The sequence below is a fragment of the Nonomuraea spiralis genome (genome assembly GCF_014648435.1).
Classification (GTDB): domain Bacteria; phylum Actinomycetota; class Actinomycetes; order Streptosporangiales; family Streptosporangiaceae; genus Nonomuraea; species Nonomuraea spiralis.
This window is the reverse complement of sequence record NZ_BMRC01000022.1, coordinates 108,071-164,591: the sequence shown is the minus strand read 5'-3', so window position 1 is coordinate 164,591 and position 56,521 is coordinate 108,071. Positions and strand designations below refer to the sequence as shown.

Genomic DNA, 56,521 nt, shown 5'->3' with positions numbered 1-56,521 from the left:
AGCTACGTTGCAGCCCGTCCAAGGCCGGCCACCTGTGCAAGGCCATCGCCGTCCTGCAAAATCACCGAGTCGCGCAGGCGGCGCGAGGATGAAAAACGTTCAGTATGCGCAGCTACCGTAAGGCGGCCTTGGTGTGAGCTGGCGTCCCAATCGGACGAAGAAGGCCGGGGCCACGAGAGAAGGCGCCGTCAGCTCCTCGGCGTGGTAGACCGCGCCTCATATTCATCGTGTTGCCGGATTGTTCTTGTAGAGATCAAGCGGCGGCGCGGCGCGCCGCCGTACCCCCGGCCCTCCGCCCGCCCGCCGTCCGGGCGTGCGGCCTGGGGGGCCGGTCCCGAACGGCGGCGGGACACCGGGCCGGCCACCGCACGCCGGCCCCGCCGTACCAACGGAACCCCACCGGCCGGGATTGCCACGCCGCCGCACAGATACAGCCCTTACGATCGCCACTGCATGGCCGGTCGCCGTAGATTGCTGGGGGCGATCGACGATTCGTGCTTCGTTCCTCAGCACGACTCACTGAGTGACGTGGTTGGAGTCTTCTCCCGTGCGGCATCCCTGCTTGGAGGGTGACGGCAGGCCACCGCACATCACGATGGACGAGTGCTGACTGGGTCGGAAGCGTGACGCCTGGCGGAAGCCGAGACAGCTCGCCTCTATGAAGAAGTGCGCGCGTACTTGGGCCCGAACGACAGCTTCGTCGTGTCTGTACGGATGGTGCGCTGTCGGCTGGGTCTTCTGCTACCAATCTGGCCGGTCCGCACGAAGTGGGGGAGTTCGGTGTCACACTGACCGGCAACATGCCTATTGTCATCGCCCCGCTGTACCGGTGCGATTTTGCCCGCGGGCACCGCCCATCCGATGGAGTATTACATCCGCGGTTGGGAGCTCCCGTGGACGCAACCTAGTGGCAGTCGGCGGCCCGCGGCGTAGCCGCAGGCCAAGTTTCCAGGCCGCGATCAGCAGAGGCCTCAAGGCGGCTTCGAGTCCGCAGAGGCCCAGAACCTGTGTACTGTGGATCCTTCGACATCGTGCACGGTACTCAGGTTCTGGGCGCGGCGTCTACCAGGCGATCAACGGCAACTGTCTAATCGCCCAAAAGAGTGCTCCCGCTGCTGCGAGAAGCACTGCGAGGCGTACCGTGCGGCCCCACGTCCCAATGGCAAGCCGCACTGTACGTCCGATCTCGGTCGCGAGCGCCTCCAACTCTCATCACCTCCTTTGCCGGAAAACGCAAAAGCGCTGAACGCCCCTGCTCACAGTGGGTGTTCAGCGCAATTACTCTGAGCGATGACAGCCCACTGGCTTCCTTTGTCGCCATGAGTGAGCCATCACATTGCTAGAGAGCAGCGTAGCCCAGATTGCTAGACCCCGTAGGCATTCTCTTGAGCCCGCCCCGCGGGCGCTTGGCTCCGATGACTGTGATCATTCAGGCGGTGGTTGTGAGTCCTGAGCACGGGGTCACCGCCGAGCTGCGGGCACAGGCGGATGATCGGGGGACGAGGGCAAGCGTTCCCTGCGGCTTTCGCTGTTGATACCGTGTCGGCGTGAGCCAGAGTGGAGCGCAGGCGGCGGCGTTCTTCCGCGCTCTTGCATCCAACCGCGCAGTGTGGACACTTCAAGACGAGAACGGCTGCCCAGCTCTGATGACTCCTAGCGGACGGCGAAGCATCCCGTTCTGGTCATCGCGGTCCCGAGCGGACAAGATCATTCGGACGGTGCCCGCTTATGCCTCGATGGAGCTCACGGAGATCGACATCGACAACTGGGTACTCGAGTGGCTGCCTGATCTCAAGAGGGATGACCTGCTGGTTGGGATCAACTGGTCGGGGGCGTGAGCGAGAGGCTGGGACTTCGAGGTCGATCACGTGATCGCCCGGCTCGAAGCCGCACAGGCATCACATGCGACTTTCCTAGAAGAGAACTAACCGGATTGCAACACTTCGAGATCAAGCAGGTCGGGATGAGTTCCATGTGCCCCCGCGAGCGCCGTGCAATATACGTGCAATGATCTCGGGCATCGAGGTGGCGGAATGTTGCACCGCCGCAGGTCGGAGGCCATCTCTCAGCCGGAACGGCTACGAGCTGTAAAACCGTCGGCTCAGCCTACGCAAGTTCGAACCTTGCACCTGCCACACCAGCGGGAAGATGCCCGTCACCAGCGGAAACGCGGTGACGGGCATCTCGCTTTGTGTCCGGCCATCTATGGCTGACACCGGTGGTCTACGGTGTGTCGTTCCCAATGCGCTCCCAATCGATCAAGGGTGAACGACGGGTCAGAGCCGGACGCATGAGCCTGAGCTCGACGGCTTTCGTGATCCTGACATTGACGCCGATCAGAGCGTGCGCCTGTAGCCGCGAGGTGGAGCTGGCTCAACATAAGGCCATGCATGGCGCGCTCGCTGATGGTGCTGGTCATGGGTGCGGCCAGTGCTTCAACGGGAATGCCGTCGAGGCGGCTGTTCGCCGCCAACCGCCATCGATCTCTGGCGACGGCGGCGGAGCCGGCCCAGCGCGAGCGCATGGCCGAACTGGTGGAGGAAGGGCTGGATCCCGAGATCAGGACGCTGTGGCAGACGTTCGTGGTGCGAGTGGGCGCCCGCCGCCTCAACGACCTGGCGGTCTGCCTGTCGTCCCTACGCCTCGACGCGGGCGCGGCCATCGCCGCCGAGCAGGCCCGCATCGTCGGTGGGCTGCAGGGTCCGTTCATGGCGGGCGACGACGCGGCGCTGGCGGCCGGGCTGCGCCGATTGGCTCCGACGTACGAGCGCTGCGCGCCGCCCTGATCGCCGCCGAGAGGGAGTCCTGGTGCTGTGACCGGAAATGATCGCCGGGTTGGCGTGTAGGACACTCCTGCCAGCTGGATGGCGTTGATCAGGCTCGATCGACGCTCGGGAGGCCAGGTGACGCAACCGGTTCTGCCACCGCGCTGCTTCCGCTGCCGGGGCGAGACTCGAACGGTTTCTCACCCGGCGACTGAGCCCGGCCCCGCGGGCATAGGCGGGGACTGCCCGTCATAGGAGGACTTCAGCTCTGGTGTCCTCAGGAACGAGACCTCACGGCCGACAGGCCGCCTCGCAGGGCGACGGCCAGGAGCGCGGTGGCGGCGACGTACAGGCAGAGCTCCACGGTCGAACGGATGCCGGCAGCCGTTCCCATGATTCCACCGGCTGCCGCTCCGATCGCCGTGCCGAGCTCAAGAACGAGAGCGCCGACGGCCATTGATCTCGCGACCGCGTCCGACGGCACGGATGCGGGTATCGACGACATCATGAGGACGACGAATACGCTGCCGCCGGCGCTGCCGACCAGTTCATAGGCACCGCAGCCCAGCGCCCCGGACAAGCCCTTGTCCACGAACGCGAGGAATCCCGTCGCCCCCGTGGCCAGGGCGCCCGCCACGAACGCCGCACGGTTCCTGCCGAGCTTCGTCTCCCAGAAGGAGGCGGTGGCGGATCCGATGACGCCGCCGGCCGCGCCGGTTGCCAGGATGACCGCGTAAGCGCTGGCCGACAGGCCGAGATCATGCGTCGCGTACAAAGGGAGCAGGGCGATGACAGCGCCATTGATCAGGCAGATGAGCGCGGCACCCGCCATATAGATCCTGATATCCCCACGGAACATATGCCGGAAGCCTTGAAGGCCGGGGTCCGGCACTCTCACCTGTGTGCGTGGCAGGGCCCGCTGACGGAGCGGCAGGATCAGGAAGGCCGACACGAAATAGCTGATCGCGTCCACGACCAGTACCAAGGGCATCGCCAGGAACTGGAGGAGAAGACCGAAGATCCCGGGCCCGGCAATGGTGGAGAGGTGCGCGACCCCGGCCATCGCCCCGTTGGCCTTGGTCAGCCGGCCGGGATCGACGAGATCCAGGACAAGAGGCGCGGAGAAGGATCCGAACGCCCCGGTCAGCCCGGCGATGATCGAGACCAGGGCGATGAGCCCCGGCATCGAAAGGTCGTGGGTGACGGCCAAGAGAGTGACGGCGACGACGCACAGACCGGACGTCACCTCAATGGCCGCCAGGGCGGTGACACGCGAGCGTGAGCGCTCAGCCAGGACGGCCGCCAGGAGCCGGCCGGCGACCCGTGAGACGAACGGGACGGCGACAAGCAGCCCCATCTGTGTGGCACTCGCACCCATCCACGTCGCGGCGATGAGCGGGGTGGCCGTCGCCGTGATGGACGAACCGATCTGCGATTGCGCCCGGGTGGCGAGATAACCAAGGAAACGCGGGTTCCTGGTGAGTGGCGCGGAGCCTTCGGACCTTTCACCTTGAGCTGTGTCGTCGGGGAGGGGCATGCCGGCTTCGATTCTCTTGGTCACGGCTCTTAGGCACGGCTCTTAGGCACGGCTCTTAGGCACGGCTCTTGGTCACGGCGCTTGGGCACGGCCAGGCGAATTGCCGGCTCTAGGCCGGCAGGCTGAGGACTCTGCACTGATCGAAGCTCAGCGCGCAACAGTCTCCGTCGATGTCCTCGTCGTTGACACCGTCGGGATGTGGTGTCCCGTCATCCGCCGGTCTCGACAGATCGATCTCACTTCCGTCATCCAGAGTGACGATGCCGCCCGTCGCGATGAGATCGAAATGAACGTCGCAGCGGTAGTCGACGATCTGCAACGGCTGATTGTGCTCCCCGAAGCCGATGTGAACGCCAGGAAAGCGTTCGTTGATGTGGGAGTTGAGCGGAACGAGCCGGTCGATGCCGGCGTTGGTGCCGAAGCCCAGCTCACCCACGCGACGTGCGTGCGGAACGGCCCAGCACATCTCGATCAGTTCGGCGACCTGGGCATCGTCGCACGAAAAGTCCACAGCCTGCCCTTCCACGATGTCGACGGTCACGGGACGGGCACCGAGGCGTGAGTCCAGCGTCGTGTAGATGTTGGCGTTGAAGGCGGCGTCGGCGACGAGGCGTCCATTGATACGGGCCGGATAGGTCGCGAGCTCGCCGGCGGGCAGCACCAGAAAGGAGCCCTTCCTGAGGGTGCCCCGATTACTGGTCCAGGTGAAACGCTCGTGATCGAGTTCGATTTCCAGGTGCGTGCCACGCGGGGTTCGGATGGTGACCTTCCTCGCCGCCCGCAAACGCCCATAGAGCGAGGCGTTGTACGCGCTCAGCTCCCCGGGCGTGGTGTTGAAGGCATGGGAGAAGAGCTCGGAACCGGCGTTGGTGACGCGTACGACATCGCAACGGTCATCGCCGAGCAGGTCCTGGGCTTCCTGCAGAACGGCGAAGTGGGACACGCTGTTCTTCTCCAGCGTGAGAATCACCACCCGGTTGGACAGGCGTACCGAGGGAAGCAGCGCCTCGCGCAGGCGAGAGGCGAGACCGGGGTCCTTCATGGGCCGCATGGCGAGCGCGACGGGGGATAGCCCCAGTTCCTGCGCCGCGACCAGGATCCAGGCCGCGGGCGGGCGGCATTCGGCCGTGTACAGAATCACCAGCTGATCGGCAGCCGAGATCCGCAGATAGGAGTCCAGAAGCGCCGACACGCCGGCCCATGCCTCCGCAGTGACTTCCGCAGCCATCGAGGTCACCTCTGTAGTGAATGAACTGAACTTGTGGACGGTCGGCCGAGCAGGCAGGGAATCTCTCGGGCCGGTCGGTGGACCGGCCCGAGAGAGCTACGCGCGCAGGCTCGGTGAGAAAGCTAAAACGCCTGTCTCGTTCACCGGCTGCGCGGCGGAATGGCGATGTTGTAGGTGGCGAGCGGGAAGCCGGTGTTCCCCGAGAAAACGGCGTGCTCGGAGGTCTCCGGCTCTTCGAGCAGCAGAAGAGCATTCTGGATCTGTGCTGACGGGTTGATCATCATGTGAAACCTTTCTCTTCAATCGGTTATGGGTGGTTCGGTCATGAGGTAAGGGACGCTGTCAGTGGTTCAGCCGCCTGACCACGGTCGCCATTATGCTTTCCAGTGGTATGAAGCCGAGCTGCCGCGAATCCATGCTGTGCGCGGGATTGTCGCCCAATATGAGCGTGTGCCCTTCAGGCACGATCTCGCCCGGCAGAATGACCTGGTTTTTCGGTACGACGTCACAGCGAATTCCGTCGGGCACGCTGTCACCCGCCACGGCGACGACGCGCTTGACCAGCCAGCCCGTGTTCACCTCCGGGCGTGGATGCCGCAGGACGACGACCTGGCCCGCCTGGAGTGCGTCGTACGGACGCCGGCGACGTGCGAGCAGCCGGTCTCCGGGCCGGTAGCTCGGCAACATGCTGACCCCGGACACGACCGCGATCATTCGATGCCGCCGTAAACGCACGTAGCCGAGAACGAGGGCCAGCCCTGCCAGGACCGCCGCAGCGAGGGCGATCATCCGGGTACCGTCTCGTGATAACCCGAGGCCTGCAGGTTGAACAGGCGGGCGTAGATGCCGTTCAGGCTGATCAGCTCGCTGTGCGTCCCGCACTCGGCGATGCCGCCATCGGCCAGCACCGCGAGCATGTCCGCGTCGCGGACCGCGCTCAGGCGATGTGAGATCAGGATGCTGGTGGATCCCTTGCGGTACTCCCGGAGGCTGGCGTGGATGTCGTGTTCTGCCGCCGCGTCGAGGCCCGAGCTCGGTTCGTCGAGAATGAGCAGGTCCCGTCCTTCTCGGACCAGCGACCGGGCGACCGCCACCCGTTGTGCCTGGCCACCGGAAAGACGTACGCCCTCCGAGTCGTCGGCCGCGAGGAAGAATCGTGTGAGCAGGCTGTCGTAACCCTTCGGCAGGGCGGCCAGCGTCTGGTGAACGCCCGCTCGTCTGGCCGACTCCTCGATCAGCTCGCGGTCATCGATCTTCTCGATGTCCCCGACGCCTATGTTCTCGGCGGCCGAGAGGTCATATTCCATGAAGTCCTGGAAGACGGCCGAGATTCTTGAACGCAGGATCTTCACGTCGATCTCGCGGAGATCGACGCCGTTCCACAGAATCGTGCCTTCGGTGGGCTCGTAGAACCCGCACAGCAGCTTGACCAAGGTGCTCTTTCCTGAGCCGTTCTCACCCACCAGCCCGAGGCTGCTGCCGAAGGGAATGGTAAGGGTGATGCCGCGAAGCACCCACGGATGGTCAGGGCCGTAGCGGAACCACACGTCTTTGAATTCGATGCGGTCAAGGGTCGCCGGCAGATTCCGGATGTCGGCCTGGGATTCCACCGGAAGGGAGACTATCTCGCGGTAGTGCCCGAAAAGGGTTAACTGCTGGTACGCGGAGGCGATCAGCGACACCAGGGTGGAAAGGCCCGCCTGCACGCCGGCGATGGAGGCGACGTACATGGTGATGTCGCCGAGGGTGAGACGGCCGTTCAGTGCTTGCGCGGCCGTCCACACCAGCCCCGCTCCGGCGATCACCGCCCCCAGGATTCCGAGCCCGAACTGAACCCTCAGGGTCGCCCTGTCCATCCGCCTTTTCTCTTCGTCGATCGCCCGCCGCTCGTTGAGCATCCTCATGTGGAAGAAGTCACCCAGGCCGAACAGGCGGACCTCCTTCGCCGCCGCGGTGGTGGAGATCAACTGGCTGTAGGCGATCTCCCGCCTCTCGGTGGGGCTCATCCGCCAGATCCTGACGGCATGCCGCTTGGCCAGCGAGATTTCCGCCAGCAACATGGGCACGGCTCCGACGATCGTCGCCGCGGCCATCATCGGGCTGATCAGCAGCAGGGAGACGGCGAATCCGCCGATGGTGAGTGATCCGGCGAACAGTCCGAGCGCCGCCTGGAACACCTGGCTCGGCGTGTTCCCGCCGGCCTGTGCCGCGAGCCGGAGCTGGTCGAGGAACTTGGGGTCCTCGAACTTGGAGAGCCCCGAGATGTTGTTCACCGCACGATAGATGTTGTCCTGTGCGTACAGGTTGACCCTTCTGTCGTGCTCAGCGTCGCAATATCGGCGCAGCGCCGCAGATCCGGATATCAGCAGACCGAGGAACGCGAGGAACCCGGCGAGAGGGATCACCATCGACAACTGAGCCCCGTGGGTCAGCCGGTCGAGCAGAAGCTTGGTCAGCCAGGCCATCGAAATGGGGATGAGGGCCGAGAGAAGGGCGAGGGCGGTGATCGAGGTCGCCCAGGGCGCTCCGGCCCGCCAGGCGAGGAAAATGGCCGGCAGGGCGTTCCTCACGGGCGTTCCGCTGCTCATCTTTTTCCACATGGACCTAGCCCAGAGCGCCTTCCGCGACTTGGGGAAGGCCGAAGTCGGCGATCTTCCCGCTGACCACAGTGATGAAAGTGGGCGTGCTGGTGACTCCGAAAGCGGTGGAGATCGCCCCTTGAACGGGCTCGACGGCCACGTCGCCGACGGATTCGAGCCGGCCCAGGTACTCGACGGCGTCGGCGTCCGCCGCCAGCATGACGGTCAGCGTCGGGGTCTCCGACGAGCTCGCGAACTCCAGATAAGTCGGCAGAATTTCTTTACAGGGTCCACAGGTCGGCGACATGAAGGCGACCATCGTGCCGTCCTGCAGGGAGCCGGCGGTCACCACCTTGTTCCGGGTGGTCACCGCGGAGAAGTCGTCGATCGTGTCGCCCACCGCGAGACGCGCCAGTTGTTGCGCGGGCTCGGAAAGCTGCCGCAGGCGCCGAATCACCCCGAGGAGAAGAAGGAGATTGAAGAGACAAAGGGCACTCAGGAGGCCAATGGCCACGGTCATGTAGAGCAATTTCCAGCTCTCCTGTGAAATGCGGCCGCCGGGGCGACCTCTGCAATCCGGGCCTGAGGTCAGATCCGCCGGTAAAGGCGGCTCCGTTGGCTCTGCAGAATGTTCCGTCAGAGCCAACGTCGCTCACCGATCGTGCCGGCGGGCTATCGGATTCTCAGCAGTCCCAGCCGCACCGGCCGCCGCCCACACTGGTCATGCAGCAGGTCCGGTACCCGCAGTTGTTGCCTTCGCCGCAGATGGGGACCTGCTCGCAAATTCGAGGACATCCCGCGTGGACAGTGGTCCGAGGAACGAACAGCACAAGCAGCTTGTCGCTCAGTTTCTGAATGGCTTTGGTCATGACATTCCTCTCAGATTGAGATGCGACTCATGCCCCAGACTTTTGCCTGGCACATATGACCGAACAGCGATCGCTTTGTGCTTTTCGGATGCTAACTACGGGCCGATCTTGCTGTCAACGATCTATGTTCATGTTCAGGCAGTGGCTCGAGCATTTGTTTCTGTCATTCACGACATTGACGGCCTCACCGCATGGCGATTCATCGGTCAATACGGCTCTGAGGCTTCTGTCAGGTGTCGGCGGCGATCGTCATGAGTTCGGGCGGACATGCGCTGCGGAAGCGGCCCGATGGAGCGACTTGACGTTTATCACCATGCCGCACGCACGAAGTACGAGTCATTGGCCGTGCCTGCAGACATCCTTGGCAAATCCTGCAGCAGCCTCGATTCTCCGAGGCTGGACAAGATCAGTTGTCACTGCGTGACAGCCGGCGATAGTGGCCGGGCGGCATGCCGTAGGCGGCGCGGAAGGCGCGGCTGAAGGTGGTCGGATCGGCGAAGCCCCAGCGGGCGGCGATGGCATGGACGGGAAAGCAGCGCAACCTCGGGTCGGCCAGGTCCCGGCGGCAGCGTTCCAGGCGAAGGTGCCGGATCCAGGCCGCCGGGGTCCGGTCGTACTCGGCGAACAGCTCGTACAGCTGCCGTACCGAGATCTGCGCGGCGGCGGCGACGGCCTCGGCGCCGAGCGCCGGATTGGCCAGATTCCGCTGGATGAAGTCGTCGATCTGGAACCTGAGCCGGCGCCGGCGGGCCTCGGAGCTGTCGCGCAGAGCGCTGTTCAGGTGCGGGGCGAGGGCGGCGGCCAGCAATGTTGTGGTGACCGAGACCAAGGTGGAAACGTCGTCGTGGGTGAAGTAACTGGGATGCCGTACGAGTCCGGTCACCCAGCGGGCGAAGACCGCGCCCATGCCGTGCCGGGTGTCGAAGGGGATCGCGGTCAGCCGGTCGGCCACGTTCGACGGGAGGGGCATCATCAAGCGGGGGATCTGGAGCGCGAGCGTCGACCGCGGTGCGCTCACCCGATCGCACCTGCGCCAGCCCTCGTAGGGGCGTGAGGTGTCGAGCAGGGCGAATTGCCCGGCGGTCAGGCGGGCCTGCCGTCCCGCCTGGGACAACCCACCGTCACCGGCGAGGAAGAGGTTGATGTTGTACGCCTCCGGATCGAACTGCCTGATCAGCGACGTCGGCCGGCGTACCTGGATGGGGCCGTGGTTCAGCATGGCCACCTGCACGCCCTGCAGCTCCAGCACCCGTCCGGGAAGAACGGGTTCACCGGGTTCGTCGCTGTGAATCAGCGAAGGCGCGAGGTCCAGAACCCCTTGCTGCTGCCAGTGCTCCTGCGCGGCATTCGCGGGGCTGCTTTCTGCGGACCTGTCCGCGCCGAAATCATCAATGTGCACGCCGCTTCCTTTCCGGTTAATCGGTCATGGCACTCACGGAATTGCACACGTAGAAGCTGCTGGACCCAGGGGGCGTCAGTCAAACAAATATGTGTGTGAAAAGGCGTGGCGCCGCGTAATCGGCTACGTCCGGTTACCGCTCGGGCACGGCGCCCCCGCCGGCCGCGGCCAAGGACCCGGTGGGACGCCGCGTTCGTGGCGCAGCGGGCCAGGCAGGCCCAGCAGCGAGCCGTCTGCGGCACCGAGACGCCCCCATGGTGGGTCGCAGTTCCTGCCGGGGCGAGTCCTCGCGCCGGGGAGGTACCCACCTCGCGGTCGCGGCAGGCGAGGACGCCGGTGTGAACGGTCCTGGACCCTGTGCGGAGTTCGGATCTCTAAGCTGGCCGGAGGCTTCGGATCCATAAGACGGCCGCGCGTAAGTACAGGCCGGCCGGATAGCTGTCGGGCGTTTTGTCGAACCGGAAAGCCAGCCCACGCCACTGTTTGATCCGGTTGATACAGCGTTCGGCCATGTTGCGCTGCTTGTAGAGATCGGGATCATGGGTGACCGGCCGGCCACCGGCAGATCCGCGCTTCTTGCGGTTGGCCGCCTGGTCGGCCTTCTCCGGGATGACCGCCATGATCCGGCGTCGGCGCAGGTAGACGCGGTTGCTGCGGGAGGAGTAGGCCTTGTCGGCGGCCACCGCGCCCGGCCGATCGGTAGCCGGACCTTGATGTGCTCCAGCACCGGGCGGAACTGCGGGCTGTCTCCGGCCTGGCCGGCGGTCAGAACGAAGGACAGCGGACGGCAACGACCATCGGCCGCCAGATGCACCTTGCTGGTCAGGCCCCCCATGAGCGGCCCAGCTTGGCCGCCTTCAGCCGGAACCGGTATCGGCGTCGTAGCCGGCGCCGTTCGTCCCTCTTGTCGACGTCCTCGTCTCCGTCGTCGTTGTCCCTGTTCTCTTCGTTGCCGGGATCGCCGTCGGGGGCGTTATGCGCCTTTGGCGTAGCCCCCCTTTCCTGCTCGACGGCTTCTTCCAGCGCCGCGCTCAGCTCACCGTCCAAGACCATCGCGGCGGCATGACGGTGGGTGCGGGTGGTGGTGGTGGAGTCGACGCTGACCAGGTCGAGTTCGGCCTGTCCCCGGGCTGCGGCCTCGGCGATCACGGCCTGCATCAGCAAGTAGTCCCCATGCTTCTTCTCCACCAGCGGCGACGGGTTCGCCGGACCGAGCCCGCAGAACCCATCGCCGCGCGATTGTCAGGCGCCGCTGATCGCCTTGTCGGAGCGAAGGGTTTCGGTCCGGGTCTTCAGGAAGGTGCGCAGCGTCTTCGCCTCCGCGTCGACCTTGGCGGTGTCGGCGCCGCCGTTCAGCTTGTAGGCGGCGACGAGGTCGTCGAGCAGGCCGGACGCGGTGCCGTTGGCCAGGAGCTTGGTGTACAGGGCGCGGTACTGGTCCTCGTAGAGCTTCTTGAAGGTGGCGTTCTTGAGGAACTTCTCCTTCAAGGGGTGGCTCATGCGCATCATCCCACCGCCGCCTGGACGGCCCTGTTCGTCGCCGTCGGGCGGGGTGAAGCCCTGAGGCGGCTGCCCCTGCTGGGGTTGCGCCGGCTGGGTCCGCGTCTGGCCCTGCTGCTGGTTCTGCTGGTCCTGCTGGGGCCGGCCGCGGCCGAAGCCGCCCATCCCGATCGTGTCGTTCACGCCGCTCTTGGTGTCGCCGTTGAACGCGAGGTTGAGGTCCCAGGTGATGACCTTGAACTTCTTGGTGCCCGAGTCGTACCACAGGTAGTAGTTCTTGCCGGGACCGGCCATGTCGTCGAAGTTGACCATGATGTGCTGGAGAGCCAGGTAGCGGGCGAACGACTGCACGTCAAGGCGGTCGGCCAGGCCCTCGGCGAACTCGGCGTCGGAGGCTTCGTTCGTCCACTTGACCAGGTCGATGACCGGCTGCAGGTCTTTGCCGCCGACCTTGTTGATCTGCTTGAAGTCGTCGGTGTACTCGGTCTGGTCCTCGCCCTTGTAGGTGAACGAGCCGGTGGCCAGAGATTTGTACAACACGCCGTCGCCGAGTCCCTCCGCATAGCCCTCGTCCAGGTACTCCACCACCAGGCGCGGGGTGGAGGATCGGCCGTTGACGGTGAAGGAGCTGTAGGCCGAGCGCTGGGTCGGCTCGCCGGAGGCGCCGACCAGCGCAATGCCGAGCGCTTCGTTCAGCATCGTCGTCGAGCCCATCGCGGCCGGTCGTACGGCGACCTGACTGTGCCCCTGGTAGCGGCGGCCCTCCACGAACTCGTCGAAGCTGATCAGCCATGGCAGGTTCTCCGGCTCCTCGGCCTTCAGGGAGGAGCCGAACATGCCGCCTCCGGGCGGCCCGCCCCCACCCTGCGGCTGCCCGTTGCCGGGCGGCTGAAAGCCTTCGGGGGGTTGAAAGCCTTCGGGGGGTTGAAAGCCTTCGGGCATCCCCTCCGGTCGCCCGCCTCCACCGGGTACGGCCCGCCGCTTGGACTGCCCCTTCCAGGTCAGTTGTCCCAGCGTGGAGTTGCCCTTGAGGCGGACGCCGACGCTCGGGACGCGGGTGCCGTCGATGGTCAGATCGGCTTCGACGTACTTCTTCTCGCCGTCCTTGAAGTACTCGCTCAGCATGTCCTCGTAGGCCTCGTCGGTGAAGGTGAGCTTCACCTCGTGCGCGGCGGAGGCGTCGAACAGGTCTTTGGTGCCGGTCAGGTTCGTGGTGACGGTCTTGGCCTCGGCGGACTGGGCGGTGGTGACGTACGGGCGGATCGTGCCGCTGCCGAACACGCCCCAGCAGGCGGCCAGGAACGCCGCGCACAGCGCGACCAGCTTCCAGTTCTGCCGGAGTTTGACGGGGACGCGGTGCTTGAGCTGCTTGGACTGTGCCATGTGCCGGGCCTACAGGTCGGTCTGGTCGTATCCGGTCAGGACGGTGACCGACTGGCCGTGGTTGCGCTCGCGCAGGGCGGTGATCAGGTCGCCCGGCTCGCTCCCCTTCTTGATCTTGACCGTGTACATGAGCTCGGTGAGCGCCCCCGCCCTGATCGACTCCATGCTGACCAGCTCGAACTCGTCGGTGTGCCGGACGAGCACGTCCTGGATCGAGGCCGTGAAGTCCTCGTCCGAGGGGACCTGGACCTTGACGACCTGGCGTCGCACGTTGAGCTGGAACCAGTTGAACCGGTGCATGACCATGATGATCAGCGAGATGGCGACGGCGGCGACGATGCCCAGCAGGTAGAAGCGGGTGCCGACGGCCATGCCGACGCCCATCACCAGGAAGATGAACCCGACGTCGCGGGTCTCTTTGATGGCGTTGCGGAACCGCACCACCGACAGGGCGCCGACCAGGGCGAAGGCGCGGGCGATGTTGGAGCCGACGACCAGCATGATCAGCGAGATCAGCATGCCCAGGATGACCAGCGTCTGGACGTAGGACTGGCTGTAGGAGACGTTGCGGTGCGTGGCCCGGTACACCCAGCCGATCATGGCGCTGAGCACGAACGACAGGGCCATCGCGATCGCGATGTCGGCCACGCTGAACGTGCCGGACAGGTCCTGGAAGGAGAAGTCCATGGGGGTCATGCCTCCGAGAGAACGGTAGACCGGTCGGGGCCGGGCTCGAGGTCGTGGTCGGGAACGTGGAAGATCGAGCGCGGCGCCAGCCCGTGGGCCTCGACGCTCTGGCAGTACTTGGAGACCCGCACCACTTGCAGGTTCCGCTTGGCGGTCAGGTCGGTCAGCCAGTACGGCACCCGCTCGTTGGCCTTGACCTCCACGATCGACTTGCCGGCCGGGACGATGAGCCGGTTCTCGGCGTCGGCGCCGAGGTGGAAGTCCCGGTCACGGCCGCGGATGCGCTGGTCGAACGTCACCCGCAGGCCCACGTCGGCGTCGCGGCCGAGGTAGGCGTGCCGCTGGTAGCCGGTCATGGCGACGGGCCGCAGGTCCAGGCGGAGCACCAGGTCGAGCACCTCTTCCAGGAAGGCGCGCTGGGAAGGGTCGTGCTCGACCATCTGCCGTCCGTCGCACAGGCGCAGCGCGTCGGCGTACGGGAGGGACACCCGCCGCTTCTGGGTGACCCGGTTGACCCGCTGCTTGATCTCGACGAACACCGGCGTGGTGCCGTCCACGGAGAAGCGGTCGCCGTAGTGGCGCACCCGCAGCTTCCTGCGGAACTTCAGCCCCTCGATCTTCTCCCAGTAGAAGCGCAGCTGCCGGGTGTCGTAGTAGACGCTCCAGATGCCGTAGCCCGCGTCTCCGCTGTGATGGTCGCGATCGAGCCGCTGCTCGATCTCCTCCCGCAGCGCGACCGCCTCCGACGTGTCCACGAGGTACTTGATCTCGTAGCGGTTGAAGGCGTGCAGCTTGCTGGGGGCCCGCAGCCGGTGGCCCTGGTCGCCGCCCACCTCGGACGGCGGCTGATCGGCGCTCTTGGCTGCGGAGACGGCTGGTTTGCGGAACCTTTTCAGCAAAGTCCCTCCTTTCGTCAGCACACATCTGACAGCACGAAGCTGGGAATAATGTGTGAACCGTGCCTGACGAGAAGGTGAACGGCCGGAGCTGTTCAGTCCTCGCGATGCTGCTCAAGTGGCAGCAGTACGCGGAAGGTGGTACCGCGGCCCGGGACGCTGGTCACCTCGATCCGGCCGTCGTGCGCCTGCACGAGCGCCGCGGCGATGGCCAGGCCCAGCCCCGTTCCGCCGCTGTCGCGGGAGCGGCCGGGGTCGGCCCGGTAGAAGCGGTCGAACACGTGTGGCAGATGGCCGGCCTCGATGCCCTGCCCTTCGTCGCGCACCTCGACCAGCGCGGCCCTGGTGTGCGCGGCGGGCCCGCCGCCGGCGTGCACGACCCCGGGAGAGGGGACCCCGGCGACGGCGCGGGGGGCGACCTCGACCCGGATCTCCGCGTCCGGAGCAGTGTGCCGCATGGCGTTGCCGACCAGGTTGGCGATGACCTGGTGCAGCCGGTGTTCGTCGCCCAGCACGAACACCGGCTCCTCGGAGACGACCAGCCGGATCGGCCGCTCGCGGTCGCGGGCCTGGGCGGCGTGGACGACGTCCCCGGCCAGCACGTGCAGGTCCACGACGGTGGGTTCCAGGGTGGGCTCCTGGTCCAGCCGGGCCAGCAGCAGCATGTCCTCCACCAGGACGCCCATGCGTTCGGCCTCGGCCTCGATCCTGCGCAGCAGCCGCTCGGCCACCGCGTCCCGGGCGCCCTGGCCATGGTGGTAGAGCTCGGCGAAGCCGCGGATCGAGGTCAGCGGCGTGCGCAGTTCATGGGAGGCGTCGGCGACGAAATGGCGTAGCCGCTGTTCCGACTGCTGGCGGGCGCGCAGGGCGGTGGACAGTCGTTCCAGCATCGTGTTGAGCGTCTGGCCGAGCCGCCCGATCTCGGTACGCGGATCGGTGTCGGCGACCCTTCGGTCGAGGTCGCCGGCGGAGATCGCCCGCGCCGTGCGTTCGACGCGGGTGAGCGGGCGCAGGCCCAGCCGTACGACCGCCCAGGCCACGGCGCCCAGCAGCACGAGCACCAGCGTTCCCGCGGCGGCCTCGATGACCAGCAACTGCTGCACGGTGGCGCGGTTGGCCTCCAGCGACATCGACAGGGCGATGCGCTCGCCGTTCGGCAGTTCCCTGAGCAGGACGCGCCAGTCCTCCCGCCCGCTCCGGTCCTGCACGGTGAACGGCCGGTACGGCACGGACGAGATCGCCTCGGCCGGGACCTGCGGGCCGCCCGTCGCGTCCGTGGGAATCACGCGGGCCAATCGCCCCGAGGGGTCGTAGACGGCGATCCGGAACTGGGTCGGCAACTGGACGCTCCCGGGCGGCGGCGGAGGTCCGATCGGCGGCCGGCGGGCGGAGGTGGTCGCGGAGAACTCGGCGAGCTGCGCGTCCACGCGCGAGAGCAGCGACTGCTCCAGCATCACGGTGCCGGCGATCGCGAAGACGGCCAGCCCCGCCGCCGACAAGCCGAGCAGGGCGACCAGCAGGCGCAGCCGCAGCGGCCACGGACGGCGTGCCACCCTCACGACGTGCTCTGCAATCGGTAGCCCACGCCGCGCAGGGTGTGGATCAGCGGCGGCCCCTCGGCGTCGATCTTCCGCCGCAGGTAGCTGATGTAGGACTCGACGATCCTGCTCTCCCCGCCGAAGTCGAAGTCCCAGACGCGGTCGAGGATCTGCGCCTTGCTGACCACCCGCTCGGCGTTGATCATCAGGTATCGCAGCAGGCTGAACTCGGTCGGTGACAGGTGAATGGGCCGTCCGGCCCGCCGCACCGTGTGGGCCTCCGCATCGAGCTCCAGATCCGCGTACCGGAGCACGCCGTCGTCGACCTGTTCGTCCGCCGGACGCATCCTGCGCATGATGGCCCGCAGCCGCAGCACCACCTCCTCCAGGCTGAAGGGCTTGGTCACGTAGTCGTCGCCGCCGGCGGTCAGCCCCGCGATCCGGTCGGGCACCGCGTCCCTGGCGGTCAGGAAGAGCACCAGAGGGCTGTCACCGGCCTCGCGGATCCTGCGCGCGACCGCGAACCCGTCCATGCCGGGCATCATCACGTCCAGCACGATGATGTCCGGCCGCTCCCGGGCCACCTCCCGCAACGCCTGACGGCCGTCCGCGGCCGTCCGCACGGCGAAGCCGTTCAGCTCCAGAGCCTCCGACAGCAGCTCGCGGATGTTCGGCTCGTCGTCGACCACCAGCACTTTCGCGGCGAGTTGTTCGTTCACCACATCGTTCTACCTGCACATGGTGAGAAAAGCGTGTGAGCTGCGCCCGCGGCGACCCGGGGCCGAGGCCGCCCTCCTGCCTGCATGGGCAGGTGGGACGTCCGGCTCACGTGCCACATCGGTACAGCGTCTGTGCGCCGCCGAACGGTGACCGGGCCGAGGTGCCGCTCGGCGTGGTGCCGCCGTACTCGGCGGCGGGCACCGCCGTGCAGGTGCCGCTGATCCAGGCGGTACGGGCTTGGGCGGCCCCTCGCCCACCTGGCATCAGCGGCTCCGGGCCGGAGCCGCTCAGGACGTAGCGCAGCTCGCCCGCCCTGACCCAGCGGTCGAGTCGCGCGGCGCTCGGCGCGGGATCGGCCCCCATGAAGCCACCCATGCCGATCACCGTCTCATCGCTGCTCATGATGTACGCGGCGGCACCCATGGCGGGGGTGTTGATCGCGAGCTTGATGCGGGCCCCGCCGGAGTGGGCGACGGCGTAGTCGAGGATCCTGCGTTGCCCGGCGGTGAGTTCGGCGCCCCCCCATCGGGCCGCCCGCTACGGGAGGTGGGCCGGGTGGCCCGTCGCCGGAGCCGTCCCGCCTGCCCGCGGGGGGCATCCGGCCGCCGAACCCGCTCGACGGGCCTGCGGCGGGGTTGACGCCGGTGGCGTCCGGCGGGCCGAAGGCGTGGGCGAGTGACCACGTCCCTGGTGCCAGCAACGCGGGGACGAGCACTGCCACCGCCACGACCGACCTCGTACGGGCGGTGCGCGTTCCGGCGAGAAGGAGGGCGATCGCCGTGATGGCGGCGGCGAGCACCGCGTAGCGCAGCCAGCCGTGCCATGACGTGTCGCGCGAGATCAGCGCCCAGGCCCAGGCCGCGCTGACCACCACCGCCCCGGCAGCGGCCACGCGGCCTCGGCGGTGGCGGGACAGCTCCACCGTTCCCGCGCCGACCAGCGCGCCGATGGCGGGCGCCAGCATCGTGGTGTAGTAGGAGTGAAAGATGCCGGAGGCGAAGCTGAAGACGACGGCGTTGACCAGCAGCCAGCCGCCCCACAGCAGCCACCCGCCGCGCACGGCCGGCACGACGGCAACCCTCCGGCGCATGGCCGACGCGGCGAACAGGGCGGCGGCCACCACGATCAGCAGCGCGAGCGGCAGCAGCCAGCTGATCTGCCCGCCCACGACCTCGTTGAACATGCGCAACGGCCCGGCCTGACCGCCGAACCCGCCGCCGCCCGGCATCGGTGGCAGGCCGCCCGGCCCGCCACCGCCGACGATCCGGCCGAGACCGCGCCGCGGCGACGTCAACTCCGTATGGTCGCTCGCGTAAGTGTCCGGTCTTCTCCCGGCCGCTCAGGGGCGACGGGGTGGATCTCGGGGGAGCCGGGCAAGTCGGTGGGCTTCTCGCGGTGGTGGCGGCAGCAACGGCGGTCCTGCGGCGCTCGTAGGCTACGTGGGTGCAAACGTGGGCAAAGTGGACCGTCCTTCTGGTGCTGGCCGGGTTAGCAGGTGTCTACGCGATAGCCGGGTCACCCCTGGCCCTGGCGGTACTCGGCTTACAGGTGCTCTTCATCCGGCGCCGATCCTGGTGGTTGATCGCGCTGCAGGCCGCCGCCGCCTACGGTTCCGTGTTCGTGTTCGACACTTCGGTCGGCATCCTCGGCTTCGTCGCCGGCTCGCTGCTGCTGACCAGGTCCTGGCCGCTCGCCCTCGTGGTGACGGGCAGCGCGCTGCTGCTGGGACCGGCCGACCCGGTGATCAGCATGGTCCTGATCGCCCTGATCGTCTACGGCCTGGCCACGATGCTGGACCGGATCCAGGAAGTGACCGCCGCTCGTCTGTCGCTGGCGATGACCGCGGCGGCCGAGGAACAACTCCGCATCGCGGCGGAACTCAACAAGAGCCTCGGCGCCGCGCTCGACACGATCGCGGCCAGCGCCCGGAAGGGCACGCCTGACGTCGAATCGGCCCGGCACTCGCTGAGCGAGGCCAGAGCCGCCGCCGTCGGCTACCGCGCGATGTCGCTGGCCCCCGAACTCACCACCGCCAAGGGCATGCTGATCGCCGCGGGAATCGCCACCGACGTACGGATACGGCACACGGAACCGCTCGGCCCGGCCGGCGCGCTGCTGGCCACCGTCCTGCGCGAGGCCGTGACCGAGATCGTCCGGCGCCGCGCCGCCTCCCGCTGCGTGATCGAGTCCGCCACAGAAGACGGCACCGTACGGCTGAGCATCGCCCACGACGGCACCCCCAGCGCCACGGACGAATTCCTGGCCGATCTCCCCGCCCAGGTCGCGGCGGCCGGTGGCACGCTCACCACCGGCGTCGACGACAACGCCCAGGTCCTCGTGGAGGTGGCGCTGCCCGGCACCACGCTGCCGGACCCGCCCGCTCTGTCCAGCAAGCTGTCGACGGCGGTGCTCGCGGCGGTGCTGGTCGGGTTCTCGGCCAAGGCGTTGCTGCTGGCCGGCTCGTGGTGGCCCCTTCCTCTGCTGGTCGTCATCATTGTCATCCACCTGCGCTCGATCGAGGGCAGGCATCCGATCGCACTGATCGTCATGGGCGTGCTGACGCTAGCCCCGATTCCGGTGTTCGAGCAGGCCTGGCTGGTGACGACCGGGTTCCTGACCGGGCCGCTGCTGCTGGCCCTGCGGCTGAGAGCGGCGGTGCCGCTGGTGGCCGCCGTCATGGCGGTGGTGGGGGTCACCGGGCTGGTGATCGGCCTGCCGTACCCGCTGGTGGTGAACTACACGGTCAGTACGCTCGTGACGGGGCTGGTCATCTACGGGCTGTTCACGCTGGCGCGGCTGGACCGGGAGCTGAGCGCGGCCAGAGACGGGCTGGCCAGGTCGGTGGTGGTGGAGGAGCGGCTGCGGGCCGCGCGTGACCTGCACGACCTGCTCGGGCACACGCTGGCGGCGATCCTGCTCAAGAGCGAGCTGGCCAGGCGACTGGAACCCGAACGCGCCCGCGCCGAACTGGACGACGTGCTGGCCATGACCGAGCAGGCCATGAGCGACCTGCGAACCGTCTCCGGCGAGCGGGGGAGGTTGTCGCTGGCGGGCGAGGCGGACTCGGCGCGTTCGGTGCTGGCGGCCGCGGGTATCGAGGTCACGCTGGAACTCGGTCACGGCATGCTCGGTACCGAGGTGGAGACCACGCTCGGCGCCGTGCTGCGCGAGGCGGTCACCAACGTGCTGCGGCACAGCTCCGCCCGCCACTGCGCGATCAGCACGAACGCGCACGACGGCGAAGTACGAATGGCCGTACGCAACGACGGCGCGCAGGCCAAGCCGATCCGCCGCGGCTCGGCCGGGATGGGCAACCTGACCACGCGCCTGGCCGAGCTGGACGGGCGGCTGGACCTGGCCCGGGACGGCGAATGGTTCGAGCTGGCCGCGACGGTGCCGACGCGATCCTGGGTCCCCGCCTAGATCGAGCCCGCCTCGATGGCAAGGCGAGCGACATCGGCGCCGAGGAACCCTTCGGCAGCGATCCGCGCGCACCACACGGCCGGGCCGAGCACCTTCAGCAGTCCCCGGGGTGACGGCCACGATTGGTGCGTTGGCCGAGTTCATCGATATGGTGCCTGGTCACGACCGCACCCCGTTCGATCAACGGGCCGGTCAGGGCTCTTCCGCGGTCGGTGGCACCTCCACGGCTGCCTGGCTGATCTCTGCCTGCCCAGGGCCTCGGATGCGGGGGCGATCCTCACGGCGGGGCAGCCGGGCCCCGGCCGACGGGTCAGGAGGAACGAGTGGCACAGATCATCACCGAGGTCTCACGGACGTTCAACGAGTTTCTGCTCTTGCCGAACCGGACTCGCACCGACTGCTCGGCTGCGACGGTTGACCTGCGCACGCCCTTGGCGCGGCACATCGCGGGCGAGGAGTCGGCGATCGAGCTGCAGTCCCCGTTCACGTCCGCGATCATGCAGGCCGTCGGCACACCTGATCTCGCGATCGCGCTCGCGCGCGACGGTGGTCTCAGCTTCCTGCACCACAACCAGCCCATCGCGGACCAGGCCGCGGCGGTCCGCAAGGTGAAGAACTTCAAGGCCGGGTTCGTCACCAGCGACACCAACGTACGCCCCGACGACAGCCTGAGCGTCCTGGTCGACGTCATGCGCCACACCGGGCACAGCACCGCAGCGGTCACCCACGACGGGACCGCCACCGGCCGGCTGCTCGGCCTGGTGACCTCCCGTGACTTCCATCCCCAGCGTCATGATCTGGACGGACCGGTCAGCGGCCGGATGACCGCCATCGCCGACCTGGCCCATGCCGGGCCCGACATCACGCTGTCGGAGGCCAACGCGCGGCTGTGGGACGAACGGCTGGACTGCCTCCCGGTGCTGGACGCCGAGGGTCACCTGCAGCATCTGGTGTTCCGTTCCGACTACGCGGACAACAAGCGCTTCCCGAACCAGCTCGTGGACGCCGCCAAGCGGCTGCGCGTGGGCGCGGGCATCAACACCCACGACTATCAGGAGCGCGTCCCGGCCCTGCTGGAGGCGGGCGTGGACGCGTTGTGCCTCGACTCCTCCGACGGCTACAGCGACTGGCAGGCGCAGGCTCTGTCCTGGGTGAAGAAGCACTATCCGGAGGTCCCGGTCGGCGGCGGCAACGTGGTCGACGGCGAGGCGTTCACCTTTCTCGCCGAGGCGGGAGCGGACTTCGTCAAGATCGGGGTGGGTGGCGGCTCCATCTGCATCACCCGTGACCAGAAGGGCATCGGCCGCGGCCAGGCCAGCGCCGTGCTGGACGTCGCCGCGGCCCGGGACGCCTTCCGCGAACGCACCGGCGAGTACGTGCCGATCTGCTCCGACGGCGGGCTGGTGCACGACTACCACGTCGCCCTGGCACTGGCGATGGGGGCCGACTTCGTCATGATGGGGCGTTACTTCGCACGCTTCGACCAGGCGGCCGGCGCGAAGTTGCCCACCCGTGACGGCTTCGTCAAGGAGTACTGGGGCGAGGGCTCGAACCGGGCCCGCAACTGGCAGCGCTACGGCCAGGGAGGCCAGGGGCTGGTCTTCGAGGAAGGCGTGGACGGGTACGTCCCCTACGCCGGTGACCTCAGCGAAGGGCTCGCCCTTACCGTCGCCAAACTCAGGACCGCGATGGTCTCCTGCGGCTCCACCACCCTGGCGGAGTTCCGGTCCACGGCCAGGTTGACCCTCGTGTCGGACCAGAGCTTCCAGGAGAGCCACGCCAACGTCACCCTGCGGGACACGCCGGTGACGGTCTCCTGACAAGCCGTTGAGTCCGACGCGAAGACCACCGGCCGGAGGGGCCTGGAGGCAGCGGGGGCACTTGGTTCGGCGCGGTGCCGGTTGCGGAGGCGTTCGCAACCGGCCGCCTGTCACCTCTGCCCTGGGGCCGCCCTCGCACGATCGTTCTCGTGCGAAGGTCAGCGCTCAAGGGCCGGGTGGCCTACACCGTGAAGGGCTCATCAAGCTCAACACCCTGCTCGCCGACCGCCCGCACCTCAGCATCAACAGCAGGGGCAGCGCCAGGATGAGCATGAGACATCCCCCCGTCGACGGGGTTCCGCGGGCCTGTTCATTCAGCTTCGCCATCATGTGCTGCTGTGCCGGGCAGCCCGGAGTCACGACGTCCTCGTAGCTGAAGACGCGACAGGGCAGCCCTGTCATGAACTCGGGGTCGTACGGTCGTTGGCACATGGAGCAGATGGGGTCGCTCATCGTCCCTCCGGATGTCGCGAGGGTCAGCCTGCGTAGCGCGCCACGCCATGGCGAGCCCGCTGCAGTGCTGATCGCCTCTGATTTCCATCCTCGGGATGTTACGTTTCGCAACTCGTCCCGGTAACCCTTTTCCGAAACACCTGTCATGGAACGAATTCCAGGACAGATCGTTTCCGATTCGAAGAGTGCGGATCGCAGGATCGTCAACAAGCTCCACCATCGCGCATAGCGGCGGAGTCGCTGACATCCAGCGGTAATGCCCACTCTCGTGGCAGTTGGCACAACCGGCCGCCTCCTGCCAGAGTCCGAAGATCCCCGGCGCAGGAGCCTATCGGGCCATATCCGCCCGATCTTCCGCGAGTACTACGGCGCCCCCCTTCGCGCGGGCGGAGGTCTCCTCACCGAGGCGGACGTAGCGGCCGAGGCGTGCTCCAGCACTCGCCGCCCCAGTACATGTTCCTGATCTGGGCGGACGCGAAGTGCACGTGGTCGCGACCGGGGCCGTAGTTTCCGTTGTTGACGATGACGAAGAACCGCTTCCCGTCCGGAATCGGCCCAGGAATTCCGCCCTGAGTGGGAACACGCAGGTCAACGGCACTATCGATCAGACTTTGATCTGACTGTGATCTTGACGGGCGAAAATTGGATCATGAGCAAGGGGACCTTGCGGATCGTCTTCACCGGTGAGGACCTGGCCCGCGTGCGCATCGCCGGCCGGGCGGACATGATGTGGGAAATGGCGCTGAGCCTGCACATACTGCAGCGGCCGGGCGGGGTGCGCGCGCTGTCCGGCTGGCGGCGGCAGGCCCGCGCCGACCTGGCCGAGGCCGGGTTGCTCAAACCGGTACGGGAGCAGCTGGTGCAGCTGGTGCCGCTCGGGGCGTACTTCCCCGACTTCCTGACCCCGTACGAATCGATGAACGGGTTCCGGCAGGGCTTGGACGTCCTGACAGACACACCGTCGGCGCGGGTGCGGCACGAGGTCGACCAGTTGCGCCGGCACGCGCCGGTGCCCGCGACGCTGGACGACCTGGCCCGCGGCAACCGCCGGTCCATCCGCGGCCTGGCCCGGTTGAGCGAGCGGTACTGCCAGGTCGCCTTCGGCTCCCGCCGTACCGACATGGAGGACACCCTGGGACGTGAGCGCGCCAGACTGACCCGCCTGCTCACCGACCAGGGCGTGGAGGCGATGCTCGCGAGCCTCGGGCCGTCGATGCGGTGGCGGCCCCCAGTGCTGGAGGCCGACTACGCCCCCGGCCGGTACGAGATCCACCTGCAAGGACGCGGCCTGACGCTCATCCCCTCCTACTTCGGGCGGTTCACGCCGGTCGCGATGGCCGATGTCAGCCTGCCGCCCGTCCTGGTGTTCCCGATCCCGCACGAGACACCCGACCCCGATCCCGACGACGCGCTGCCCGACCTGCTCGGCGCCACCCGGGCCCGCGTCCTGCGCTGCATCGCCGCCACCACCGGCTGCACCACCAGCGAACTCGCCCGCAGGACCGGCGCCTCGCTGTCATCGGCCAGCGCGCACGCCCAGGTGCTCCAGCGGGCCGGGCTCGTCACCAGCACCCGGCACGCCAACATGGTCATCCATCAGATCACCCGACTGGGCGTCGGCCTGCTTCACCGGCGGCAGTGACCCGCATCCACGTCGAGTGACGGCTCGCCTGCCCGACGTACCAAGGTCTGCCGGTCATGGTGTCAGCTGGATGCCAGGGCCACTGTGGGAGGCAGGTGGGAGGCCCTGATCGCCGGGTAGATCCCGGCGATCGCGCCGACGGCCAGCGTGGCGGCGAAGGCGCCGGCCAGCACCCACGCGGGCACCGTGGGTGGCCAGCCCTGCCACAGCGCGTACCCGGTGGTCACCAGTCCGCCGAGCGCGAGCCCTGCCACTCCGCCGAGCGCCGACAGCAGCAGCGACTCTGTCAGGAACTGGATTCTGATCTGCCCGCGTGTGGCGCCCAGCGCGCGACGTAGCCCGATCTCTTTGCGGCGCTCCAGCACCGAGATCACCATCGTGTTGGCCACGCCCACGCCGCCGACGAGCAGTGCGACTGCGCCGAGTCCGAGCAGGAGGTTGGTGAAGGTGCCCGCAGCGGCCGCGCGGGCGACCAGCGCGTCCGACGGGCGGGAGACCGCGATCTCGTACGGTCGCTCCGGGCTGACCGTCCGCGCGAGCATGCCTGCGACCTGCTCCACCGATTCCTCGCTCGACCGCTCGTACACGGTGGTGGGGTGACCGTCGAATCCGAGCCGCTCCTGCGCGACCGGGAATCCGATCAGCGCGGCACGGTCGATCTCCGGGGCGAGCGGCATCGAGGCGAGGATCCCGGTCACGGCGAACCACCGGTCGCCCACCCACACCTGCACTCCGGTACGGCCGACGCCGAGCCGCTGGGCGGCGACCGAGCCGAGGACGACGGCGGGCTGACGGGCGATCGCCTCGTCGAACCAGCGTCCGGCGCCCATGTGTCCATCGAGTGTGCTCAGCAGGTCCAGGGAGGTGGCCTGGACGGTCAGCCCGCCGGTGTCCTCCTTGGGGATACGGTCGGTCCTGCGGACGCTCGCGTCCACGGTGCCGGTGACACTGGCGTCGGTGACGCCGGAGATCCTGCGGACCATGAGCGCGGCGTCCGGATGCAGCTTGACCGGGTCGCCCATGAGCGCCTTGCCGGGTTCCACCCGCAGCAGGTTGGTGCCGAGCTGATCGAGCTGACGCAACAGCTGCTCCTGGCCGGACGCCGAGATGCCGATCACCGAGATCATCGTCGCGATGCCGATGGCGATGCCGAGCGCGGACATCACCACGCGCGATGTTCTGGCCCGCAGGCCCGCGGCGCCGACCCTGGCCACGTCGCGTGGCCGCAGGCGGGCGGGTGCGAGCGAGGTCATGCGTCCTCCCCGATGCTGCCGTCCTGGATGCGGACCCGTCTCGGGCACCACTGAGCGATGTCCATGTCGTGAGTGATCATGACGATGGTGGTGCCCGCAGTGTGCAGCTCGCGCAGGATGGCGAGCACCTGCCGGCCCGAGGCGGAGTCGAGGTTGCCGGTGGGTTCGTCGGCGAGCAGCAGCGGCGGGTCGCCGACGACGGCTCGGGCGATGGCCACGCGCTGCTGTTCGCCGCCGGACAGCTGGTGCGGACGGTGGTCCAGCCGGTGAGCGAGGCCGACGCGTTCCAGCGCCGCCCGGGCGCGTTCGCGGCGTTCGGCCAGTGGACGTCCCGCGTAGAGGAGGCCGTCAGCGACGTTGTCGAGGATCGGGATCCCAGCGGCCAGGTGAAACTGCTGAAAAACGAAGCCCAGGTGCAGCGCGCGCAGGGCGGACAGCTGACGATCGGTCAGCGTGCTGACGTCGTGCCCGGCGACGCGGACGGTGCCGGATGTGGGGCGATCCAGGGTGCCCAGGAGGTTGAGCAGCGTCGACTTGCCCGATCCGGACGGGCCGATGATGGCCAGCAACTCTCCCTCGGCGACCTTCAGGTTCACGCCACGCAGCGCTTCGACAGTGTCGTTGTGGCGTTTCCTGACGTTCTCGACCTCAATGATCATGTGGCCGGCACCCCGACCTTCATGCCCGGTTCCAGCCCAGGGCCGAAGATCTCGACACGCCCTCCGCCGTACGCACCGGTCTTGACCGGGACCACGCGGCCACCGATCTCCACTCCATAACCGCCGTCGGCGGTGGCCAGCAGCGCCTCGACGGGGACGCTCAGGACGTTGCGCCTGCTGATGCTCTCCAGCAGCACGGTGACGGGCGTCTGGTCAGCGAGCCCACTCTTGATCCTGGCGAGCCGGACGCCGACGTCGATGGTGGCGTCGCCCTCGCGCGACGTGGCCACCGCACCGACCGTGACCAACTTCCCGGCGACCGTGCCGCCGCCGGGCAGCTCCACCTTCACCATGGCGCCCTTCCTGGCCAGCGCAAGGTCGGCGACGTCGAGGTCGAGGTGGACGAGGCGATCGGTGCCGGTCACCGTGAACACCTGGCGGCCGGGTGAGACGCTGTCGCCGACTGCCACGTCCGCCTTCGCGATTCTGATCTTCGATGGCAGGAACACGACCTGCTCGGCGTCCACGACTCCGGTCTGCGGGAGGCCGGCGCGCTTCTGCCATGCCCGTACGGCACGAGCGGTGGCCCACGAGAACCGGTCGTCGATGGTGACGTCCTTGCCGTGGCCGAGCGCTTTCAGCGCCTTCTCCAGCTGGCGGACGTCGGGCCCGTCCTTGACGCCCTGGCGGAGCGGCCGGTAGAGCGGCAGCTTGCCGTACATCAGCACGACGGGCTTGCGGTCCACGCGATAGAGCGCCTGACCCTGACGCAGGACCCGGCCAGGGGCGGCCACCGCCGTGATCGTCCCGGCGATGTGACCGCGCACGGCCTGCTCTCCGGTGAAGGTGATCTTGCCGGAGAGCGAGGTCGTGTCGGTCAGGCCACCCCGGACGATGTCCGCCGTGGCCTGTGGTGGCGGCGAAGCGGCGGCCGTGTCGCTCTTGCCGCCCATGGACAGGGCGGCGGCGGTTCCCGTCACCACAACCGCGGTGGCGGCCAGGCCGACGAGCATGCGCTTCATCTCTGTTCCTTTCATCGAGGCAGCAGGTGACGGCACTCGTTCTGCGCCTTCTCGAAGGCCGCGCGGTCCTTGTCGTTGACGTTGACCTGGTAGTTGCCGGTCTTGGGGTCGGGGTCGTGAACCTGCATGCCGCGCTCTCGCATGCACTTGGCGAACTTGGTCACGGCGTCGATGTAGGCGGCGTCGACCTTCTTGGCCAGCCCCCCGGCCTCCCGCCACTTGGCGCAGGTCTGCTGGGCCTTGTCGAAAGCGGCGAGGTCCTTGATGGTGTAGCCCTCATCGCCGACGGTGTCCGGAAAGTCGTCGACGCCGTTGTCGCGTACGCACTGGGCGAACTTCACCTCGGCATCGGAGGCGTAGAGCGACTGCTGGGCCTGGGGTGAGGCCTGCGTGCCGCCTCCGGAACACGCGGTGGCCAAGGCGAGCAGGAGCAGGGCGGTGAGCTTCTTCATGGATCCCCTCGATCCGGCTGACGGTGAATGCGAGTTGAGTAGATCCAGATCGCCCTAACATCGCAGTTACACAATCGTGTTATGTCGGGGTTATGCCGCATTCGGCAGGTTTGGCAGCTCCAGATGAAAGAGGGACTCTCTTGCGCGTGTTGATCGTCGAGGACGAGGAGATGCTCGCGGATTCGATCGCCGAAGGGCTGCGTGCCGAGGCGATGGCCGTGGATGTCGCCTATGACGGGGAGAGCGCGCTCGAACGGCTCGGCGTCCACGACTATGACGTGCTCGTCCTGGACCGCGACCTGCCTGGCGTGCACGGTGACGACGTCGCCAGGACAGTGGTCGGATCGGAATGCGCTGTGCGCGTTCTCATGCTCACTGCCGCCGCGGACGTACCGTCCAGGGTCTCGGGGCTGTCGCTGGGCGCCGACGACTACCTCATCAAGCCGTTCGCCTTCGATGAGCTGCTGGCCCGCATCCACGCACTGGGCCGCCGCGCCTCGCGCGCCGCCCCGCCGCAGCTGGAACGCTCGGGGATCCGGCTCGACCAGGCCCGCCGCGAGGTCTACCGCGACGGGCGCCACGTCGCGATGGCCCGCAAGGAGTTCGCCGTGCTCGCCGAGCTGCTGAAGGCAGGTGGCACCGTCGTATCCGCAGAGGAACTGCTGGAGAAGGCCTGGGACGAGAACGCCGACCCCTTCACCAACACCGTGCGGGTGACGATGATGCGCCTGCGCCGCAAGCTGGGCGAGCCTCAGGTCATCGAGACCGTCCAGGGAGTGGGGTACCGGATCCCGTGAAGCTGTCCGTCCGCCTGCGGCTCACGCTGCTGTACAGCGGAATCTTCTTCATCGCAGGCCTGCTGGTGCTGGGCGTCAGCTTCCTGATCGTCCGGGGAATCCTGGACGACACCCGCCTCAGGCTGCAGGCCGCCCCCGAGTTCCTGCCCAGCCACGCCGTCCTGGAACCGAGCGGAAAGGTGGTGCTGGTCAAGGTCTCCAAGCGGGACGTGCTCAACGCCCAGCAGAACTACGAGCAGGCGACGATGACCCGCTTCCTCCTCCAGGCCGGGCTGGTCGTCGTCCTGCTGGGGGCACTCGCCACGATTGCGGGCTGGGTGGTGAGCGGGCGCGTCCTCAAGCCCCTCTACCAGGTCACCGACACCGCGCGGCGGGTCGCCCACGGCCACAACCTCGCCGAGCGCATCGCCTACGCCGGCTCCAACCATGACGTGAAGGACCTGGCCGACACCTTCGATCTGATGCTCGCCCGCCTGGCGCACGCCTTCGACGTGCAGCAACGGTTCATCGCCAACGCCTCGCACGAGCTGCGCACCCCCCTGGCGATCAACCGGACGCTGGTGGACGTGGCTCTGCGCAGGCCCGACGCCACCCCTGACGCCCAGCGGCTCGGCGAATCACTGCTGGTCGTCAACACCCGGCACGAGCGTCTCATCGACGGCCTGCTCGCGCTGGCCGAGAGCGACAGGCCCGTCCTGGAACGCCATCAGCCCGTGGACCTGTCCGAGGTCGCCTCCCACGTTGTCGACCACGCCGGCGAGGAGGCCGACGCCAAGAGCATCGTCCTGCACCAGGCGCTGGCGCCCGCGCCGAGCAAGGGCGATCCCGTCCTGCTCGAACGGCTGGCGCAGAATCTCGTGGAGAACGCCATCAGGCACAACTTCCAGGGCGGCGAGGTCTGGGTGACGACCAGGCTGAGCGACGGCGAAGCGGAGCTGTCCGTGGCCAACAGCGGCCCGGTCGTGCCCGCCTACGACCTGGAAACGATCTTTGAGCCGTTCCGCCGCCTGCGAGCCGACCGGGTGCGCTCCGACCGCGGCACCGGGCTGGGCCTGTCCATCGTGCGTGCCACCGCCCGAGCCCATGGAGGCACGGTGGTGGCCGAACCACGCGAAGAAGGCGGGCTGACGGTGACCGTGCGCCTGAAACTTGCGCCGGCCCCGGTTCTCCGGGAAGACGACTTCGGAGACTGACACACGTCCCGCCAGGTAGCTTCACCATCGAAATACGATTCGCTCGGCCCATCCATACCTGGGAGCGGGTGCCTGTCTCGTTCGTGGTGGATCGGCATCGGCAGGGCTCAGTCGTGGAAGCGGCCCTCGCGCGTGTACGTGCAGGAAAGGTAGCCAGGGTCGGAGCCCCAGGTGTCGTCCTGGATGATCCTGCGGTAGCGGTTGACGATGCCCTTTTCGACGTGCTGCTCCTGCCCCGGGTACACCAGGGTGTCACTCTGCTCCGCCCACTTGCTGAGGAAGTTGTTGAAGTAGAAGAGCCGATGGTGGGCGGCGATCTGGGGCGGGTTGCCGGCCGAAAGACAATTGACGAGCCAGCTGTCGGCCTTCACGTACTTGCCGCCGTAGCTGGAGGAGTAGGAGTCCCTGGGCAGCATGCCGGGGTGGCCCACGTCACGCCAGTGGTACCAGGGGTAGTAGGTCTTGTTGCAGTTGACCGCGCCGGACATGGTCGGGACCGCGGGGGTGGCGAGGCCGTCGACCTCCACCGGTTCCTTGGTGACCGTCCGGCGCCGCAGCTCAGCCGGCAGGGGCTTGGTGCCATGGGCCTCCACCAGCCGCTGCGGGACCGCGACCGAGACCGGGGTGATCTTCAGGTAGGTCTCGAGAAAGCTGTCGCCACTGTCGCGGGCGAACAGGCCGGAGCGGCCGATGAAGGCGGTCTGGACGATGCCCACGTCGCCGGAGGGCCGGCTGTCGTTGAACTCCACGGTCAGCCCGTTGTCGTAGCGGAGCATCGCGAGCTTGACCTCGGTCTCCGCCTCTTCGGCGATCGGCGCCGCCCTCAGTTCTTCCGCTGTGGGCTCGCTCATGGCCTTCGTCGTGGCGGTGGCCGGGGCGTTGAGCAGGAGGACGCCGGCGCTCGCCGCGAGCAGGGCTGGGATGACTCTCACGATCTTCTCCTCGCTGTTCGGGACTGAGAACGACGGTAGGAACGGTCCTTTCAGTTGCCTTAAAGTTCAGCTCGGCAGATACTTCTCGCTGTGACGGCGACCGAGCCTCTGCTGCCACGAGAACAACTCACCGCCCTTTTCGATCAGGTCCCGCGACACCGGCTCACCGTGGTGACCGCGGGCCCGGGCGGCGGTAAAACCTCGGCCGTACGCGGCTGGACGCGGGCCCGGCCTGATCATCCGGTGGCGTGGCTGACCTGGGCTGACGACGCCACCCTGATCGAAGAGAGCTGCCAGGCCCTGGGCGCGCCGGCCGGATGGATCCGCACCGCCGGACTCGCCACCGAGCTGGCCGCCGCCGTCTCCCGGCCGATCATCCTCGTCATCGACGAGGTGGAGCGGATCGAGCCGGGCACCCCTGGGGCGCGCCTGCTCGAAGAGTTCTGTCACCACGGCGGCGACGACCTTCACCTGGTGTTGATCTCACGCTCCGCGGTGCCCTTCCCGATCCAACGCCTGCGCGGCCTGGGCCATGTCTTCCAGGTGTCGGCGGAACAGCTGGCCTTCACTCCCGCCGAGACTCGTTCACTCTCCTCGATCGTTCTGGGGTCGGACGACCTGGCGGAGGAGGTTCACGAGCTCACCAAGGGGTGGCCGGTCGCCGTACGGCTCACGCTGAGCTGGCTGAGCGGCCTGCCCTTGTCGGACCGTTCCAAGCGGATCGCTGCCACGCCGCTGTTCGACTATCTGGTCGAGGAGGTGGTGAAGGATGAGCACGAGGAATTCCTCCGCACGACCGCTCGGCTGCCGTGGTTCACTGACGAGCTGTGCCAGGCGATGGGGATCAGCGTCTCCCGCGAGGAGCTCCGCGCTCTGGCCGCTCAGCACATCCTGATCACGCCCTGCGATCAAGGTTATGTGGTGTCGACCTTGGCCCGGGAGTTCATGGGTGATGTCGGCCGGGTGCCGGTGGCGGCCCATTGGTATGAGTCGCATGGGTTTGTCCGGGAGGCGCTGGCGGTTTGTGACGAGCCCGGCCATCGGGTGGCGATGATCGAAAGGTGGCATGCATCGCTGCTTGCCGAGGGGCACGCGGCTGAGCTCGTACGGGCTTGCGTCGCCGTACCGGAGAAGTCGCGGACGTGTGCCGTGGATCTGGCCGAGGGGCAGGCCCGCCAGGTCCAGGGGGACTGGGCCGGTGCGCTGGAGTGCCTTCGCCATGTCGATGCCACTGACCCCGCGGTGGCTTGGCGGATGGGGATGATCTATTACCAGCGGGGGGACTACAAGGCGGCGTTGTCGACTTTTGAGCTGGCCGGCGGCTTCGACAGCTCGGCGTTTCCGTTGCCCTCCTCCGACCGGGCGATGTTGCTCGCCTGGTCCGCCAGCGCTCGCTGGTTGGTCGGCGAAAGCGTGGAGGCGACCCAGCTGGCCGAACAAGCCCTGGCGATGGCCACCCTCTGCCAGGACGAACGCGCTGCCGCCTGCGCCCACACCGCGCTGGCCATGGTCACCCACGACGCCGGCGACGGGGCCGGAAGCGAACGGCACAGCGCCCTCGCTCTCGCCGCCGCGGAGAGCTCAGGAGACCTGTTGTTGTCCGCCCGCGTCCTGGCCAACCGCGCCGCGAGCCGCGCGGAGGAGGCCCGCTACGAAGAGGCCATCGCCGACTCGGACCTCTCAGCACAGCGAGCGGACCTGGTCGGGGCCCCCGTCCAAACCGCGATCGCCCTGCACAACCGTGCCGAGGCACTCATGGGCCTGGGCAGACTAGACGAAGCTCTGGCCGACTTCCGACGGGCCCGCGACATCTTCAGCCGGGTGGGCAGCGACAAGCTCGGCCACCCACTGGCGGGGCTCGGCAAGGTCTATCTGGAGCGCGGAGAGCTGATGCATGCCCGAATCAGCTTCGAAAACTCTCTGAAGCATGCCGAACAACTCCAGAACGCCCATCTGACCCAGACAGCCCTGGCCGGACTGGCCCGTGTCCACGCGGTCGACGATCCGGCGCTGGCCGTACAACTGGCCGAACGCGCGGTCGCGGCAGGTGGCGGCTCCAGTCGGGTGGACGCGCTCCTGGCCGCCGGCTGGGTCTGGGCAGAGACCGGCGACCGGACCAAGGCCGGCGCGTACGCCCGATCCGCCCACGAGGCGGCCGTCAGCCGCCGCGACCGGGCCAAGATGGCGGAAGCCCTGGAACTGTCGGCCTTCACTGTGGCCGAATCCCCTGGCGAGCGAGCGGACCTGCTGGCGTCCGCAGCGGAGACCTGGGCACAGATCGGCAGCCCTGTGGACATCGCTCGTAACGCCTTCGCCCGGGCGCGGCTCAACGGCTCCGGCCTCGACGAGGCGGAGCAGGAGCTCCGCCGCGCCGGCATCCGCGGGCCGCACAGCTCCGGCGCCGGCCTGCTCCGCGCGACCACGCTCCTCGACCATGACGCTGTGCGGTTCTGCGTGCTGGGCGGAGTACGGCTCAGCCGCTGCGGCAGCGCTGTCGAATGGCAGTCCCGTAAGGCGCGCGACCTGCTGACCTGGCTGGCGTGCCAACGCGGCCGCACTGTCGCCCGGGAGGCGGCGATGGAGATCCTTTGGCCGGGCGAGGAGCCCGCGTCCTGCTCCAACCGGCTTTCGGTCGCTCTGTCCACTGTGCGCTCGGTCCTGGATCCACAACGGAAGTTCGGCCCGGGGGAGTTCGTCCGCGCCGACAAGTACAGCATCCAGCTGGTCGGACTCCGTACCGACGTCGAGGAGTTCCTCTCCGCTGCCGCCGAGGCGCTCGCCTCCGAAGACGAGGATCTCCTCGTCGCGGCTGAAGCTCGCTACACCGGGGACGTCTGTGAGGACTCTCCTTATGCCGAGTGGCTGGAGCCTCTTCGTGAAGAGGCTCGCGCCGTACACCAGGCCCTGCTTCGCCTACTGGCCTCACTCGCGGAGGAGGCCGACGACCCCGACAGAGCGGTTCGCTACCTGCTTCGGCTGCTCGAACGGGATGCCTACGACGAGGCGGCCCACCTGGACCTGGTCCGAACGCTGACCGGAGCTCGCCGCCATGGTGAGGCCCGTAGACGCTACCGGCTCTATGCCGAGGCGATGAGAGAACTCGACGTGGAACCGGCCCCGCTCAGCCTCACATGAGCACAGAAACGGGAAGCGGCCCCCGAAGGGATCGCTGTTCCAGCCGCACTTATCGATCTTTGATACGGCAGCTCCCGTCAGGCGCGCGGTGACGCGGTCCGACGGGGCGCTACGGGGGTCAGCCCTGCGGTGCCGCCTTGGGGCGCAGCCTGCGGGCGATCAGCATGCCCGCGACGGCGAGCAGGCCGGTGAGGACGAAGACGCCCAGCAGTGCGGTGCGGGTGGAGCCGCCGTAGTTCTGGGCGAACGCGATGGCCGCGCCGCCGAGCCCGGCGATCACACCGGTCGCCAGGGTCTGGGCGAGCTGCAGCGCGCCGCTGGCCTCACCCTGCTGCTCCGGCGGGGCCTGCTCCAGGGTGTCGGTGGTGGAGGCGTTGAAGCCGAAACCCATGCCGAGGCCGCCGATGGCCCATCCGACCAGGGCGATCCAGGAGGGGAGTGCGCTGGTCAGGATCGTCGACGCGATCAGCACGACGCCCGCCAGCAGGACGGCGAAGCCCAGCACGGTGGAAGCCGTGCGCGTGCCGTTCTTCCCGTTGTCCCGCTTGGCCTGCAGTCCTGCGCCGACAACCCACGTGATGGCTCCGGCGGACAGTCCCAGACCGGCCAGTGTGGTGCCCATGCCCCGCAGCTGCTGCAGCCCGAGGGGCAGGAAGGCTTCACTGCCGAAATAGACACCGCACAGCAGGCCACGGACGACGACACCCGCACCGAGGCCGGCCCGGGCGCTGAGGGTGCCTTCCGGGGTGACCCGGCGCAGCGCGGGCACAGCAACGGCGACACCCGCCAAGGCCAGCACGATCATCAGGACGAGGTTCTTCAGCAGCAGCGCCTGGAGCAGTACGCCGGTGCCCACGGTGAGCAGGATCGCGCTGGCCAGCGGACGCTTCCACCACGGAGTCGCCGGGGCCGGGACGGTGGCCGCTGCTTCCACGCGGTGCAGGCGGCGCAGGCCGGGCAGGGTGAGCAGCGCGGCCACCGCGGCGATCGGCAGCATGAGCAGGAAGACCGAGCGCCACGTGATCTGGTCGGCGAGGATGCCTGTGACAGCGGGGCCGACGAGGGAAGGGATCGTCCAGGCCGAGGACAGCAGGGCGTACATCCGGGCCCGCAGGCGCTCGGGGTAGGCAAGTCCGATCATGGTGTAGGCCATGGACATGACCGCTCCTACGCCCAGGCCCTGTCCGAAGCGGCCCACCAGGAACAGCGGCCAGGAGGGTGCGGCACCGGCCACCGCGCAGGCCACTGCGAAGACGAGCATGCCCAGGGCCATCGGACGCCAGGGGCCCCGGCGGTCGGCGGCGCGCCCGGCGAGCACGGTGCCGATGATGTTGGCGAGCATCAGCGCCGACAGGCCCCACCCGTAAGCGCCCAGGCCGTGGAGGTCCGCCGCGATGCCGGGCAGTACGGTCGCCACCCCGAGGGACTCGAACGCGACCATGCCGACCGACAGCAGGACGCCGAGGGTGAGCGCGCGGTATGCGCCCGAGAAGACACCCTCCTCACCGGCTCTGTTGTCTGCGGGGGGAGAGGGCGGGGCGTCTTCGGGGGCGTGCGCGGGGTCGCTGCCCGTCGCGTCGGCGGAGGTGTGGGACATGGAGGAGGCTCCTTGAAGGTTTCGTTCCGTTCCGTATCGGAACGTAAATGCATGCTACCTATACTTGGCGCATGGGCAATACCAGGAGCGACGGAGGAAGAGCCGGGGCCCGCCAAGCCTCCGGCAGGCCGCGGGACACCCGGATCGACGAGGCCGTGCCCGAAGCGGTGATGGAGATCCTCAACGAGGTCGGTTACGGCAGCCTCACGCTGGAGGCGGTGGCCGCCCGCGCCGGTACGAGCAAACCCGCGCTGCGTCGCCGCTGGCGCTCCCGCCAGCACCTGGTCGTGTCGGCTCTGGCCCGGACCATCGGCACCACGCCGACCCCCGACACCGGCTGCACCCACTGCGACCTCATCGCCGGTATCGGCACCCTCAGCGAGGCCTTCACCAGCACCGTGGGCCGAAGAGCGCTGCCGGGGCTCGTCGCGGACCTCGCCGACGACCCCCGACTGGAGAAGGAGTTCATGGACACCTTCTTCCGTCCGCGCCGCGCCACCACTGTCGAAGCGCTGCGTCGCGGCATCGACCGGGGTGACATCCGACCCGACGCTGACATCGATCTTCTGCTGGACATGCTTGCGTCGACCACGTACTACCGCGTGCTCTTCGGGCACCTGCCCATCACGCCGGAACTTGCCGAAGACGTCGTATCGGTGGTCATGGCGGGCGTCGCCACCAAGCAGTGGCGTGACGAGCACGGCCCCTCATGCGACGTGTCAGGGTGACGTCGGGGTGTCGAGGGCCAGGCCGGCAGCAGGGACACCGGCCGAGACCGGCTTGTCGGGATCGAGGTAGCGGTAGACGGTGCCATCAACCCGGAACAAGCCGAGCAGGCCAGGGCCGCTTCCCCTTCGGGCGGGTCGTCGGCGGACGGGGTGATCAGGCCGCCGAGGTGTGTGCGTCGCGTGAGTGACGGCAGGTCATGGGCGAATCCATGCAGGTGGGCGGCGCCGTTGATGGTGCGAGGTCAGATGCTGCCCTTGCGTTCGATGACCAGGATCCGCGCCTCCCGCACAGGGTGCGCGACGTGTTCGTCGCCTGGTTCGGCGTAGCAGATACGGCCGGGTGTGAGCCGTTCGACGTGTTCCGCCCCGTCGCGTCGGTAGTGCATGTCGACCGCGCCGTCCAGGATGACGAATACCTCCGGACCGTCGTTGACGTGCCAGATGTAGGGCTGGTCGGTCCAGTGCAGCCGTACGGTCGCCCCGTCGATCTGGGTGATGTCGTGAGCGCCCCATGGTCGGTCGGCGGTATAGGAGGTGGCGTCGAAGAACAGCATGGAGTCAGCCTGCTCCGGCACGGCCGGGGGCGCCAGTGGCATCAATGCCCATGTTCGCAAGAATGCTGCCATGCATCGTGTCGTGGCCGTCGTGCTGCCGGAAGTGGTGGCGTTCGACCTGTCGATCCCCGCCGAGGTCTTCGGCGACAAAGAGCACTACTCCTTCGCGGTCTGCGCCCAGTCGCCCGGTCCGGTGCCATCGACCTCCGGCTTCGACGTGTACGCCTCCCAAGGACTGGACGCCCTCGCCACCGCGGACACTGTCGTCGTGCCGGGTTACGCCCCGCTCGACGACCCGCCGTCACCCGTGCTCGCCGCGCTCCGCGCCGCGGCGGAGCGTGGGGCTCGGGTGGTGTCAGTGTGTACGGGAGCGTTCGCGCTGGCCGCTGCCGGCCTTCTCGACGGCCTGCGCGCGACCACGCACTGGATGGACGCCGCCGAGCTCGCGACCCGGCATCCCGCGGTCGACGTGGACCCTGACCTGCTGTACATCGACCACGGAAGGATCGCGACCAGCGCCGGTTTCGCGGCGGGCATCGACCTCTGCCTCCACCTCGTACGTGCCGACCACGGCGCCGAGACCGCGGTCCAGGTCGCGCGGCGCCTGGTCGTGGCGCCGCACCGCGAGGGGGGCCAGGCGCAGTTCCTGCGACGTCCGTTGCCGGCGGACGGGGGCGGGATGGCTGCCGTGTGCGCCTGGGCCCTGGACCGGTTGGGCGAGCCCCTCACCGTCGCGGACCTCGCCCGCCGGGCGCAGTCGTCACCTCGTACGTTCGCCCGGCACTTCGTGGCCGAGACCGGCACCACCCCGCTGCGCTGGCTGACCGCGCAACGCCTTCTCGAAGCACGGCGGCTCCTGGAGAGCACGGACCTGCCCGTTGACGAGGTGGCCCGCCGATGCGGGCTGGGCACGGCCGCCAACCTGCGCCTGCACATGTCCCGGGACGCCTCCACCTCGCCCGTCGCGTATCGCCGCGCCTACCGTGGCCGGTCGACCGCGTACCCGACACGATCGGCGTGACGGGGCGCTGGTTCACGCGATCACGGCCACTCCATCCAGCTCACACATGGCTGGACCGGGGTGAAGGTGGGCGACCGGTCGCCGGTTGCCGGCGGGCGCGATCCCACGTTCGCCGGCCGCGCCCGCCACGGCTCCATGCTGAGCGACGACGACTAGCAGTAGTAGATACCGACCCCCGGCCTGCTCCAGCTCTTGCTGCCGTAGTTCCAGTCAGTCGTGTGGTTGCCCAGGAGGGTCTTGGGGCCGGCGTCGATCCAGTAAGGGATGTCGACGCAGACGGTCTTGACGGCGGTGCAGTAGTTGTTCAGCCGTACCCAGTACTCGCCGCCCGAGTCGGTCCACCACCTCTCGTGTTCGACGTTGCAGGCGCTCTGGGACGCGGTCGCAGAGGCGCTGGCGGAGGCGCTCGGGGCGACGGCGAAGGCGGCCAGCGCTCCCACGCCACACCAGACAAACGTGATCGCGGTACTGGTGGACGCCGGCGGCGGCAGGCCCGCGCTGACCTCGCCGAGGTCGGGTTGCTCACACCGGCGCGCGACTCCTCATCGTCACCTGCAACACGCCGAAGCGGGCCGGACACTTACCAAGGTGTCCGGCACCTCTTCGCAGGGAGATTTTGTGACACATCAAGATCGCTTCGAGGCGATCTATGACGCGTACTATCCGGCCATTCATCAGTACGCCGCCCGCCGCATCAGTTCGGCCGACGACACCGCCGATGTCATCTCCGAGACGTTCCTCACCGCCTGGCGGCGTATCGACGATGTGCCCGATGGGGAGCGGGCGCTGTTGTGGCTGTACGGCGTGGCCCGTCGCGTACTGGCCAACCAGCATCGCGGCGCCTCGCGCAGAGCGGTGCTCGCCGACCGTCTCCGTGAGGAGCTGGTCGCCGACCGGCCGGTTACACCGGTCGACCTTGAGCACGTCCGCGCCGCCTTCGACGACTTACCCGAGAGGGATCGCGAGGTGCTGGCGCTGGCCTGCTGGGAGGGCTTGACCAGCAAGCAGATCGCCAAAGTCATGGGATGTACGGCCATCGCAGCTCGTACGCGGCTGCATCGGGCACGCAAGCGGCTGGCAGCGGGGCTGGAACAGCCTACGTTCTCGATCATTTCGATGGGGGAAGCATGAGCGACATCGACAACCTGGTGAGGGCCATCGATCTTGCCCCGCACGCGCCGGATCCGGGGCCTGGCGCGCGCGAGCTGCGTGCGGAGATCATGGCGACGCCGGTTCCGCAGCGACGGCTGTCCCGGCTGTCGCGGTTGCTGGGAGGCGGAGCTCCTGGGCTGCGGCGTGCCCGCCGGCCCGTTCTGGCCTCGGCGGTCACCGCGGCGGCTGTGGCCGTCGCGATCGGCGTCGGCCTGCCTTCTGGCGGCCCGGCGACCGAGTATGCCAACGCGGCGGTCTCCATCAAGAAGGCCGACGGCTATTTCAGCTTCACCATCACCGACCTCGCAGCTGATCGCCGGCGCTTCGAGGAGGCGTTCGGCGCGGTCGGGCTGAACGTCTCGGTGAAGGTCATTCCGGTGGCGCCGGGCCAGGTCGGTGAGCTGTTCGGCCCGATCGCGCCGGGGGGCTTCAAATGGCGCGGGAGCATGGGGGTGCAGCGGGTGACACCTTGCGCGTCGGCATTCTGCGGCAAGGTCTGGATGCCTTCGGACTTCCCCGGACGCATCGTCTTCGGAATCGGCCGCCCCGCCAAGCCGGGCGAGCCCTACGCGGACGACAGTCCCTACGACCCCTCCGGGGAGGAATCCCTGAACGGCTACAAGACGCAGGGCAAGACGGTCAAAACCGTGCGTGCCGAAGTGCGGCGACGCGGATTGAAGGTCGGCTATCGCCTGCTGTGGAACCTCCCCGACGGCGGCTTCTTCGACCAGCCGGTCTCTGCGGGCCGGATCAAGGATGACTGGATCGTCAACGGATCCCGCGATCACAGCTCCGACACCGTCGACCTGTACGTCATCCCCGGCCCTGGCGCCGGTCCCGCCCCCGACCCGCTGAAGGTCGCCACCCTTCAGTGGTACGACGACCTCACCGACTGAGAATCAGCCAGGTCGACCGCGGGCCGAACTCGAGAGGATGCGGGCGCACGTCAGCAGAACATCGGCTTCCCGGCGTCCTTCGGGACCTCCGGCATGGAGTCGACGACCTTCACGGTCATCACCGCCATGCTGCCGCTCGGGACCTCCTTGACCTGTCCGCCCTCCTGCCGGCCGATCCAGCTCCGGTATCCGAGGAACCGGTACGTGGCCCGCTCGAAGATGAGCTCCCCGCGCTCCCAGCCGTCGGGGCTCTCGAACTTGAGCGAGGCGCCCACTCCGTGGCGTCCGGCGGTGTCGGTGAGGTCGGGGACGACGGTCACGTTCGGCAGCTTCGACAGCGCGCCGAAGACCGTCGACCTGGTCCGGGAGGGGATGAGCGGGGTCTCCGCCAGCTTGAGCAACCGGCTCGCGACGACCTTCGCGACCCGCATGTCGATCTCGTTCTGGCCCAGGGTCGTCTCTCCCCGCCTGAGCTGGTCGGACCGGACGAACGCCGCCGCGTCCTGGCGGATCTTCGCCAGCAGCCGATCAGGGTCGGCGGGAAGATCGGCGACCTCCGGAGGCAGGCCCAGGGGGTCCTCGGGGCACTGCCCCGCGCGCTGGTACTCCACTGTTCCGGGCGATTGCACGTGCTTCGGGCTTCCTCCGCTGATGACGGATGTCCGCCCGTACGTCGAGCGTGTCAGGGCGGCCCTGCCGGGATCCCCGGCGGGCATCCAGATCTCTCGCCGCAGGTCCTGGCGGTACTCGCCTTCGGAGCCGCCGGCGAACGTGACGGTCTTCTGGTCGACGTAGAAGTACTGCCCCGGCCCGGGCTGTAGGCCCTCCCGCGCCGCGACAGAGGCCGCCTGCTGGAGCAGCTCGGCGGCACTGGCCGGGGTGGTCCCGAACGGAGCGGAGCCGTCTCCGCCGCGTACCACGATCATTCCTGCGGTCACCGCCGCCGCGAGGCCCAGGGCCGCGCCGGCCTTCAGCGCCGGCCGGCCGCCCAGGAAACCGCGAGCAGGCCGCTGAGGTGACCGCGCCGGCTGACGGTGGCCGCTGCCGGCCCGTTCCGCATCGACCTCTTGGGCCACCAGTACCCATGCGCGCGCGGTCACCTCGGGCCCGGGGCCGGGCAGGTTGTCGTGGTGGGCCTTGAGCGCTTCGAGTTCGTTCGTCACAGTGCCTCCCCGGCGGGACCGATGATCTTGCGGAGCTTCTTGCGGGCGCGGTTGAGACGTGAGCCCACCGTTCCCTGAGGTATGCCGAGGGCATCGGCGACCTCGTCGTAGCTGAGCTGGGCGCAGGCGACCAGCAGCAGGACGTCCCTGTCCCCGGCCGAGAGCCGGGCGAGGCCGGTAGCCAGCCGCGGCTGCATCACGGCCGCGGAGACCCGTTGCGCCACGCGTTCGTCGTGGCTGTCGATCTCCGTGGCGTCGGCGCTTCTGGCTAACGCCCGATATCTGCGTGCCTCGCCGCGATGGTGCTCGGCGACCAGGTTGGAGGCGATGCCGTACAGCCAGGGGCGGGCGCTGGGGCAGGTGAGGTCGAAGCGGTTCCGGTCGCGGAAGGCACGCAGGAAGGTCTCCGCGGCCAGGTCGTCCGCGGCCGGCTCACCCAGGCGCAGGTGGACATAGCGGTGGATGGCCGCGAAGTAGCGATCGAAGACGGCGCCGAAGCGATCGGGGTCACGCCGCGACGCCTCTATGTGTAATTTGAAAACAAAATTCCAACCTGGTTTTATGGATGCAGGGCCGGGAGGTTCCCGGCGAACCCCCCTCTGAAGGAGCAATCATGAAGCTCACCCAGGCCGCCGCCGCGACGTTCGGTCTCAACGACGACTCCTGGAAGCGGCACGCCAACGCCTGGAGTGTGTGGACCCGGATGGCCGGCCTGGCGCCGATCCTGCTGCCGATCTACTTCCGCGACGCGCTCGGCTGGTGGGCGCCGGCCCCGATCGCGGCGGGCGTGATCTGGATGTGGCTCAACCCGCACGCGTTCAAGCCGGTCTACGAGCCCCGGAGCTGGGCGGAGAAGGGCATCTACGGCGAGAAGATGTACGCCGCCGACCACTCGCTGGCGGCCGAGGCGCACCGGCCCGCACTCCGGTGGCTGATCGCCATGGCCGCCCTCGGCGCCGCGATCATGGTGTACGGCCTGGTCCGCGTCGAGGCCTGGCCGGCCGTCTTCGGCTGGGCGCTGATCTTCATCTCCCAGCTGTGGCAGATCGACCGCTTCGTCGCCATCTACGAAGAAGGGCTGCGCCGGGCCGCCGCCGACGGCAACGCCGAATGACTCCCACCCGCGACCGGAAGGCCGTACCGAAAGAAGATGAGAGACCAGCCATGCACACCCCTGGGACGGCGCATCCGCGCCGCTGGTGGATCCTGGCAGCACTCTGCCTGAGCCTGCTCGTCCTGGTGATCGACAACACCATCCTCAACCTGGCGATCCCCTCGCTGATGAGCGAGCTCGGCGCCTCCCCGCAGGACATCCAGTGGATCATCAGCTCCTACACCCTCGCCTTCGCCGGCCTGCTGCTGACCGCGGGCGCGCTGGCCGACCGCTACGGCCGCAAGCGCATGCTGATCATCGGCCTGAGCGTATTCGCGGTCGCGTCGCTGCTGGCGTCCATGACGACCGCGCCGGGCGTGCTCGTCGCCGCCAGGGCGCTGATGGGGGTCGGCGGATCACTGGTCATGCCGACGACCATGTCCATCCTGGTCACCGTGTTCGACGCCGAAGAGCGGCGTAAGGCCATCGCCGCCTGGAGCACCGTGTCGTTGACCGGCATCCTGATCGGGCCGTCGCTGGGCGGCTTCCTGCTCGATCACTTCTGGTGGGGCTCGGTGTTCCTGGTCAACGTGCCCGTCGCCGCCGTCGCGATCGCCGCCGCGGCGTGGCTGATGCCCGAGTCCACCGGTGCGGCCGGCCGTACCGACGTGGTGGGCGCGGTGCTGTGCACCGTGGGGATGGTGGCCGTGGTGTACGCGATCACCGCCGCGTCGGAGCACGGCTGGGGCGGCCTGGTCCCCACCGGCGTGCTGGTGTCCGGGCTCGTGGTGATGGCCGCGTTCGTGGTCTGGGAGCTGCGTACGCCTGCGCCGATGTTGCCGCTGCGCATCTTCCGCGACCGGAACTTCACGGGCGGCACCTTCTCGGTGATGTTGCTGGCGTTCGCGGCGGCGGGCATGATGCTGGCCCTCACCCAGTACGTCCAGCTCGTGGTGGGCTACGGGGTGCTGCGGGCGGGCCTGGCGCTGCTGCCGTTCGCGGCGGCCTCGGCGGCGTTCAACATGGCCGGGGCGACGCTGGGACGCCGCTTCAGCAACCGGGCCATGGTCACGACCGGCATGCTCATCACGGCCGCCGGCTTCGCCTTGCTGTGGTCGCTGACCCCCGGCAGCGGCTACCCGCTGCTCGGCGCGGCGCTGGTGGTGATGGGCATGGGCGCCGGGCTGGCCACCCCTGCCGCGGTCACCGCGCTGATGGGCGCGATCCCTCCCGAGGAAGCGGGCGCGGGCTCGGCCATGAACAGCACCATCTCCCAGGCGGGCAGCGCGCTGGGCGTCGCGGTGCTGGGCAGCGCCCTGACCGCCGGGTATCTGAGCCGGCTGCCGGCGCAGGCGCCTGCGGCCGTTCGGGAGTCGCTGGCCGGCGCGGTCGCCGTCGGCGACCCGCAGTTGCTCGCCGCCGCGCGGGCGGCCTTCACCGGGTCGATGTCCGTCGGCATGGCGATCGGCGCGGCCTTGTCGACGGCGGCCGCCGTGCTCGCCTTCTCCCTGCTGCGCGCCAAGCCCGCCGCCGTCCAGGTGGCCGAGCCCGCGTCCGTACGGACACGTGAAACCATATGAACGATCTGTTCGCTTGAAGGAAGGATCGCCTCCGATGCCGCCCGCGTTCACCGTCGAGGAAAAGACCCGCATCACCGCCCTGCTCCGGGAGGCCGGACGGAAGCTGTTCACCAGCCAAGGGCTGCGCAAGACCTCGCTGGAGGAGCTGATGGCGCCCACCGGAGTGGCCAAGAGCAGCTTCTACGTGTTCTTCGACTCCAAGGAGGCGCTGTATCTGGAGTTGATGCTCCAGCAGGCGGGCGAGGTCAAGCGCAGGGTCATCGACGGCGCGCTGCTGAGCACCGACGACCCACGCGAAGGGCTGCGCCGCTTCCTGCACGCCACCATCGAGGAGCTGGCCGACAACCCGCTGTGGCGCCGCCTGATGACCCATCCGGAGGAGATGCAGGCCGTGGCCCGCAAGCTGGATCCCGAGCGGGTCGCCGCCATGTCCGACAACCCCTCCACCGCCCTGGTCGAGTACGTCGCCGCCCACCGGGCTCAGGGCGAACTGGTCGCCGTCGAACCCGCCGTCATCATCGGCGTCCTGCAGTGTGTGCTCCTGGTGCCGATGTTCGGCGAACGGCTCGGCGACCCCGCCCACCACCCCAAGATCCTCGACCTGCTCATCGACATCGTCGCCGCGGGCCTCACCAGGGCGGACCCGGCCGCGGGCCACTAGGCAGGCGAGTCATGGTCCGGCAGATCATGAGGACGACGCCTCCGTCATCGAAGCATCGCTGCACACGCCGGAGCGGTTCGCCGTGCTCTTCGACCGCCACGCCGCCGCGCTGCATCGCTACGCCACACGGCGCCTTGGACCCGAACATGCCGAGGACGTGGTGGCCGAGGCGTTCACCAGGGCCTTCGAGACGCGCCACCGGTACGAGTCCGGCCGGGCGGAGGCATTGCCCTGGCTGTACGGCATCACCACGAACGTCATCAGCCCGCACCGGCGGGCCGAAGTACGCGGTTACCGGGCCCTGGCCCGCACGGGCGAGGACCCGGTGATCGCCGCGCCGGTGAGAACGACAAGGCCCTCCTGCCGCTGGCCTCGCTGAGCGCGGAGCCCCCGCGCCCGCCGACGTGCGAGCGGCGGCGCTCAGGGCGCTCGCCGAGCTGCCGGGCGTGCGGCGGTCGGGCGCGGTCGAAGGCGGTGAGGAGCTCGTGCTCCAGGACGGTGGCTGATCAAGCTGACCACGGGCTGGACGGACGAGCTTCCCCAGTGAGGGCCGGCACCGCAGGCAGGTCGACTGCTCCAGCCAGGTGCGCAGGGGCCACCTGCATGTGATCCCGCCGGATGCCGGCCAGGGCCATGGAAGAAGAAACGGCTTTCGGACGAACAAGGGAGGAAAGCGACCGAATTCTCATCTTGCGAGGGTCAATGACGTTAGGCAAGGGATTGGTGGCAGCGGTCCTGGCGGGCACGCTGGGCGTGACGCCGGGGGCCGGCGCGGCCGGGCAGGCGAACCAGGAGGGTCCAGGAGAACCACGGCCCGGTACGTCGGCCAGTGTGACGCTGCTGACCGGCGACCGGGTCGTGGTCACGGGCAAGAGCTTCCGGGTGGAGCCCGGCGCGGCCCGGGAGGTGCACTTCTCCTCCGGGTACCGCGACGGGCACCTGTACGTCGTCCCGTCCGACGCCGCGCCCCTGGTCGCCCAGGGGGTGCTGGACGAGCGGCTGTTCGATGTCACCCAATTGCTCGCGTGGCGCTACGGCGACGCGGACACGGCCGACATCCCGCTGATCACACAGGCGCCGGAGGGAACGGCCCCCGCGCTGAAGGGGGCCGCGACCACCCGGCGGCTGACCGGCCTGGGCATGACGGCCCAGCGGGTGGCCAAGAAGAGCGCCGGCGAGGCGTGGCGGAGCCTGGTCGGCGGGGTGTCCACGCTGGCCGCGGGCAAGGGCAGGATCTGGCTGGACGGCCGGCGTTCGTACACCCTGGATCGCAGTACGAAGCAGATCGGCGCGACCGAGGCGTGGCAGCGGGGATTCACCGGACAGGGCGTCACGGTCGCCGTGCTCGACAGTGGGTACGACCCCACGCATCCCGACCTGAAGGACGTGGTCACCCAGTCACGGAACTTCTCCGACGAGCCCGACATCACTGACCGTGTCGGGCACGGCACGCACGTCACCTCGATCGTCGCCGGCGCCGGCGAGAAGTATCGCGGCGTGGCGCCGGGAGCCCGCGTCGCCTTCGGCAAGCTGGGCTCGGTGCCCACCGACTCCGCGATCCTGGCCGGGATGGAGTGGGCCGCCAAGGAGGTCAAGGCCAAGATCGTCAATCTGAGTCTCGGCGGCCCCGACGAACCCGGCCTCGACCCGCTCGAACAGGCGGTCAACACCCTGTCTCAGGACACGGGCACCCTGTTCGTGGTGGCCGCGGGCAACGAGGGGGAGAGCGGCGTAAGCAGCCCCGGCAGCGCGGACGCCGCGCTGACCGTCGGCGCGGTGGACCGTTCTGACCAGGTGGCCGCCTTCTCCAGCAGGGGCCCGCGCATCGGCGACCACGCGGTCAAGCCGGACCTCACCGCCCCTGGCGTGGACATCGTGGCCGCCGCCGCGGCGGGCACCGCCGACGGCACCCATGTGGCGATGAGCGGCACGTCGATGGCCACTCCTCACATGGTGGGAGCGGCGGCCATCCTCGCCCAGCGCCATCCCGACTGGAGTGGGCAGCAGCTCAAGGCGGCGCTCGTCGGCAGTGCCAGGCCGACCGACGGTGCCACGCCGTACCAGCAGGGCACTGGGCGGGTGGACGTGCTCCGCTCGCTGGCCCAGGAGGTGATCGCCGCTCCCAGCGGGGTGTGGGCCACGTTCCCTTGGCAGCAGGCAGGTGGGCGGCGGGTCACCGGGAAGATCACGTACACCAACACCGGGGCCGCGCCCGTCACCCTGGACCTCGCGGACGACTCGGACGTGCTCACGCTGTCGCCGCAGCGGCTGGAGGTGCCCGCGGGAGGGCAGGCGTCGGTCACGGTGACCATCGACGCCGAGGGCAGGAGCCCCGGCGACTATCCGGGTGTCGTCACCGCCACGGCCGGTGACACGGTGGTCCGCACCCCGGCCGGGGCCTACGTGGAACCGGAGTCGTACGACGTCACGGTGACCGTCCTGGGCAGGGACGGGGCCGCCACCGACATGGTGCGGAGCCTCGTCTACGACCAGGCGACCGGCAGGCAGCGCGACCTCGTCTTCCATGGCAACGTGGCCACGATGAGGCTGCCGAAGGGACGCTGGAACCTCTACACCGAAATTTCGGGTATGGGGGACCATACCTTGACGTTCGCGCACCAGCCGTTCGAGATCGACGACGCCGACGTGTCGCTGACGGTCGACGGAAGCAAGGCGAAGCGGATCACGTTCACGGTCGACGACCCCACCGCCGTCCCCGATCGCGTGTTCTCCCTCTCCGCGGTCAACGGGCCCTGGAGCACCATGCTGACCGCGTACAACTTCTCCGGTGGTTTCTACGTGCTTCCGGTGCGGCAACCGGGGTTCGCCTACCTGGCTCAGAGTGTCTGGACCAAGAAGGACACGAAGCCCAGCCCGTACCGCTACGACCTCGTGGACTACCGTACGGACGGCTTCCCTGACAACCCCGGGTACGCCGCGCGGACCCGGGAAATGGTCAAGGCGACCGAGACCTACCGGTCAACCGTCCCGGGTGCCACCGGCATGCTGAACGCGGGGCCGATGCTGCCCGGCGGCGTCCCTTCGGCAGGGGTGAGCACGTGGGACGACATCCCGCTGCCTAGCCGCCTGACGCGGTACCTCACCCCGGGTTTCGCCTGGTACGACGAATTCAGCACGGGCGGCCTGATCGAGCTCGGCACCGGCCCGGTACGCGACAGGAACTTCACCCAGGTCTGGAACGCCGCGGTGACCGACCCCTCGTTCGCCGTCTCCGGCGGCAGCCGTACCGGCGACACCCTGGACTTCCCCGCCGACGGGCTGTACAGCAGCGGAGCCGCCGGCCGTACCGGCATGGACGCGACCGCGACCGGCACCCTCACCCTGGCCGGGAACGGAAAGGAGATCGCCACGACCGGCATCGCCGGCTGCCTCCCCTACAGGAGCGAGCAGTGCACGCTCACCGCCGCGTTGCCGTCGTCGGACACCGCGTACACGCTGACCGCCTCCTCCCGGCGGCCGGAGGCGGAGCTGTCCACGGGCGTAGACGCCGTCTGGACCTTCCGCTCCGCCCGTACGGCGAAGCCCGAGCCCCTGCCGCTGATGGCCGTGCGCTACACGCCGCAGGACCTCGATGACGACAACCGCGCCAAGCCGGGATCACGGACCACCGTGCCGATCCGGGTCGAGCGCGCTCCCGGCGCCGCTAGGGCGGCGGTCTCCTCGATCAAGCTGGAGGCGTCCGCCGACGACGGGAGGACGTGGCGGCCGGTGCGCGTCCAGGCGACCCGATCGGGCTGGACGGCGCGGCTGGACAACCCCACCACTCCGGGGTACGTCTCGCTGCGCGCGACGGTCACCGACAAGGCGGGCAACGGCGTCACCCAGACCGTGACCCGCGCCTACTCCGTGGGCTGATCCACCCGGCCTCCGGTGAACCCGTGAGCCCGCGTCCTGCCGTGGTCCTGTCGGACCACGGCAGGGCGCGGGCTCCTGGAATCCCGCTTCAGCTCTCCTTCGCCGGCGGAAGCTGGTCCGTCCACTCGGTGGTCACGGAGATGAACCCGGCACTGAACGCCGTGTCGCCGTCGTCGACGAGGACGAGGTTGGCGCGGACCACCCGGGCCATCTCGGGATCGATGACCAGCTCGATGTCGCTACCGCCATCGGGGCTGGGAAAGCGCAGACGCTGGCCGCCTTCGACCGCGCCCGCGTTCTCCACTCCGGGTGTCGCGGCGAGCGCACGGAACGCCGCCGAGCGGACCTCCGCGGGCGTCGGCAGGTCCGTGATCAGCGCGAGCAGGGTGAGGGTGGGATCGCCGCGGATCTCGGACGCGGACATGTCCGCCTCTTCGCCCTTGCGCGCGACGATCCACGCCTTCAGCGCCTCCGGCTCCGTAGGCAGCCCTTCGAGCTCCTCGAAGCTCACCTTGGCGCCCTTGAGCCTGAGCGTCTTCCAGTCCGGCGCCTGGATGACGGCGTCGGCGGGATCCCCCGGCACGGCCCTGGTCCAGCGCTTGCCGTCGCGCCGGGTCCAGCTCTCTATCGGCGGGGCGTCCGACGCGAGCCACCGACGCGTGACGTGCCAGTACGTCCCGGAGCCCTGGGGTGTACGTTCCGCGGTGACCGCGGCCATGAGCAGGACCTCCCTGCCCGTGGCCGGTGCGCCGCCGTTCGTGGGCGCCCCCGTGGCGAACACGACCGCTGCGACGGCACCGGCCGCAGCCAGGGCGACTCCCGGTACGAACCAGCCGATGCGCCGGCGCGCCCGGCCCGCCCGCGCCCTCTGCTGGAGGCGCGCTCGGCCGCGCGCGACCGCCCCCGCGGACGGCTCCGGCTCGCCCAGCAAAGTGGCGATCTCTTCCAGGTCGTTCATGGGTGGGTCTCCTTGTCGGTGAGGGCCTGGATCTTGGCGCGGGCACGGCTGAGCCGCGAACCCACGGTGCCGAGGGAAATGCCGAGCGCCTGGGCGATCTCGTTGTAGCTGAGCTGGCCCAGCGCCAGGAGCAGCAGCACGTCACGCTCGCCGCCGTTCAGCGAGGCGAGCGCCCTCGCCAGGTACGGCTGCGCGGTCGCGGAGGTGACGACCCGGTTCTCGTGCCCTTCCACGGCCGGTGCGGGGTCCAGCCGGGCCAGCGCCTTGTAACGGCGTGCTTCCTTGTGGCGATGCCTGGCCACCAGGTTCGTGGCGAAGCCGAGCAGCCAGGGCCGCAAGCCGCCTATTTCCGGGTTGAATCGGTCACGCCGGTCGAACGCCAGCAGGAACGTCTCCGCCGTGATGTCCTCGGCCACTTGGCTGCCCAGGCGTCCCGCCACGTACCGGTAGACGTCATGGAAATACCGGTCGTACACGGCGGTGAACAGCTCTGGGTTCCGCCGGTAGCCGGCGACGAGGTCGGCGTCGGTCACCTGCTCGCCCACGTCGGCGGTCACGTGCCCGTCTCCGTCATGTGTGTGCCTTCCGGATGTTGGTCATTACCTTCCGTCCCCCCTTCGCGGCACGCCCGGTTTTTCTTCCCGCGACCGGGATGATCGCCGCCTTCGTGACCAGACCAGGCATAAGATCGCGTCGCGGCGGGAGAATTCCGCGCGGCCGTGTCGATCCGCGGGCCGCCCGTTCGACCAGTGGGTGCGAGGGCCGAGAGGCGGCCCCGCCGGACGAGGAGAACGCCATGGCGAAGTACCTGCTGATCATGCGGGGCACCGACGAGTCGAACGCGGCCATGATGGCCGGCATCGACGAGATGATCGCCACGACCCGCCAGTTCATCGAGGAGATGGCCAAGGCCGGCGTCCTCCTGGCCGCGGAGGGGCTGGACGATCCGGCCCAGGGTGTCGTGGTCGACTTCAGCGGCGAGACGCCGGTGGTCACGGACGGGCCGTACGGCGAGACCAAGGAGCTGTTCGGGGGCTTCTTCCTGCTCGACGTCGCCTCGAAGCAGGAGGCGGTCGAGTGGGCCAAGCGGGTGCCGACGGCCCCCGGGGCCAAGATCGAGATTCGGCGGGTGCCCGGGAGCGACGAGGTCCCGCAGGCCGGCGCATGAGCATCGAGCAGCGGGCCGGGTGCCGGAGCGGCGGCCGGATCTGATGGACGCACCTGACGTCGAGGCCGTCTGGCGGATCGAGTCGGCGCGGATCGTCGCCACGCTGACCCGGTTCACCGGCGATTTCGGGCTGGCCGAGGACGCGGCCCAGGAGGCGGTGGCCGAGGCGCTGGTGTCGTGGCCGCTCGCCGCTCCGGCGAGTCCGGCCGGCTGGCTGATGGCCACGGCCCGGCGGCGGGCGATCGACACGATCCGCCGCCGGGCCGCCCTCCAGGACCGGTACGCCCTGCTCGCGGCCGACTCGATCGACTCGGCGGCCGACTCGGCCGTCGACGCCGATCCCGACAGGATCGACGACGACGTACTGGCGTTGATGTTCATCAGCTGCCATCCGGTGTTGTCTGCCGAGGCCCGGGTGGCGTTGACCCTGCGCGTGGTCGGCGGACTGTCCAGTGAGGAGATCGCCCGCGCGTTCCTCGTACCCGTGCCGACCGTGCAGGCCCGTATCACCCGGGGCAAGAAGACGATCGCGGCGGCCGGGGTGCCGTTCGAGCTGCCGCCGGCCGCCGAGCGGCGGGAGCGGCTGGGCGGCGTGCTCAGCGTCCTCTACGTGATCTTCACTGAGGGGTCGACGGCCACGTCGGGCGACCGGCTGCTGCGCCCCGACGTCGCGTACGAGGCGCTCCGGCTGATCCGCACGCTGGCCGCGCTGCAACCGGACGAGCCCGAGGTGCACGGCCTGCTGGCGTTGTGCGAGCTGACGGCCGCGCGGTTCCCGGCCAGGACCGGCCCGGACGGTTCGCCGGTGCTGCTCGACGAGCAGGACCGGCGGCTGTGGGACTTCTCGGCGATCCGCCGTGGGCTGGCCGCGCTGGCCAGGGCCTCGGTTCGCGGCCTCGGCCCCTACGGCTTGCAGGCCGCGATCGCCGCCGCCCACGCGTCGGCGCCCTCGGTCGAGGCGACCGACTGGGACCGGATCGTGGTGCTCTACGAGGCACTCGGCCGGGTCGCACCCTCGCCGGTGGTCGAGCTCAACCGGGCCGTCGCCGTCGCCATGGCCTCGGGCCCCGAGCAGGCCCTGGCCATCGTGGACGAGCTGGTCGCCGCGGACCGGCTGCCCGGTTCGCATCTGGTCCCGGCCGTACGCGGTGAGCTGCTGGCCCGGCTCGGTCGGCGACCGGAAGCGCGTGCCGAGCTGGAGCTGGCGGCCCGGCTGTGCGCCAACCAGCGCGAACGTTCAGTGTTGTTGCGCAAGGCGGCCGCGCTGAGCTGACGCCTCCCGGACTCGGCCGCCGGGCCTTCGGCGAGTCAGGTGCCGCGGCCGGTGCCGGGCCGATTCGGGTCGGCCCGGCACCTTCACACCACTGTTCCGCCTAGCCTTGGGGCTCTTCCGCCGGGCAGCGGTTGCCCTTGACGGGTCGGGTCGGCGAGATCAGGTAGCTGTCCATGGTGACCGTGGTGCACTCGGTCATGCCGTAGACGCCGTGGCCCCAGCCCTCGTACGTGAGCAGGGTGGCCTTGGGGCCGAGCTGCCGGGCCACGTTGGCCGACCACTCGTACGGTGTGTCCGGGTCGTGCTTGGACGTGGTCACCAGCAGCGGGGTGCTGCCCGTGTACCGCAGCGGGTGCTGGGGGTTGTTGACCGGGTGACCCTGGCAGATCGGCATGTCGCCCATCGGCATCGGGTTGTACCGCATGTCCGGGGCCACCGCGTTGGAGGCGCGCATCACGTCGGCGTACTCGCTGTAGCTCCGCAGCGACAGGTTCCAGTCCTCGCACAGGATCGCGGTGGGCAGCTCGGCGTACTGGCCGTTCACGGGCCAGTTGCCGGGAGGGCCGGGCATGTCGTCCGGCACCGGACCGCCGTCCAGCGCCAGCAGCACCCTGGCCTCCTGCCGCCAGGCGGGCGCCTCGTTGAGCACCACGCCCAGCCACTGCAGGTTGTGGGCACTCACCGGACGGCCGTCGCCCGGCCACAACAGCTCGCCCCGGCCCGCCTTGTCCAGCAGGCCCTTCCACAGCGCCCGGACGTCACGACCGTTCAGTACGCACTCGGTGTCGCGCTCGCACCAGGCGACGAACTCGTCGAAGCTGTCCTGGACGCCGGCCGCCTCGGTCACCTGGAACGCCTTGACGTCCAGGCTGTGGTCCATGTTGCTGTCCAGCACCATGGCACGGATCCGGCTGGGGAACAGCTCGGCGTACATCTGCTGGGCCAGCGTGCCGTAGGAGACGCCGTACGAGGTCAGCTTGTCGTCGCCGAGCGCGGAGCGGATGGCGTCCATGTCGCGGGCCACGTTGACCGAGTCGATGCGGTCGTACAGCGGGCCGGTGAGCTTGCGGCAGTCCGCGCGCAGGGTCTTGTCGAAGGCGACCCACTTGAGGTAGTCGGCCTGGCTGGTCATGACCGGGTACGGCATCTGGTTGTACACCGAGGCCGAGCAGGTCACCGAGCCGCTGCGGGCGACGCCGCGAGGGTCATAGCTGACGATGTCGAACCGTCGCTGGACGTCCTCGCTGAAGCCGGACGGGCGCAGGATGTCGTTCACGCCCGAGTTGCCGGGCCCGCCGGGGTTGCTCAGCAGGGAACCGATCCGTGCGGACGGGTCGGTGGCCTTGCGGCGGGCCAGGGCCAGGTCGATGCTGGGCCCGTTGGGCCTGGACCAGTCGATGGGCACGGCCAGCGTGCCGCACTCGACGGTTGGTTCCTCCTCGCACGGCCCCCAGGTGATGCCGCGCTTCCCCACGGCATCCGTGACGTCCTGCCCGGTCACCGCGGCGCCGGCCGTCCCCGCGATCGGGACGGTTAACAGCGATGTCATCAGCATGACCGCGGTGGCGAGCAGGGGAGTTCTTCTCAGCACATTGCTCCTATCGTCGATCGGCACGTTGATCGGCGGACGGGCTGCTCGCACGGCACACGATCGGGTCCTGGCCTCGCCGTACCGGACGGCCGCTGCGGGGACAGGATCAGACCCCCGTCGAAGGTCCCCGTACCGTGAAGCACCCCGTCACGCCTCAGCGGTCCATGGCGGCACCGTTGACGTGCCTCTCCTTGATCATGACTACGGAATCTAACAGGCGAAGGCCGTTTCGTTGGACATTAAGCCAGAAATTGGACAGCTATGAGCAGCATCGGCCGGCGGGGCTCCGGGGGATCCTGTCGGCTTTGTGACGCCTTCTCGCAGGTCGGCGACTTTGTTTCCGGGATGTCGTTCAGTGGGACTGCTCTCCCGGGACGCGGGACTCTACGAAGGTCCGGATCTGCTCGGCGATGACGCCGGGGGCGTTCAGGTCGGGGGCGTTGTGGTCGAGGCCGGCGACGATCTCGTGCCGGGCGTCGGGCATGACGTGCGCCAGACGGGCGAGCACGCCCGTGAGGTAGCCGGGGGATCTGTCGCCGCCGAGCAGCAACGCCGGGGAGTCGACGTTCGCGTACCGGGTGCCGTCGGAGTCCAGGCGGATGATCTCGCCGATCTCGGCGGGGGTCGTCGCCATCATCGCCCGCGCGTCGCGTCCCTCGGCCCCGCGCAGCAGCAGGAACGCCAGCGCGTGGAACACCGGTGCCGGCGCGTCGCCGATGGGGGCGAGGCGGGTGGCCTTGAGGAAGGTCGCCATCGCCGCGGCGTGCCTGCCCTCCGCCAGCAGGCGGTTGAACGACGGCAACCAGCGGGCGGGGAAGGACCCGTCGATGCTCACGCCCGGTTCGTAGGCCATGAGCGCGCTCACCCTTCGCCGCAGCCCGAGGTGCAGGGCGACGAGACCGCCGTAACTGTGCCCGAAGACCAGGCGCGCACCCGTGTGGTCCATGACGGCCAAGGCGTCGTCGACCTCGGTCTCCACGCTGTACGCCGGGCCTTGCGGGCCGCTGAGGCCACGTCCGCGCCGTTCGATCACGTGCACGCCGTACGTGCCGGACAGCTCCCGCGCCAGGGCTTCGTAGTGGTGGGCGCGCCGGTTGTTCCCGGGTATCACCACCAGCCCGGGTCCTCGTCCAGCACCGAGTACGGCGATCGTCGTCCCGTCCCGCGAGGTCACTTCCGCGGTCTGCCATCGCATCGGCTGCTTGCCGCCCATCACGTCCTGCCTTCGGGTTGGTGGAGACATCGGTGGAGACAGCAGCGTGGCCGCCGACGCTGTTACCCGGCTGGCAGGACGCTGGCATCCGGAAGCCGCCTCCACCGGCGTGACCGCGCACCTCCGCCGCGGGCCGCTCGACCACGGCTCAGGGCGGCGCCTGCCCCCTCGGCTGGCTATCCTGTGGCACGTCGAGCCGGGCCCGGCTCCCGAACACGAGCCACCCCAAGCCCATCGGAAGGCGACGACCGTGACAGCCTCCCAGCGCCGGAGCACCTGGCCGGCGACGACGGTGGTGACGCACGTGGCCCTGGCCCTCCCGACGTCGATCATCCTGGCCGGTGCCCGGTACCTCGGCGCGGAGTCGTGGCAGATCATCGTCGTCGCGGGTGCTGCCGCCCTGCTCCACGTGGGCGCGGTGGTGACCCGCCGACAGCCGTGGGCGGGGTACGCGATCGGCGCGCTGGCCATGCTCGTCCTGGTGACGACGCCCTTCCTGGGCTGGTCGCCGAACATGTTGCCCTCGGCCCTTTGGTTCCCCCTCATGTTGTGGCGGCTGACCGGCCTGGTCTCTGTCAGGTCCTCGGTGGCCGCGTTGGCCGTCGCCGTGCTCGGGATCGTCCTCACCGAGCTGGTGGGGTGGGCCCGGCAGCCCCCTGACAGCACCGGCTGGACCCGCCTGGCCGAGGGCGGGCTGCTGATGCTCGTGGTCGGCGGCGTGTGGCTCGCGGCCCTGCTGGTACGTCGCAGGCACACGGCCGGCCGGCGGGCCGAGAGCGAACGCCTGGCCGCGGCGGTCGCGGGCGAACGGGCCGGCATCCGCCGCGACCTGCACGACGTGATCGCCCACACGGTCACCGTCATGGTCGCGCGGATCGAGGCCGCGGCGGTGACGACGGCGGATCCGGCGACCCGCCGCGAACTCGGCGACATCGCCGAGGCCGGCCGGGACGCCCACCAGGGGCTGCGAGCGATGCTGGCCACCTTGGGCCCGGCCACCGTGGCGTCGCGCACCGGCTCCCGGCCGAAAGAGGTGCCGATCTCGCTCGACGCCCTCCCCGACCTCGTGGCCTCGGCGGCGAGCCCGCTTCACACGGTGACGTTCGCAGAGGTGGGCGAGCGACGGCCGCTGAGCCTGAGCGCCGAGGTCGCGGCGGTCCGGACCGTGCAGGAGGGCATCACCAACGCGCTGCGCCACCTCGAACCGCCGGTCGAGGTGACCGTCCGCCTGCGCTGGGGCCCGTCCGAGGTGGTGGTGGAGGTACGCGACGACGGCGGCAAGCAGCTGCGCGGCGGCGGCAGCCAGGGGACAGGCTTGATGGGGATCGAGGAGCGTGTGCGTACCGCGGGCGGCACCCTGTCGATCGACGACGGGGACGACGGATGGGTGCTGCGGGCGCGGCTTCCCACGAAGGAGGGGGCATGACCGGGATCCACGTCATGCTCGTCGACGATCAGGAGCTGTTGCGGGCCTCGCTCCGTACGGTGTTGTCGGCCGACGAACGCATCGAGGTCACCCACGACGTCGCGAACGGCAGCGACGCGATTGAGGTCGTCCGGCGGCACCGGCTCGACGTCGTCCTGATGGACATCCGCATGCCGCGCATGGACGGGGTCGCCGCCACGGCGGAGATCGTCAGGATCGCACCGGCGACCCGGGTGCTCATGCTGACGACGTTCGACGACGACGAGCTGGTCGTCGCCGCCATCCGGGCCGGCGCGAGCGGCTACCTGACCAAGGACGTCCGGCCCGCCGCCCTGGCCCAGGCCGTCTGCGACGTCGCCTCCGGGACGTCCGCGCTGGCCCCGGGGGTTGCCGCGACGATCCTCGACCTCGTACGGCAGGTGCCAGTACGGCGGACGGCGGCCCTGGACGGCCTCACCCCGCGCGAGGTCGAGATCTTCGGCCTGCTCGCCCGCGGCAGGTCCAACAGCGAGATCCGCGCGGAACTGGTGCTGAGCGAGAACACGGTGAAGTCGCACGTCCGGGCCATCCTGCAGAAACTGAACCTGCGCGACCGCGTGCACGCGGTGATCCACGCGTACGAGAACGGGCTCGTGGGACGCGACGACCTGCCCGGCTGATTCCATCCTGCCGGGTGGTGCCGTCTCACA

At 69.1% G+C, this 56,521-nt stretch carries 49 protein-coding genes and 1 pseudogene; 21 read left to right on the top strand and 29 right to left on the bottom strand.

Annotation, left to right across the window (positions count from 1 at the left end):
• The first annotated feature begins 1,547 nt into the window (after positions 1-1,547).
• Both IEZ27_RS39145 and IEZ27_RS39140 read left to right on the top strand, forming a co-directional pair.
• Complete coding sequence (locus IEZ27_RS39145; RefSeq protein ID WP_189651890.1) at positions 1,548-1,838, top strand: DUF2750 domain-containing protein; 291 nt, start codon at positions 1,548-1,550, stop codon at positions 1,836-1,838.
• A 552-nt stretch (positions 1,839-2,390) separates the two neighbouring features.
• The gene (locus tag IEZ27_RS39140; RefSeq protein WP_189651889.1) at positions 2,391-2,786 is read left to right on the top strand and encodes a hypothetical protein; all 396 of its coding nucleotides are present in this window, start codon (positions 2,391-2,393) and stop codon (positions 2,784-2,786) included.
• A gap of 256 nt (positions 2,787-3,042) precedes the next feature.
• Here the strand turns inward: IEZ27_RS39140 and IEZ27_RS39135 are convergent, their stop codons facing one another.
• From IEZ27_RS39135 to IEZ27_RS39060, 15 genes and pseudogenes are all read right to left on the bottom strand, one after another.
• On the bottom strand, positions 3,043-4,326 hold the full coding sequence (locus IEZ27_RS39135; protein ID WP_189651888.1) for an MFS transporter: 1,284 nt from the start codon (positions 4,324-4,326) through the stop codon (positions 3,043-3,045).
• Between the two features lie 85 nt (positions 4,327-4,411).
• A complete protein-coding gene (locus IEZ27_RS39130) occupies positions 4,412-5,530 on the bottom strand; it encodes a M29 family metallopeptidase (RefSeq protein WP_189651887.1) in 1,119 nt (372 codons plus the stop codon).
• Between the two features lie 140 nt (positions 5,531-5,670).
• On the bottom strand, positions 5,671-5,814 hold the full coding sequence (locus IEZ27_RS39125) for a hypothetical protein (RefSeq protein WP_189651886.1): 144 nt from the start codon (positions 5,812-5,814) through the stop codon (positions 5,671-5,673).
• A 58-nt stretch (positions 5,815-5,872) separates the two neighbouring features.
• Positions 5,873-6,319 (bottom strand): S26 family signal peptidase, encoded by a 447-nt coding sequence (locus IEZ27_RS39120; protein WP_189651885.1) that lies wholly within the window; start codon positions 6,317-6,319, stop codon positions 5,873-5,875.
• Positions 6,316-8,130 carry an ABC transporter ATP-binding protein gene (locus tag IEZ27_RS39115; RefSeq protein WP_189651884.1) on the bottom strand — a complete coding sequence of 605 codons (1,815 nt, stop codon included), beginning with the start codon at positions 8,128-8,130 and terminating at the stop codon, positions 6,316-6,318. The genes IEZ27_RS39120 and IEZ27_RS39115 overlap by 4 nt, the downstream gene beginning before the upstream one ends.
• 4 nt (positions 8,131-8,134) lie before the next feature.
• A complete protein-coding gene (locus IEZ27_RS39110) occupies positions 8,135-8,629 on the bottom strand; it encodes a TlpA family protein disulfide reductase (protein ID WP_189651883.1) in 495 nt (164 codons plus the stop codon).
• A 755-nt stretch (positions 8,630-9,384) separates the two neighbouring features.
• Positions 9,385-10,377 carry an AraC family transcriptional regulator gene (locus tag IEZ27_RS39105; protein ID WP_189651882.1) on the bottom strand — a complete coding sequence of 331 codons (993 nt, stop codon included), beginning with the start codon at positions 10,375-10,377 and terminating at the stop codon, positions 9,385-9,387.
• A 374-nt stretch (positions 10,378-10,751) separates the two neighbouring features.
• Positions 10,752-11,538: pseudogene (locus IEZ27_RS54420) on the bottom strand (IS5 family transposase); the annotation flags it as partial.
• 81 nt (positions 11,539-11,619) lie between these two features.
• Positions 11,620-13,260 carry a CotH kinase family protein gene (locus IEZ27_RS39090; RefSeq protein WP_189651879.1) on the bottom strand — a complete coding sequence of 547 codons (1,641 nt, stop codon included), beginning with the start codon at positions 13,258-13,260 and terminating at the stop codon, positions 11,620-11,622.
• Positions 13,261-13,269: 9 nt separating this feature from the next.
• Positions 13,270-13,956, bottom strand: coding sequence for a DUF4956 domain-containing protein (locus IEZ27_RS39085; protein ID WP_229824749.1), 687 nt, complete (start codon positions 13,954-13,956; stop codon positions 13,270-13,272).
• On the bottom strand, positions 13,953-14,846 hold the full coding sequence (locus tag IEZ27_RS39080) for a polyphosphate polymerase domain-containing protein (RefSeq protein WP_189651878.1): 894 nt from the start codon (positions 14,844-14,846) through the stop codon (positions 13,953-13,955). Before IEZ27_RS39080 ends, IEZ27_RS39085 begins: the two co-directional genes overlap by 4 nt.
• Before the next feature lie 92 nt (positions 14,847-14,938).
• Complete coding sequence (locus IEZ27_RS39075; RefSeq protein ID WP_229824748.1) at positions 14,939-16,402, bottom strand: sensor histidine kinase; 1,464 nt, start codon at positions 16,400-16,402, stop codon at positions 14,939-14,941.
• The gene (locus IEZ27_RS39070) at positions 16,399-17,100 is read right to left on the bottom strand and encodes a response regulator transcription factor (protein ID WP_189651877.1); all 702 of its coding nucleotides are present in this window, start codon (positions 17,098-17,100) and stop codon (positions 16,399-16,401) included. The genes IEZ27_RS39075 and IEZ27_RS39070 overlap by 4 nt, the downstream gene beginning before the upstream one ends.
• A 106-nt stretch (positions 17,101-17,206) precedes the next feature.
• Complete coding sequence (locus tag IEZ27_RS39065) at positions 17,207-17,539, bottom strand: mannosyltransferase YkcB-related protein (RefSeq protein ID WP_446686194.1); 333 nt, start codon at positions 17,537-17,539, stop codon at positions 17,207-17,209.
• Positions 17,490-18,395 carry a hypothetical protein gene (locus IEZ27_RS39060; protein ID WP_189651875.1) on the bottom strand — a complete coding sequence of 302 codons (906 nt, stop codon included), beginning with the start codon at positions 18,393-18,395 and terminating at the stop codon, positions 17,490-17,492. Before IEZ27_RS39060 ends, IEZ27_RS39065 begins: the two co-directional genes overlap by 50 nt.
• A gap of 149 nt (positions 18,396-18,544) precedes the next feature.
• Between IEZ27_RS39060 and IEZ27_RS39055 the strand changes: the two genes are divergently transcribed.
• From IEZ27_RS39055 to IEZ27_RS39045, 3 genes are all read left to right on the top strand, one after another.
• Entirely contained in the window at positions 18,545-20,524 is a 1,980-nt protein-coding gene (locus IEZ27_RS39055) for a sensor histidine kinase (RefSeq protein WP_229824747.1), read from the top strand.
• A 323-nt stretch (positions 20,525-20,847) separates the two neighbouring features.
• Positions 20,848-22,344: an IMP dehydrogenase gene (locus tag IEZ27_RS39050; protein ID WP_189651874.1), complete on the top strand. Its 1,497-nt coding sequence runs from the start codon at positions 20,848-20,850 to the stop codon at positions 22,342-22,344.
• A 1,102-nt stretch (positions 22,345-23,446) separates the two neighbouring features.
• Positions 23,447-24,439, top strand: coding sequence for a helix-turn-helix domain-containing protein (locus IEZ27_RS39045; RefSeq protein ID WP_189651873.1), 993 nt, complete (start codon positions 23,447-23,449; stop codon positions 24,437-24,439).
• A gap of 62 nt (positions 24,440-24,501) precedes the next feature.
• Here IEZ27_RS39045 and IEZ27_RS39040 read toward each other — a convergent pair whose 3' ends face one another.
• The 4 genes from IEZ27_RS39040 to IEZ27_RS39025 are packed head-to-tail and all read right to left on the bottom strand — an operon-like array spanning position 24,502 to position 27,825.
• Entirely contained in the window at positions 24,502-25,692 is a 1,191-nt protein-coding gene (locus tag IEZ27_RS39040) for an ABC transporter permease (RefSeq protein WP_189651872.1), read from the bottom strand.
• Positions 25,689-26,351, bottom strand: a complete 663-nt coding sequence (locus tag IEZ27_RS39035) for an ABC transporter ATP-binding protein (RefSeq protein ID WP_189651871.1) — start codon at positions 26,349-26,351, stop codon at positions 25,689-25,691. The genes IEZ27_RS39040 and IEZ27_RS39035 overlap by 4 nt, the downstream gene beginning before the upstream one ends.
• Positions 26,348-27,373: an efflux RND transporter periplasmic adaptor subunit gene (locus IEZ27_RS39030; protein ID WP_229824746.1), complete on the bottom strand. Its 1,026-nt coding sequence runs from the start codon at positions 27,371-27,373 to the stop codon at positions 26,348-26,350. The genes IEZ27_RS39035 and IEZ27_RS39030 overlap by 4 nt, the downstream gene beginning before the upstream one ends.
• An 11-nt stretch (positions 27,374-27,384) precedes the next feature.
• Positions 27,385-27,825: a hypothetical protein gene (locus IEZ27_RS39025; protein ID WP_189651870.1), complete on the bottom strand. Its 441-nt coding sequence runs from the start codon at positions 27,823-27,825 to the stop codon at positions 27,385-27,387.
• A gap of 140 nt (positions 27,826-27,965) precedes the next feature.
• Here IEZ27_RS39025 and IEZ27_RS39020 point away from each other — a divergent pair, with 140 nt between their 5' ends.
• Both IEZ27_RS39020 and IEZ27_RS39015 read left to right on the top strand, forming a co-directional pair.
• A complete protein-coding gene (locus tag IEZ27_RS39020) occupies positions 27,966-28,622 on the top strand; it encodes a response regulator transcription factor (protein WP_189651869.1) in 657 nt (218 codons plus the stop codon).
• Entirely contained in the window at positions 28,619-29,815 is a 1,197-nt protein-coding gene (locus tag IEZ27_RS39015) for a sensor histidine kinase (protein ID WP_189651868.1), read from the top strand. Before IEZ27_RS39020 ends, IEZ27_RS39015 begins: the two co-directional genes overlap by 4 nt.
• 107 nt (positions 29,816-29,922) lie before the next feature.
• On the opposite strand, the gene IEZ27_RS39010 is transcribed toward IEZ27_RS39015, so the two are convergent.
• Positions 29,923-30,747, bottom strand: a complete 825-nt coding sequence (locus IEZ27_RS39010; RefSeq protein ID WP_189651867.1) for a hypothetical protein — start codon at positions 30,745-30,747, stop codon at positions 29,923-29,925.
• Between the two features lie 90 nt (positions 30,748-30,837).
• Here IEZ27_RS39010 and IEZ27_RS39005 point away from each other — a divergent pair, with 90 nt between their 5' ends.
• Entirely contained in the window at positions 30,838-33,882 is a 3,045-nt protein-coding gene (locus IEZ27_RS39005; RefSeq protein ID WP_189651866.1) for a tetratricopeptide repeat protein, read from the top strand.
• 118 nt (positions 33,883-34,000) lie between these two features.
• On the opposite strand, the gene IEZ27_RS39000 is transcribed toward IEZ27_RS39005, so the two are convergent.
• Positions 34,001-35,479 carry an MFS transporter gene (locus IEZ27_RS39000; RefSeq protein ID WP_189651865.1) on the bottom strand — a complete coding sequence of 493 codons (1,479 nt, stop codon included), beginning with the start codon at positions 35,477-35,479 and terminating at the stop codon, positions 34,001-34,003.
• Positions 35,480-35,634: 155 nt separating this feature from the next.
• Between IEZ27_RS39000 and IEZ27_RS38995 the strand changes: the two genes are divergently transcribed.
• Positions 35,635-36,207 carry a TetR/AcrR family transcriptional regulator gene (locus tag IEZ27_RS38995; protein WP_229824745.1) on the top strand — a complete coding sequence of 191 codons (573 nt, stop codon included), beginning with the start codon at positions 35,635-35,637 and terminating at the stop codon, positions 36,205-36,207.
• A gap of 242 nt (positions 36,208-36,449) precedes the next feature.
• Here the strand turns inward: IEZ27_RS38995 and IEZ27_RS38990 are convergent, their stop codons facing one another.
• Positions 36,450-36,803 (bottom strand): cupin domain-containing protein, encoded by a 354-nt coding sequence (locus tag IEZ27_RS38990; protein WP_229824744.1) that lies wholly within the window; start codon positions 36,801-36,803, stop codon positions 36,450-36,452.
• Between the two features lie 28 nt (positions 36,804-36,831).
• Here IEZ27_RS38990 and IEZ27_RS38985 point away from each other — a divergent pair, with 28 nt between their 5' ends.
• The gene (locus IEZ27_RS38985) at positions 36,832-37,782 is read left to right on the top strand and encodes a helix-turn-helix domain-containing protein (RefSeq protein ID WP_189651863.1); all 951 of its coding nucleotides are present in this window, start codon (positions 36,832-36,834) and stop codon (positions 37,780-37,782) included.
• 152 nt (positions 37,783-37,934) lie between these two features.
• On the opposite strand, the gene IEZ27_RS38980 is transcribed toward IEZ27_RS38985, so the two are convergent.
• Positions 37,935-38,222 (bottom strand): hypothetical protein, encoded by a 288-nt coding sequence (locus tag IEZ27_RS38980; RefSeq protein ID WP_189651862.1) that lies wholly within the window; start codon positions 38,220-38,222, stop codon positions 37,935-37,937.
• Positions 38,223-38,400: 178 nt separating this feature from the next.
• Between IEZ27_RS38980 and IEZ27_RS38975 the strand changes: the two genes are divergently transcribed.
• Positions 38,401-38,913 carry an RNA polymerase sigma factor gene (locus tag IEZ27_RS38975; RefSeq protein ID WP_189651895.1) on the top strand — a complete coding sequence of 171 codons (513 nt, stop codon included), beginning with the start codon at positions 38,401-38,403 and terminating at the stop codon, positions 38,911-38,913.
• Entirely contained in the window at positions 38,910-39,830 is a 921-nt protein-coding gene (locus IEZ27_RS38970; protein ID WP_189651861.1) for a hypothetical protein, read from the top strand. The genes IEZ27_RS38975 and IEZ27_RS38970 overlap by 4 nt, the downstream gene beginning before the upstream one ends.
• Positions 39,831-39,880: 50 nt before the next feature.
• On the opposite strand, the gene IEZ27_RS38965 is transcribed toward IEZ27_RS38970, so the two are convergent.
• Both IEZ27_RS38965 and IEZ27_RS38960 read right to left on the bottom strand, forming a co-directional pair.
• Positions 39,881-40,993 carry a CU044_5270 family protein gene (locus IEZ27_RS38965; RefSeq protein ID WP_189651860.1) on the bottom strand — a complete coding sequence of 371 codons (1,113 nt, stop codon included), beginning with the start codon at positions 40,991-40,993 and terminating at the stop codon, positions 39,881-39,883.
• Positions 40,990-41,604, bottom strand: a complete 615-nt coding sequence (locus IEZ27_RS38960) for an RNA polymerase sigma factor (RefSeq protein ID WP_229824743.1) — start codon at positions 41,602-41,604, stop codon at positions 40,990-40,992. The genes IEZ27_RS38965 and IEZ27_RS38960 overlap by 4 nt, the downstream gene beginning before the upstream one ends.
• A gap of 2 nt (positions 41,605-41,606) precedes the next feature.
• Between IEZ27_RS38960 and IEZ27_RS38955 the strand changes: the two genes are divergently transcribed.
• The 5 genes from IEZ27_RS38955 (at position 41,607) to IEZ27_RS38935 (ending at position 48,203) form a co-directional block, all read left to right on the top strand.
• Entirely contained in the window at positions 41,607-42,107 is a 501-nt protein-coding gene (locus IEZ27_RS38955) for a DUF6653 family protein (protein WP_125643581.1), read from the top strand.
• Between the two features lie 50 nt (positions 42,108-42,157).
• Positions 42,158-43,666, top strand: coding sequence for an MFS transporter (locus IEZ27_RS38950; RefSeq protein ID WP_189651859.1), 1,509 nt, complete (start codon positions 42,158-42,160; stop codon positions 43,664-43,666).
• Between the two features lie 34 nt (positions 43,667-43,700).
• On the top strand, positions 43,701-44,327 hold the full coding sequence (locus IEZ27_RS38945) for a TetR/AcrR family transcriptional regulator (protein WP_189651858.1): 627 nt from the start codon (positions 43,701-43,703) through the stop codon (positions 44,325-44,327).
• An 82-nt stretch (positions 44,328-44,409) separates the two neighbouring features.
• On the top strand, positions 44,410-44,706 hold the full coding sequence (locus tag IEZ27_RS38940; RefSeq protein ID WP_229824742.1) for an RNA polymerase sigma factor: 297 nt from the start codon (positions 44,410-44,412) through the stop codon (positions 44,704-44,706).
• Positions 44,707-45,050: 344 nt separating this feature from the next.
• Positions 45,051-48,203 (top strand): S8 family serine peptidase, encoded by a 3,153-nt coding sequence (locus tag IEZ27_RS38935; protein WP_189651857.1) that lies wholly within the window; start codon positions 45,051-45,053, stop codon positions 48,201-48,203.
• Between the two features lie 88 nt (positions 48,204-48,291).
• Here IEZ27_RS38935 and IEZ27_RS38930 read toward each other — a convergent pair whose 3' ends face one another.
• Entirely contained in the window at positions 48,292-49,161 is an 870-nt protein-coding gene (locus IEZ27_RS38930; RefSeq protein WP_189651856.1) for a CU044_5270 family protein, read from the bottom strand.
• A complete protein-coding gene (locus IEZ27_RS38925) occupies positions 49,158-49,718 on the bottom strand; it encodes an RNA polymerase sigma factor (RefSeq protein ID WP_189651855.1) in 561 nt (186 codons plus the stop codon). Before IEZ27_RS38925 ends, IEZ27_RS38930 begins: the two co-directional genes overlap by 4 nt.
• Before the next feature lie 239 nt (positions 49,719-49,957).
• On the opposite strand from IEZ27_RS38925, the gene IEZ27_RS38920 reads away from it, so the two are divergent.
• The gene (locus IEZ27_RS38920; protein ID WP_189651854.1) at positions 49,958-50,329 is read left to right on the top strand and encodes a YciI family protein; all 372 of its coding nucleotides are present in this window, start codon (positions 49,958-49,960) and stop codon (positions 50,327-50,329) included.
• Between the two features lie 43 nt (positions 50,330-50,372).
• Positions 50,373-51,602, top strand: a complete 1,230-nt coding sequence (locus IEZ27_RS38915) for an RNA polymerase sigma factor (RefSeq protein ID WP_189651853.1) — start codon at positions 50,373-50,375, stop codon at positions 51,600-51,602.
• 100 nt (positions 51,603-51,702) lie between these two features.
• Here the strand turns inward: IEZ27_RS38915 and IEZ27_RS38910 are convergent, their stop codons facing one another.
• Positions 51,703-53,151, bottom strand: coding sequence for an alpha/beta fold hydrolase (locus IEZ27_RS38910; RefSeq protein WP_189651852.1), 1,449 nt, complete (start codon positions 53,149-53,151; stop codon positions 51,703-51,705).
• 394 nt (positions 53,152-53,545) lie between these two features.
• Positions 53,546-54,307, bottom strand: coding sequence for an alpha/beta fold hydrolase (locus IEZ27_RS38905; RefSeq protein WP_189651851.1), 762 nt, complete (start codon positions 54,305-54,307; stop codon positions 53,546-53,548).
• A gap of 349 nt (positions 54,308-54,656) precedes the next feature.
• On the opposite strand from IEZ27_RS38905, the gene IEZ27_RS38900 reads away from it, so the two are divergent.
• Positions 54,657-55,832 carry a sensor histidine kinase gene (locus IEZ27_RS38900; RefSeq protein WP_189651850.1) on the top strand — a complete coding sequence of 392 codons (1,176 nt, stop codon included), beginning with the start codon at positions 54,657-54,659 and terminating at the stop codon, positions 55,830-55,832.
• Positions 55,829-56,491, top strand: a complete 663-nt coding sequence (locus IEZ27_RS38895) for a response regulator (RefSeq protein WP_125643558.1) — start codon at positions 55,829-55,831, stop codon at positions 56,489-56,491. The genes IEZ27_RS38900 and IEZ27_RS38895 overlap by 4 nt, the downstream gene beginning before the upstream one ends.
• Positions 56,492-56,521: the final 30 nt, after the last annotated feature.

Bases quoted from the DNA above. Each gene is read 5' to 3' on its own strand.
- IEZ27_RS39045 (WP_189651873.1), top strand. From the start codon at position 23,447: ATGAGCAAGGGGACCTTGCGGATCGTCTTCACCGGTGAGGACCTGGCC.
- IEZ27_RS38990 (WP_229824744.1), bottom strand. From the start codon at position 36,803: ATGCCACTGGCGCCCCCGGCCGTGCCGGAGCAGGCTGACTCCATGCTG.
- IEZ27_RS39125 (WP_189651886.1), bottom strand. From the start codon at position 5,814: ATGATGATCAACCCGTCAGCACAGATCCAGAATGCTCTTCTGCTGCTC.
- IEZ27_RS38955 (WP_125643581.1), top strand. From the start codon at position 41,607: ATGAAGCTCACCCAGGCCGCCGCCGCGACGTTCGGTCTCAACGACGAC.
- IEZ27_RS38915 (WP_189651853.1), top strand. From the start codon at position 50,373: ATGGACGCACCTGACGTCGAGGCCGTCTGGCGGATCGAGTCGGCGCGG.
- IEZ27_RS38920 (WP_189651854.1), top strand. From the start codon at position 49,958: ATGGCGAAGTACCTGCTGATCATGCGGGGCACCGACGAGTCGAACGCG.
- IEZ27_RS38970 (WP_189651861.1), top strand. From the start codon at position 38,910: ATGAGCGACATCGACAACCTGGTGAGGGCCATCGATCTTGCCCCGCAC.
- IEZ27_RS38910 (WP_189651852.1), bottom strand. From the start codon at position 53,151: ATGACATCGCTGTTAACCGTCCCGATCGCGGGGACGGCCGGCGCCGCG.
- IEZ27_RS39140 (WP_189651889.1), top strand. From the start codon at position 2,391: ATGGCGCGCTCGCTGATGGTGCTGGTCATGGGTGCGGCCAGTGCTTCA.
- IEZ27_RS38985 (WP_189651863.1), top strand. From the start codon at position 36,832: ATGCATCGTGTCGTGGCCGTCGTGCTGCCGGAAGTGGTGGCGTTCGAC.
- IEZ27_RS39110 (WP_189651883.1), bottom strand. From the start codon at position 8,629: ATGACCGTGGCCATTGGCCTCCTGAGTGCCCTTTGTCTCTTCAATCTC.
- IEZ27_RS39030 (WP_229824746.1), bottom strand. From the start codon at position 27,373: ATGAAGCGCATGCTCGTCGGCCTGGCCGCCACCGCGGTTGTGGTGACG.
- IEZ27_RS39085 (WP_229824749.1), bottom strand. From the start codon at position 13,956: ATGACCCCCATGGACTTCTCCTTCCAGGACCTGTCCGGCACGTTCAGC.
- IEZ27_RS39115 (WP_189651884.1), bottom strand. From the start codon at position 8,130: ATGTGGAAAAAGATGAGCAGCGGAACGCCCGTGAGGAACGCCCTGCCG.
- IEZ27_RS39130 (WP_189651887.1), bottom strand. From the start codon at position 5,530: ATGGCTGCGGAAGTCACTGCGGAGGCATGGGCCGGCGTGTCGGCGCTT.
- IEZ27_RS38950 (WP_189651859.1), top strand. From the start codon at position 42,158: ATGCACACCCCTGGGACGGCGCATCCGCGCCGCTGGTGGATCCTGGCA.
- IEZ27_RS38930 (WP_189651856.1), bottom strand. From the start codon at position 49,161: ATGAACGACCTGGAAGAGATCGCCACTTTGCTGGGCGAGCCGGAGCCG.
- IEZ27_RS39000 (WP_189651865.1), bottom strand. From the start codon at position 35,479: ATGTCCCACACCTCCGCCGACGCGACGGGCAGCGACCCCGCGCACGCC.
- IEZ27_RS39035 (WP_189651871.1), bottom strand. From the start codon at position 26,351: ATGATCATTGAGGTCGAGAACGTCAGGAAACGCCACAACGACACTGTC.
- IEZ27_RS39120 (WP_189651885.1), bottom strand. From the start codon at position 6,319: ATGATCGCCCTCGCTGCGGCGGTCCTGGCAGGGCTGGCCCTCGTTCTC.
- IEZ27_RS39090 (WP_189651879.1), bottom strand. From the start codon at position 13,260: ATGGCACAGTCCAAGCAGCTCAAGCACCGCGTCCCCGTCAAACTCCGG.
- IEZ27_RS39025 (WP_189651870.1), bottom strand. From the start codon at position 27,825: ATGAAGAAGCTCACCGCCCTGCTCCTGCTCGCCTTGGCCACCGCGTGT.
- IEZ27_RS38895 (WP_125643558.1), top strand. From the start codon at position 55,829: ATGACCGGGATCCACGTCATGCTCGTCGACGATCAGGAGCTGTTGCGG.
- IEZ27_RS38945 (WP_189651858.1), top strand. From the start codon at position 43,701: ATGCCGCCCGCGTTCACCGTCGAGGAAAAGACCCGCATCACCGCCCTG.
- IEZ27_RS39040 (WP_189651872.1), bottom strand. From the start codon at position 25,692: ATGACCTCGCTCGCACCCGCCCGCCTGCGGCCACGCGACGTGGCCAGG.